55 protein-coding genes (1 of these 55 only partly in view) are annotated in these 57,671 nt (G+C 41.1%); 7 read left to right on the top strand and 48 right to left on the bottom strand.

The features are described 5' to 3' along the window. The 5 genes in view from aroB to LJE09_RS02030 are tightly spaced (at most 27 nt apart) and all read right to left on the bottom strand, a layout consistent with a single transcriptional unit that may run on beyond the window. Positions 1–760, bottom strand: the 5' portion of a protein-coding gene (gene aroB, locus LJE09_RS02050; protein ID WP_022381243.1) for a 3-dehydroquinate synthase. Its footprint begins 332 nt before the window's first position; the window shows 760 of its 1,092 coding nt (coding positions 1–760); the start codon lies at positions 758–760; its stop codon lies off the left edge, out of view. A gap of 27 nt (positions 761–787) precedes the next feature. Next, positions 788–1,540, bottom strand: a complete 753-nt coding sequence (locus LJE09_RS02045; protein WP_022381242.1) for a YlmH family RNA-binding protein — start codon at positions 1,538–1,540, stop codon at positions 788–790. A 6-nt stretch (positions 1,541–1,546) separates the two neighbouring features. Continuing rightward, the gene (locus tag LJE09_RS02040) at positions 1,547–2,206 is read right to left on the bottom strand and encodes a cell division protein SepF (protein WP_022381241.1); all 660 of its coding nucleotides are present in this window, start codon (positions 2,204–2,206) and stop codon (positions 1,547–1,549) included. Positions 2,207–2,225: 19 nt separating this feature from the next. After that, positions 2,226–2,927 (bottom strand): YggS family pyridoxal phosphate-dependent enzyme, encoded by a 702-nt coding sequence (locus LJE09_RS02035; RefSeq protein ID WP_022381240.1) that lies wholly within the window; start codon positions 2,925–2,927, stop codon positions 2,226–2,228. Between the two features lie 15 nt (positions 2,928–2,942). Further along, complete coding sequence (locus tag LJE09_RS02030) at positions 2,943–4,394, bottom strand: HlyD family efflux transporter periplasmic adaptor subunit (protein ID WP_020993904.1); 1,452 nt, start codon at positions 4,392–4,394, stop codon at positions 2,943–2,945. A 371-nt stretch (positions 4,395–4,765) separates the two neighbouring features. Between LJE09_RS02030 and lexA the strand changes: the two genes are divergently transcribed. After that, entirely contained in the window at positions 4,766–5,386 is a 621-nt protein-coding gene (gene lexA / locus LJE09_RS02025; RefSeq protein WP_008703132.1) for a transcriptional repressor LexA, read from the top strand. A 409-nt stretch (positions 5,387–5,795) separates the two neighbouring features. Here lexA and rsfS read toward each other — a convergent pair whose 3' ends face one another. From rsfS to LJE09_RS01955, 14 genes are all read right to left on the bottom strand, one after another. Continuing rightward, entirely contained in the window at positions 5,796–6,155 is a 360-nt protein-coding gene (gene rsfS / locus LJE09_RS02020; protein ID WP_008703130.1) for a ribosome silencing factor, read from the bottom strand. Positions 6,156–6,327: 172 nt separating this feature from the next. After that, positions 6,328–6,918, bottom strand: coding sequence for a bis(5'-nucleosyl)-tetraphosphatase (symmetrical) YqeK (yqeK, locus tag LJE09_RS02015; RefSeq protein WP_020993903.1), 591 nt, complete (start codon positions 6,916–6,918; stop codon positions 6,328–6,330). A gap of 7 nt (positions 6,919–6,925) precedes the next feature. Next, entirely contained in the window at positions 6,926–7,561 is a 636-nt protein-coding gene (gene nadD, locus LJE09_RS02010) for a nicotinate-nucleotide adenylyltransferase (RefSeq protein ID WP_022381239.1), read from the bottom strand. A 13-nt stretch (positions 7,562–7,574) separates the two neighbouring features. After that, entirely contained in the window at positions 7,575–7,871 is a 297-nt protein-coding gene (gene yhbY / locus LJE09_RS02005) for a ribosome assembly RNA-binding protein YhbY (RefSeq protein WP_008703127.1), read from the bottom strand. Between the two features lie 73 nt (positions 7,872–7,944). Next, entirely contained in the window at positions 7,945–9,240 is a 1,296-nt protein-coding gene (gene obgE / locus LJE09_RS02000) for a GTPase ObgE (protein ID WP_022381238.1), read from the bottom strand. Between the two features lie 232 nt (positions 9,241–9,472). Beyond that, on the bottom strand, positions 9,473–9,760 hold the full coding sequence (rpmA, locus tag LJE09_RS01995; protein WP_008703124.1) for a 50S ribosomal protein L27: 288 nt from the start codon (positions 9,758–9,760) through the stop codon (positions 9,473–9,475). Positions 9,761–9,764: 4 nt separating this feature from the next. Next, positions 9,765–10,085, bottom strand: coding sequence for a ribosomal-processing cysteine protease Prp (locus LJE09_RS01990; RefSeq protein WP_008703122.1), 321 nt, complete (start codon positions 10,083–10,085; stop codon positions 9,765–9,767). A gap of 12 nt (positions 10,086–10,097) precedes the next feature. Then, positions 10,098–10,403 carry a 50S ribosomal protein L21 gene (rplU, locus tag LJE09_RS01985; RefSeq protein WP_020993901.1) on the bottom strand — a complete coding sequence of 102 codons (306 nt, stop codon included), beginning with the start codon at positions 10,401–10,403 and terminating at the stop codon, positions 10,098–10,100. A 285-nt stretch (positions 10,404–10,688) separates the two neighbouring features. Beyond that, positions 10,689–11,903 (bottom strand): ribonuclease E/G, encoded by a 1,215-nt coding sequence (locus LJE09_RS01980; protein WP_022381237.1) that lies wholly within the window; start codon positions 11,901–11,903, stop codon positions 10,689–10,691. Continuing rightward, positions 11,887–12,594 (bottom strand): TIGR03936 family radical SAM-associated protein, encoded by a 708-nt coding sequence (locus tag LJE09_RS01975; RefSeq protein ID WP_020993899.1) that lies wholly within the window; start codon positions 12,592–12,594, stop codon positions 11,887–11,889. The genes LJE09_RS01980 and LJE09_RS01975 overlap by 17 nt, the downstream gene beginning before the upstream one ends. Next, positions 12,578–14,449: a TIGR03960 family B12-binding radical SAM protein gene (locus LJE09_RS01970; protein ID WP_022381236.1), complete on the bottom strand. Its 1,872-nt coding sequence runs from the start codon at positions 14,447–14,449 to the stop codon at positions 12,578–12,580. The genes LJE09_RS01975 and LJE09_RS01970 overlap by 17 nt, the downstream gene beginning before the upstream one ends. A 121-nt stretch (positions 14,450–14,570) precedes the next feature. Then, the gene (locus tag LJE09_RS01965) at positions 14,571–15,995 is read right to left on the bottom strand and encodes a DNA/RNA helicase domain-containing protein (protein ID WP_173706576.1); all 1,425 of its coding nucleotides are present in this window, start codon (positions 15,993–15,995) and stop codon (positions 14,571–14,573) included. A 175-nt stretch (positions 15,996–16,170) separates the two neighbouring features. Continuing rightward, complete coding sequence (locus LJE09_RS01960) at positions 16,171–16,545, bottom strand: RidA family protein (RefSeq protein WP_008703111.1); 375 nt, start codon at positions 16,543–16,545, stop codon at positions 16,171–16,173. Positions 16,546–16,706: 161 nt separating this feature from the next. Then, a complete protein-coding gene (locus LJE09_RS01955) occupies positions 16,707–18,455 on the bottom strand; it encodes an alpha-amylase family glycosyl hydrolase (protein WP_118575081.1) in 1,749 nt (582 codons plus the stop codon). A 325-nt stretch (positions 18,456–18,780) separates the two neighbouring features. Here LJE09_RS01955 and LJE09_RS01950 point away from each other — a divergent pair, with 325 nt between their 5' ends. Further along, positions 18,781–19,299: a hypothetical protein gene (locus LJE09_RS01950; protein WP_118330911.1), complete on the top strand. Its 519-nt coding sequence runs from the start codon at positions 18,781–18,783 to the stop codon at positions 19,297–19,299. Between the two features lie 155 nt (positions 19,300–19,454). After that, positions 19,455–20,582 (top strand): ComEC/Rec2 family competence protein, encoded by a 1,128-nt coding sequence (locus tag LJE09_RS01945; protein ID WP_118613674.1) that lies wholly within the window; start codon positions 19,455–19,457, stop codon positions 20,580–20,582. Between the two features lie 33 nt (positions 20,583–20,615). Here the strand turns inward: LJE09_RS01945 and LJE09_RS01940 are convergent, their stop codons facing one another. After that, on the bottom strand, positions 20,616–21,095 hold the full coding sequence (locus LJE09_RS01940) for an acyl-CoA thioesterase (RefSeq protein WP_025577026.1): 480 nt from the start codon (positions 21,093–21,095) through the stop codon (positions 20,616–20,618). Between the two features lie 367 nt (positions 21,096–21,462). On the opposite strand from LJE09_RS01940, the gene LJE09_RS01935 reads away from it, so the two are divergent. Both LJE09_RS01935 and LJE09_RS01930 read left to right on the top strand, forming a co-directional pair. After that, positions 21,463–22,848, top strand: coding sequence for a citrate/2-methylcitrate synthase (locus tag LJE09_RS01935; RefSeq protein ID WP_022381230.1), 1,386 nt, complete (start codon positions 21,463–21,465; stop codon positions 22,846–22,848). A 191-nt stretch (positions 22,849–23,039) separates the two neighbouring features. Then, positions 23,040–24,899, top strand: a complete 1,860-nt coding sequence (locus tag LJE09_RS01930) for a serine hydrolase domain-containing protein (protein WP_227310930.1) — start codon at positions 23,040–23,042, stop codon at positions 24,897–24,899. A gap of 128 nt (positions 24,900–25,027) precedes the next feature. Here LJE09_RS01930 and eno read toward each other — a convergent pair whose 3' ends face one another. The 10 genes from eno to LJE09_RS01880 all read right to left on the bottom strand — a co-directional run bounded on the left by eno (position 25,028) and on the right by LJE09_RS01880 (position 37,752). Then, on the bottom strand, positions 25,028–26,332 hold the full coding sequence (gene eno / locus LJE09_RS01925; RefSeq protein WP_118616664.1) for a phosphopyruvate hydratase: 1,305 nt from the start codon (positions 26,330–26,332) through the stop codon (positions 25,028–25,030). Positions 26,333–26,730: 398 nt separating this feature from the next. After that, the gene (locus LJE09_RS01920) at positions 26,731–28,011 is read right to left on the bottom strand and encodes a M56 family metallopeptidase (RefSeq protein WP_227310936.1); all 1,281 of its coding nucleotides are present in this window, start codon (positions 28,009–28,011) and stop codon (positions 26,731–26,733) included. 30 nt (positions 28,012–28,041) lie between these two features. Next, a complete protein-coding gene (locus LJE09_RS01915) occupies positions 28,042–28,428 on the bottom strand; it encodes a hypothetical protein (protein ID WP_118616655.1) in 387 nt (128 codons plus the stop codon). A gap of 511 nt (positions 28,429–28,939) precedes the next feature. Then, entirely contained in the window at positions 28,940–29,200 is a 261-nt protein-coding gene (locus tag LJE09_RS01910; RefSeq protein ID WP_055052796.1) for a heavy-metal-associated domain-containing protein, read from the bottom strand. A 171-nt stretch (positions 29,201–29,371) separates the two neighbouring features. Beyond that, the gene (locus tag LJE09_RS01905; protein WP_173706388.1) at positions 29,372–30,865 is read right to left on the bottom strand and encodes an FMN-binding protein; all 1,494 of its coding nucleotides are present in this window, start codon (positions 30,863–30,865) and stop codon (positions 29,372–29,374) included. Between the two features lie 173 nt (positions 30,866–31,038). Continuing rightward, entirely contained in the window at positions 31,039–32,928 is a 1,890-nt protein-coding gene (locus tag LJE09_RS01900; protein ID WP_118616657.1) for a penicillin-binding Tp47 domain C-containing protein, read from the bottom strand. 99 nt (positions 32,929–33,027) lie between these two features. Continuing rightward, positions 33,028–34,062: an FAD:protein FMN transferase gene (locus tag LJE09_RS01895; RefSeq protein WP_118616658.1), complete on the bottom strand. Its 1,035-nt coding sequence runs from the start codon at positions 34,060–34,062 to the stop codon at positions 33,028–33,030. 130 nt (positions 34,063–34,192) lie between these two features. Beyond that, positions 34,193–34,969 (bottom strand): 4Fe-4S binding protein, encoded by a 777-nt coding sequence (locus tag LJE09_RS01890; protein ID WP_227310929.1) that lies wholly within the window; start codon positions 34,967–34,969, stop codon positions 34,193–34,195. Beyond that, positions 34,966–35,562: an FMN-binding protein gene (locus LJE09_RS01885; protein ID WP_062807691.1), complete on the bottom strand. Its 597-nt coding sequence runs from the start codon at positions 35,560–35,562 to the stop codon at positions 34,966–34,968. The genes LJE09_RS01890 and LJE09_RS01885 overlap by 4 nt, the downstream gene beginning before the upstream one ends. Before the next feature lie 213 nt (positions 35,563–35,775). After that, positions 35,776–37,752 carry an Ig-like domain-containing protein gene (locus tag LJE09_RS01880; protein ID WP_062807690.1) on the bottom strand — a complete coding sequence of 659 codons (1,977 nt, stop codon included), beginning with the start codon at positions 37,750–37,752 and terminating at the stop codon, positions 35,776–35,778. 385 nt (positions 37,753–38,137) lie between these two features. Between LJE09_RS01880 and LJE09_RS01875 the strand changes: the two genes are divergently transcribed. Continuing rightward, positions 38,138–38,620 carry a Gx transporter family protein gene (locus LJE09_RS01875; RefSeq protein WP_008703072.1) on the top strand — a complete coding sequence of 161 codons (483 nt, stop codon included), beginning with the start codon at positions 38,138–38,140 and terminating at the stop codon, positions 38,618–38,620. A gap of 55 nt (positions 38,621–38,675) precedes the next feature. On the opposite strand, the gene LJE09_RS01870 is transcribed toward LJE09_RS01875, so the two are convergent. From LJE09_RS01870 to LJE09_RS01860, 3 genes are all read right to left on the bottom strand, one after another. Further along, positions 38,676–39,038, bottom strand: a complete 363-nt coding sequence (locus LJE09_RS01870) for an ArsR/SmtB family transcription factor (RefSeq protein WP_008703071.1) — start codon at positions 39,036–39,038, stop codon at positions 38,676–38,678. A 59-nt stretch (positions 39,039–39,097) separates the two neighbouring features. After that, a complete protein-coding gene (locus tag LJE09_RS01865) occupies positions 39,098–40,963 on the bottom strand; it encodes a heavy metal translocating P-type ATPase (protein ID WP_008703070.1) in 1,866 nt (621 codons plus the stop codon). A 113-nt stretch (positions 40,964–41,076) separates the two neighbouring features. Beyond that, positions 41,077–41,295, bottom strand: coding sequence for a cation transporter (locus LJE09_RS01860; protein WP_026649923.1), 219 nt, complete (start codon positions 41,293–41,295; stop codon positions 41,077–41,079). A gap of 322 nt (positions 41,296–41,617) precedes the next feature. Here LJE09_RS01860 and LJE09_RS01855 point away from each other — a divergent pair, with 322 nt between their 5' ends. Continuing rightward, positions 41,618–42,010, top strand: coding sequence for a metal-dependent transcriptional regulator (locus LJE09_RS01855; protein WP_055052804.1), 393 nt, complete (start codon positions 41,618–41,620; stop codon positions 42,008–42,010). Positions 42,011–42,246: 236 nt separating this feature from the next. Here the strand turns inward: LJE09_RS01855 and LJE09_RS01850 are convergent, their stop codons facing one another. The 15 genes from LJE09_RS01850 to glpK all read right to left on the bottom strand — a co-directional run bounded on the left by LJE09_RS01850 (position 42,247) and on the right by glpK (position 57,501). Beyond that, complete coding sequence (locus tag LJE09_RS01850) at positions 42,247–44,343, bottom strand: heavy metal translocating P-type ATPase (protein ID WP_062807689.1); 2,097 nt, start codon at positions 44,341–44,343, stop codon at positions 42,247–42,249. Beyond that, positions 44,343–44,678: a DUF6110 family protein gene (locus LJE09_RS01845; protein ID WP_008703066.1), complete on the bottom strand. Its 336-nt coding sequence runs from the start codon at positions 44,676–44,678 to the stop codon at positions 44,343–44,345. Before LJE09_RS01845 ends, LJE09_RS01850 begins: the two co-directional genes overlap by 1 nt. Before the next feature lie 346 nt (positions 44,679–45,024). Continuing rightward, positions 45,025–45,435: a transcriptional repressor gene (locus LJE09_RS01840; protein ID WP_008703065.1), complete on the bottom strand. Its 411-nt coding sequence runs from the start codon at positions 45,433–45,435 to the stop codon at positions 45,025–45,027. A 149-nt stretch (positions 45,436–45,584) separates the two neighbouring features. Continuing rightward, entirely contained in the window at positions 45,585–45,716 is a 132-nt protein-coding gene (locus LJE09_RS01835) for a FeoB-associated Cys-rich membrane protein (protein WP_008703063.1), read from the bottom strand. Positions 45,717–45,929: 213 nt separating this feature from the next. Next, the gene (gene feoB / locus LJE09_RS01830; RefSeq protein ID WP_008703061.1) at positions 45,930–48,089 is read right to left on the bottom strand and encodes a ferrous iron transport protein B; all 2,160 of its coding nucleotides are present in this window, start codon (positions 48,087–48,089) and stop codon (positions 45,930–45,932) included. A 173-nt stretch (positions 48,090–48,262) separates the two neighbouring features. After that, on the bottom strand, positions 48,263–48,484 hold the full coding sequence (locus tag LJE09_RS01825; RefSeq protein ID WP_022380698.1) for a FeoA family protein: 222 nt from the start codon (positions 48,482–48,484) through the stop codon (positions 48,263–48,265). Between the two features lie 97 nt (positions 48,485–48,581). Next, positions 48,582–48,791 (bottom strand): FeoA family protein, encoded by a 210-nt coding sequence (locus LJE09_RS01820; protein WP_008703058.1) that lies wholly within the window; start codon positions 48,789–48,791, stop codon positions 48,582–48,584. A 194-nt stretch (positions 48,792–48,985) separates the two neighbouring features. Next, complete coding sequence (locus tag LJE09_RS01815; protein WP_008703057.1) at positions 48,986–49,261, bottom strand: DUF2325 domain-containing protein; 276 nt, start codon at positions 49,259–49,261, stop codon at positions 48,986–48,988. Positions 49,262–49,601: 340 nt separating this feature from the next. Then, positions 49,602–50,810 (bottom strand): [FeFe] hydrogenase H-cluster maturation GTPase HydF, encoded by a 1,209-nt coding sequence (gene hydF / locus LJE09_RS01810; RefSeq protein WP_022380697.1) that lies wholly within the window; start codon positions 50,808–50,810, stop codon positions 49,602–49,604. A gap of 52 nt (positions 50,811–50,862) precedes the next feature. Beyond that, positions 50,863–52,284: a [FeFe] hydrogenase H-cluster radical SAM maturase HydG gene (gene hydG, locus LJE09_RS01805; RefSeq protein WP_020993890.1), complete on the bottom strand. Its 1,422-nt coding sequence runs from the start codon at positions 52,282–52,284 to the stop codon at positions 50,863–50,865. A gap of 125 nt (positions 52,285–52,409) precedes the next feature. Beyond that, positions 52,410–53,459, bottom strand: coding sequence for a [FeFe] hydrogenase H-cluster radical SAM maturase HydE (hydE, locus tag LJE09_RS01800; RefSeq protein WP_008703051.1), 1,050 nt, complete (start codon positions 53,457–53,459; stop codon positions 52,410–52,412). A 15-nt stretch (positions 53,460–53,474) separates the two neighbouring features. Further along, complete coding sequence (locus LJE09_RS01795; RefSeq protein WP_020993889.1) at positions 53,475–53,720, bottom strand: TM1266 family iron-only hydrogenase system putative regulator; 246 nt, start codon at positions 53,718–53,720, stop codon at positions 53,475–53,477. 39 nt (positions 53,721–53,759) lie between these two features. Further along, positions 53,760–54,740 (bottom strand): transglutaminase domain-containing protein, encoded by a 981-nt coding sequence (locus tag LJE09_RS01790; protein WP_008703048.1) that lies wholly within the window; start codon positions 54,738–54,740, stop codon positions 53,760–53,762. Positions 54,741–54,955: 215 nt separating this feature from the next. After that, the gene (locus LJE09_RS01785; protein ID WP_020993888.1) at positions 54,956–55,825 is read right to left on the bottom strand and encodes a phosphoribosylaminoimidazolesuccinocarboxamide synthase; all 870 of its coding nucleotides are present in this window, start codon (positions 55,823–55,825) and stop codon (positions 54,956–54,958) included. A gap of 179 nt (positions 55,826–56,004) precedes the next feature. Then, positions 56,005–57,501, bottom strand: coding sequence for a glycerol kinase GlpK (glpK, locus tag LJE09_RS01780; protein WP_025577002.1), 1,497 nt, complete (start codon positions 57,499–57,501; stop codon positions 56,005–56,007). Positions 57,502–57,671: the final 170 nt, after the last annotated feature.

Genomic DNA, 57,671 nt, shown 5'->3' with positions numbered 1-57,671 from the left:
CGACTGTGTGACCAAGATTTAAAAGTGCACGTTCTCCCTGCTCCTTCGGATCACGCTCTACCACACCTGCCTTGATCTCGCAGCATCTGCGGATCATTCTGGAAAGCATACTCAGATCCAATTTACTGATCTCAGGCTGATTCTTACATACAAAACGGAAGAACTCTTCATCGCAGATCAGTCCTGTCTTAAGAATTTCACCCATTCCACAGGTGAATTCCCGATTCGGAAGAGACTGCAGGGTACTCATATTCATATATACAAGGCGGGGCTGATGGAAAGCTCCTACCATGTTTTTGTACTGAAGGAAGTCAACACCTGTTTTACCTCCTACGCTGCTGTCAACCTGTGCCAGAAGCGTAGTAGGAACCTGGATAAAATCAATCCCTCTCAGGTAAGTGGAAGCTCCGAAACCTGTCAGATCACCTACAACACCGCCACCCAGCGCAACCAGCAGACCTTTTCTGTCCATTTCATTCTCAATCAAAGTTTTATATAATTCCTGTACTGTATTCAGGTTTTTGTTCTTTTCACCAGCTTCAAATACAAAAGAGAATATTTCAGAGGAAATTTCCTGAAGAGCTGATTTAACTGCCTCATGATAAAGAGGTGCAACATGACTGTCTGTCACAATACAGATTTTCCGGTTTTCAAGTCCTTCTTCTCTGATCGCACCGGCAAGATCCTGAAAGTCATTTTTTAAATAAATAGGATAATGGAAATCTCCTTCCCGTTTTACAAGTAATTTTTGTTCTGCCATTTTCCTGTTCTCCTTTTATTACAAAATTTATACATAGCGCATAATACGCACACTGCAGCGTCCTTTTTTTGTCTGGTGAGAAACACCGTCAAAAATGAACCGTCCTTTCCCACGTACAGATATAATGTCACCATCTTTCGGCTCATATCCGTTGCTGGTGATCAGTTTTCCGTTGACAAAAACCTGCCCGCCTTCAATATAAGATACCATACTGCTTCTGGATGTCTTAAAAGCAAGCGAGATCAATGAATCCAGACGTACCGAAGCGCAGGTACCGCTGACAGATTCAAGGACAGGGCGTGGAAATTCATCAAAATCCTCCACTTTTGTGATCAGAATATTGGTATGACGGACCCGGCACAGATTTTCAAGAAAGAATTCCGTCATTTTGTTCTGGCAGAAAAACCAGGCAGCTTTTTTCTGAACAACAATATCACCGATCACACTTCTGTCTACTCCAAGATTGAGAAGTGCACCAAGATAATCACGATGAGAAAGCTCTTCAGAGAATTTAAGAGCCTTTGGTTCAATCCTCAGACAGTCGATGGGATATTCCCATGTAAAAGCAAGAGCATCAGGATGAAATGCAACCATCTGACGCTCCGCATTCTCATAGCCTCCGGACGTCTCCATAACAATCTGGGGAAACTGATGTTTCAGGCTACTGACTATATTCTGTTCATTTAAATTAAGAAAATCCGAAAATGTAACGATATCTCTCTGCCAGGAGAGATTTGCCAATTCCCGGATTCTCTTAAGAAAAAATTCGTCTTTTTCCATCCTGGATCAATATCCTGCTCTTACAGACGGAGCAGAGCCTCCCAGAATATTCTGAAGGTCACCGGTAATATCTACATTGTACGGTCCAAGTACAAAGATATAGCTGGATACTTTCTGAAGGCTGCCGCCTAAAGAATAGCATGCACCGGACGTGAAATCGATGATCCTCTGTGCCAGTTCCACATCAATTCCCTCCAGATTCAAAATAACAGTAGAATTATCTACTAAAGTGTCAGCAATCTCACGCGTATCTTCCATAGAAGAAGGTTTGATCACACAGACTTCCATATTTGGGCCCTGATTTGATTTGCGGCTGCTTCTCATTGGAGTAATCTTGGAAGATGCTACAGGACGTGTCTGGCGTTCGGCGCGTTCCTGTTTAACCGTAACCTTAGACGGAGCCGAAGCGGTCTGTTTTGGAGCAGATGCCTGTTTAGGAGCTGTCTTTACTGCTTTCTCTTCTACATCATCGAAGTCATCATTATCGTCGGATTCTTTTTTCTTAGAGAATTTATCAAAAAATTTCTTCTTTGGTTTCTCATCGAAATCGTCATCGAGAAAGTCATCATCTTCTTCCTCATCTAACAGATCATCATCTAAGAATCCATCATCATCGTAATCATCGTTTAATTTGATGGCATCTAAAAATTTATCTAAAACGCCCATTTTAATCTCCAATCTTATTTTAATCTTCTTTTATTGAGTAATCTCTTTCGCCAAAGATACCCGTTCCCACGCGCACCATAGTGGCCCCTTCCTCAACTGCGACCTGATAATCATTTGTCATTCCCATACTCAGGACGCTCATATTAACATTATTAATGTTTTTGGCCGCAATGTCAACACTTAATTTCTTTAATTTTTGAAAAACTTCTCTGTTTTCTTCAGGATTTGCTACAAATGGTGCAATTGTCATAAGTCCTTTTACCTGAAGATGCTCATAAGAAGAAATTTCTTCCAGAAATGGTAATACCTCTTCGACTGAAAGGCCAAACTTACTTTCCTCTCCTGCTACATTTACTTCGATCAGAACCGGCATGCAGATATCTTTTTTTGCTGCCTCTTTTTCGATGGCCTCTGCCAGGCGGACAGAATCTACAGAGTGTACCATAGATACTTTATCAATAATATATTTCACTTTATTTCTCTGTAAATGTCCGATCATGTGCCACTGTACATCTGATGGCATCTGATCGTATTTATCTAAGATCTCCTGAACCTTATTCTCCCCAAACACTCTTGCACCCGCATCATATGCTTCTTTCAGCATTTCCACCGGTTTGGTCTTACTGACCGCAATAAGAGTTACCTCTTGGGGAGAACGCCCTGCAGTATCGCAGGCCTCTTCAATATTCTTTTTCACAAGGTTTAGTTTATCAGCTAACATATTAAGCCTCCTTAATTAGTATAAAATGTCTTCTTCCTTTACTTTATCAGCGTTTCTAACAATGTGATCATATCTGGAAAGACCGTAGGTGGTGTTTTTAGATACAATAGCATATTCTTCGTTCTCATCAAGTATTTCAATACGGCGAAAAACCGCATAGCCTTTATTAATACAGTATACTCCCTCCAGAGTATCTGTCTCTCCGATCACATATTTTTCACCGGTATCCGTATTGATCAGGGCATCCCCTTCCTTAAATGAACTCTTGTCAACATAATAAATCTGAGGTTGTTCTGCTTCATCCACTGCCAGTTTGGAGACAGATGAATCATCAATGCTTGCGTAAATGCTCACATTTTTAAAGGTTGTTTTATTTTTCCCCTCATAAAGGGTAAAACCTGTCTGATTATCCTGTGTAGTGGCCATTCTGGATGGAATCACATAAAAATCCTTGGTTACAATAGAGGTAAGAGGGATTTTCAGACCTACAACTGTGTTGGTTACAAGTTCAATGTCCAAAAAACGGTCAGATGCATAACGAATCAGACCTTTATTGAAATCAATCTGTCCATATTTGTCACCGTCTATGGTAATAATGGAAAAATCTCCGTTTTGTGTCATATCGTCTTTTAAAAATTTGACACGTATTGTAGAACGGTCTTTCAGTTTTTCAACCTGTCTGTCGCTCAAGGGAATCAGAAGGCTCCAGCGTTCATCTGTGATAATGGTATAAATGTCATCTCCTGCTTTTACCTTGTCGGAAGTTTTCAAATCTGTTTCATGGTAAGAATTCTGATCGAAATCTTCTGCCTTTACAGCATCTACTGTTTTTCCTTCATAATTATCCATGGAATATAAAACGATACCATCAGATTGGGACTGGCAGATAGTTTGATTTCCGGGATAAATATCTGCTGTTTTGTCATTGTCACCACTGTCATTTCCTTCACCGTCCTCATCTGAAGTAAGAGGAGCAGATGAGGTATTGCCAGACTCTGCATATTGAAGGATATTTCCCTTCAGTTCATATTTAAAGCTGTAGGTGCTGTTAAATTTACTTGAACTGAATCCTTTGGAAAAACTCATCATATCAGTCCGTACCTTTGAAAGTTCTTCCGGGGCAAGAGATGCCGGAGCAGAAGCTGTTTTTGTATCACTAAGTCCGTACACCGCTCCGGAAGCATTGATTTTACTGCCCTCCCTTGCATAATAAGTAATATAGCCTGATGAATCTGCCTTGCATAAACTTTCTTCACGTATGGCAAGGCCGGTATATGTTTCGTTGCGGGATAAAGGTCCTGATGTAACCTGATAGGACTCAATATGAGTAGTTGTAAAATATAATATGGCACTGAATGCCATATATATGAATAAGATGCCAAACATGATCGTTCCGATATTCAGCCCCACGACCATGCGAAGCCTTGCCAGGATTCCCGGCATTTTTTTTGATTTATTATCAGACAATGGAATGTCTCCTTTTTGTGCAGTTCATAATCATTCTATAACTGTTCAGCGATTTCACAGTGACTGCTGAATAGTTACACTATTTTCCAAAATATTGTAACACTTTGCACATTTAAAAACAAGTTTATTCATAAAGAATTCACAATAATCGTTACTGTTCACACACCACTATCCCGTTACTGAGAATGGAGTAAACAGTAACGGGAGCACATAAGTAAGAACACATTTTCAGAATATAAGTTTGCTTTTTGTCAGGAATTATGATATGATAAAAAAATCAGAAACTGTTCAGTATCTCATAGAATAGCAGACTGCTGAATGGTTATGAAGAGTGTACGAACAAAAAATAACTTAAAAAGGAGGGTATAATTATGCCATATGGAAGAATCACGCCAAAGCAGCAGGAGATTCTTGATTACATAAAGAATGAGATTTTGAACCGGGGATTTCCGCCGGCAGTTCGTGAAATCTGCGAGGCAGTCAACCTGAAATCTACTTCTTCCGTTCATTCACATCTGGAAGCACTGGAGAAAAATGGATATATCCGCAGAGATGCAACGAAACCACGTGCGATTGAGATTATTGATGACAATTTTAATCTGGTCCGCAGAGAGGTTGTGAATGTTCCCATCATAGGAACTGTGGCAGCCGGACAGCCACTTCTGGCAGTTGAGAATATTGAAGGCTATTTCCCTATCCCTGCAGAGTTTATGCCTAATTCACAGAGCTTTCTGTTGAAAGTAAAAGGGGAAAGTATGATAAACGCCGGAATTTTTGACGGAGATCAGGTTCTGGTAAAACAGCAGTCCACAGCAGAGGATGGAGATATTGTTGTTGCGCTGATCGATGACGGTGCTACAGTTAAGACTTTCCATAAAGAAAAAGGATACTATCGTCTCCAGCCGGAAAATGATACAATGGAGCCAATCCTTGTACATGAAGGTCTTCAGATTCTTGGCAAAGTATTTGGTGTGTTCCGTTTGTATGAGTAATATAACTGATACGTGAATAGTCAGGCAGATATTCGCAATCCGCTTCGCAACTTGCTCATAATCGAATCAAGCAAGTCCCCATACACTGCAAATTATACTATATCAATTCAAAAAAACAACAGAGGAAATCAGGTATCTCTTAATGATGATATCTGATTTCCTCTGTATTTTATTTTGCAGATTTCACAAATTCAGGCGGATAAAATCATCCGCCTCGCTACGCAGTTCTACACCGAATAACTGTAAATTTTTCGTTACTGTTCACTGGTAATATCCCGCGAGGTGTTTTTTGTGAACGAAGGTCACAGAAAACCCGAGACATACCGCGCGACTTTATGCGATTAGCATAAAGTCTGTGCATCGCAAGCATGTTGCTGTGAACAGAGTGAACAGTAACAATTTTTTCTACTTATTTCTCAAGAAATTCATTAACGTCAAGAACCTTACCATCTCTCCAGATTCTTTCGAGGTCATAGAAAAGACGATTCTCTTCGTCAAATACGTGAACGATCATATCGCCGTAATCCATAAGAACCCAGCTGGAGTTTCTGGTTCCCTCAATCTGTTTTGCTTCAAATCCGGCTCTGCCAAGTGTTTCATCTACATTGTCAACCATAGCCTGAACCTGATTCTGGTTGGAAGCACTTGCAATTACAAAATAATCGGCAATTACAGATACTTCATGGATATCTATTACCTTAATATCTTTTCCTTTTTTCTCATCAAGTGCGCGGCAGGCAAGTTTTGCCATTTCAAGTTCTCTGTTCATGGAAACAACCTCTCTTTCTATCTACTTTTGTAACTGTTCAATATCTTCATGATCAACAGACTATTGAATAGCTACATATATCTTCTCTAAATAAATATTTATATCCGTAATCTGTTCTCCCTGTTGTGCTGTCCCCTATATGTAAAACTCTGCCAGTCGAGACAATTTATACTCAGGACTGTCTTTTCATGTGTAAATCCCTGTAATACAAGAAAGCATCTTTCGTAGCATTATCAATATCTTTCGGATTTTCCTCCAGATAAGCCAGTGTATCACCCAAAATCTTATACATACATTCGTCAAGATCCTGAAAAGCCAGTTTACGTACAATTGCAAGATTAGGAGCTTTATCACGTTTTGGTTCAATATAATCGGCAATATAGACGATTTTTTCCAACAGTGTCATCTCCGGCTTTCCGGTAGTATGCCAGGTGATGGCAGAAAGAATATTTTCATCTGTAACATCATACTTAGCCTTAGCTACGTAAGCTCCAAGCTTGGCATGAAGTAAAAAAGGATGCTCCTGTTCGAATTCAGATACCGAAATATGATGCTGGCTGCACATTTTCAGCTTCTTTTTGTTCGGAATACATTTTGCACAGTCATGGAGCAGTCCGGCAGTCTGGGCTGTGATCAGATCACAGTCATGAACCATGGCAAGTGCTGCACATGTAAACATAACTCCCAACGTATGTTCATAACGATCCTCATCCAGATATTTTGCTAATTTTTTCTGCATTTTTATAAAATCATACTCTGCCATCGGAAGATCATCCTTTCTTTTCGGCCAGACTGTAAATCTGGTTTTCTCTGATATACTCAATCACCGGATCAGGAATATAGTAACGCACACTTTTATCTTCTCTGATCCAGTTTCTGAGCATTTCGCTGGATACATCAAGGTTTGTGGTATTCAGTGTCAGAAATGTGCCATTATATTTAAGCGAAAGACGGTTCATTTCTGCTTCGAGCTCTGCGATTGTGGAATGATTTCTTACAGCAGTTACCAGAATGCAGTTTCTGCAGATTCTTTCCGGTTCACGCCATGTATCAAAGTCATACAGGGAGTCTGCGCCGATTATAAAATAATAATCAGTATCCGGATTCTTCTCTTTTAGCATTTCCAGTGTATGATAAGTGTAAGTATAACCATTTTCATGCATTTCAGTCAGCGACAGTTCAAAGTGAGGATTTCCGGTAATCGCCCTGCGGACCATTTCAACTCTTTCTTCATCTGTGGCACGTCCCTGACGGTTTCTCTTGTGAGGCGGATTTCCGGAAGGCATGAACAGTACCTTTTCCAGTCGGAACTGTTCGTATGCTTTCTCTCCCAGAATCAGATGCCCCATGTGGATGGGATCAAAAGTACCGCCCATAATACCAATTCTGTGTTTGATGTCAGCCATAAAAAACTCCGTATTATTTTCTGGGTAATTCAATTTTTTTCTTTTCGTTTTTGCCTTCACGGTATAAAACAATTTTCTTGCCGATAACCTGTACGATCTGGGAACGTGTACGTTCTGCCAGAACCTCAGCCATCTGGCGCGGATCCTCCAGGCAGTTCTGAAGAACACTGATCTTGATCAGTTCTCTGGCTGCAAGCGCCTCATCTACTGCGGCTGTGTTCTCAGGAGTAAGACCACCCTTTCCAAGCTGAAGGATTGGATCCATGGTCATTGCAAGACCTTTTAAATAAGCTCTCTGTTTACTTGTCATTTTTATTTTCCTCTGTTATTCTCTGCAAACGGACAAAATCATCCGTCTTACCACATCTGTTTCATTATTGAATCTATTTATAGTAATCAAAATCAAATCCGTACATACGCACAGTATCACCTTCCTGAATGCCTGCCTTCTCAAGTTCTTCCAGGATGCCTCCCTCTTTCAGGAATTTCTGGAAGAATGCGAAACCTTTTTCGGAATCAAGATTTGTGTAGCCAAGCATCTTTTCAATCTTCGGTCCCTCGACAACAAAAATTGTCGGATTTTCAGGACTCTGCTCTACTGTATATGGAAGGTTTTCTCCGATCAACATATCTTCAGGGAAGAATTCCTGTTCAAATACTACAGGTTCCTGTGGGCAGCTGTCAAGAAGTTCTTTCACATGGAATAAAAGTTCTCTGACACCCTGACCGCTGACAGCGGAAATCGGATATACCTGGATTCCTTTTGGCTCAAATTCTGCCTTAAGTTTGTCAATCGGACTCTCTTCGCCGTCTTCTGTATAGATACAGTCGATTTTATTTGCTGCGATTACCTGTGGTCTTGCAGCAATTTCCGGATTATAAGCTTCCAGTTCTTTATTAATCTTGTAAATATCATCGATTGGGTCACGTCCCTCTGTAGATGCTGCATCTACAATGTGGATAATGACTCTGGTACGTTCAATGTGGCGGAGGAACTCATGTCCAAGTCCCACACCTTCGGAAGCACCTTCGATCAGACCGGGAATATCAGCGATCACAAAACCACCGTTTTCAGTATCTACAACGCCAAGATTTGGGCTCAGGGTTGTAAAGTGATAGTTGGCAATTTTCGGCTGTGCGTTGGTAACACGGGAAAGGAATGTGGACTTTCCGACATTCGGGAATCCAACCAGACCTACGTCTGCGATTACTTTCAGCTCCAGAAGAACTTCCAGTTCCTGCGCAGGCTGTCCTGGCTGTGCATATTTCGGAACCTGCATGGTTGCAGTCGCATAATGCTGGTTTCCTTTGCCACCTCTTCCGCCTCTTAATACGATCTGGCGTTTATTTTCACCGGACATATCAGCAATTACTTTACCGGATTCTGCATCCATGATAACAGTTCCTTCCGGAACTTTTAATACAACATCTTTTCCATCGGCACCATGGCAGCGTTTTTTGCCGCCTTCCTGTCCGTCTTCTGCTTTATATTTTCTTCTGTGTCGGTAGTCGCCAAGGGTGTTCTGGCCTTCATCTACCTCAAATATCACGTCTCCTCCACGACCGCCGTCGCCGCCGTCAGGACCGCCATTCGGAACATATAATTCTCTGCGGAAACTTACATGGCCGTCGCCGCCTTTACCGGAGCGGATATAGATTTTCGCTCTGTCTGCAAACATATGACACACCTCTGTCCTTTACTAATAATTTCGTAATAGTAATCTTCTTAAATTAATGCATTTGAGACCGTTCAGCAGGATTTCGCACTCTGATGAGTCGGATCAATATGCATTATTTACAAGGATTGCTATGGTTTCTTTTATATCATATAACTCTTTTAATCTATAGCAATTCTACTATAAAAGAAAGGCTCCAAACCCATATTAGATTTGAAGCCTTCGCTTAACCAGATTATTCTGCTTCTACTGGAACGATAGAAACCTGTTTCTTATCGCGTCCTTTTCTGGTAAATCTTACGACACCATCTTTAAGTGCGAATAAAGTATAATCTTTACCGCAACCTACGTTCTCACCAGCATGGATCTTAGTTCCGCGCTGTCTGTAAAGAATATTTCCAGCTTTAACAAACTGTCCGTCTGCTCTCTTCGCACCTAATCTCTTGGATTCGGAATCACGACCGTTCTTTGTAGAACCAACTCCTTTTTTATGTGCGAATAACTGAAGGTTCATTTTCATCATGTTGTTACACCTCCTTGACTTTTACTGTCAAATATCGATTGTTATAACTATGTTCAATTTCTGTTAATCCGAGAATCAGCGAATCCATGAGAAGGGTTCCCCTCTCAGTAACCGGAGCCGTAAAATGAAAAGATACATAGCCGTCATCTTCCTGCACTTCAAACTGATCATCTGTAAATGTCTCAAGAGAATTTACAGTATTGATCACCAGTACAGAAACAGCAGCACAGACAATATCCTGTCCTTCCTCTGCATATCCGGCGTGACCTTTCGAAACAAATTCCAGATAATTTCCATTTCTCTTCTTAACTGTAATTGTAATCATAATGACACCAGATTAACCGTTAATCTTTTCGATTTTCACTTTAGTGTACTGCTGTCTGTGACCGTTTTTCTTGTGATATCCAGTTTTTCTCTTGTATTTGTAAACGATAACTTTTTTTGCTTTACCGTTCTCAACTACAGTAGCGGTAACACTGGCATCTTTCACATCTTCACCAGCTTTTAATCCGTCATTGCTTACTGCAATAACATTATCAAAAGTAACAGTTTCACCAGCTTCAACACCGAGTTTCTCAACTCTGATTACGTCGCCTTCAGCAACTTTGTACTGTTTACCACCTGTTGCAATAATTGCGTACATCTGTGGCACCTCCTATAATCTTTACTCGCCAGATATGGTGACCTTTCGGTGCTTGTACCTCTCTGTGCGGCATCTCATTTATAATAGCGGACAAAATTCGATTTGTCAATAAGTTTTTTTCAATTTCTTTGAATTTTTTTCTTTTATTTTACAGGTACAATTTCAATCCGGTATCCGTCAGGATCTGTGATAAAATACAAACTGCAGAGCAGTTATTCAGTTACGGAAAAATATCGATGAGAATTGCAGATGCTTGTTTGGTTTACATAATTATTTTATGGTAAACTATAATTCTCTGATTTCCTCAATCACAGGTTTTCGCACTTTCTTTCTGGTAAGTTCCAGGATATGCAGTGGAGTGATGTCCACTGCTTTTGCCTTTACCGGATCTTTGCGCAGATATTTCTGCAGGACATGGAACAGTTCGTCCTGATGATCCTGATTTTCCATATTAATAAAATCAATCAGAATAATTCCGGACAGGTTTCTGAGACGTAACTGTCTGGCAATTTCCTTTGCTGCCTCCAAATTGATTTTTCGGTAAGTTTCCTGCATTTTCTTTTTGCCTGTAAACTTTCCGCTGTTTACATCAATGGATACGAAGGCTTCTGTCTGCTGGATTACCAGAAATCCACCACTGTTCAGCCAGACTTTCTCATGCTGGATTTCTTCTAAGACAGTTTCCAGGCGATAAAGTTTGTAAAGAGGGAGAAGTTTATCATCATAAAACCGCAGCTTCTCTTTTTCCTCCGGGCTGTTACTGTTAAGATAGTCAGAAATCTGTCGGGATATCTCAGGGATATCTGTTATGATCTCTTCCAGGTTCCGGCTGTTGGCGTCGCGGACTGCAGAGATATAAAAAGGCTCTGTTCTATATACGCAGCTGAAACAGGTACGGGATCTTCCGTCTACAGCAGCCTTATGATACAGGCCCTTCAGGTATTCCAGTTCTTTCAGTATTTCTTCTTTTGATGCATCTGCTGCATTTGTACGAACGATGATACCAAACTCTTTATCCGAACGGTTAACTTCTGCTTCCATCCACTTACTGATACGGCTTCTGTCATCATTGGAAAGTTTGGAAGACAGACCAAATTTCTTATCGCCGGTTGTAAGAACCAGATATTTGCCTGTAAAATTCAGATTCGTGGTTACAGCCGGTAGTTTTCCCTTCATTGCTTCCCGGCTGATCTGCACAAGGATTTCATCTCCTGCCTTTAATGGGCGGTCACCTTTTTTTACAGAAGCATAAATCGCATTTGGAGCATCGGAAAGCTGCAGGTAGCATTTTTCCCCGGCAGAAATCTGTACGAATGCAGCACCGATATTGGCAGCTATATTCTCTATCTGTCCAACATAAATATTTCCAAGAGAAGATTTCTCCCCAACAGGTTCGAAGCGCAGTTCCATTACTTTACCGTCTTCTTCATACGCACATACATAGCATGGAATCTGCCGGATATTCATTTGGGTAATAATCAGTTTACTCAACTTCTTCACCCAGTGCTTCCAGAGTTACAAATTTATGTTCTTCCTCTGTTCCTTTATCTGCGTATACTTCCAGACGTTTGATGGAATAAGCAAATTCCGGAAGTTCTATGCCAAGCCATGAGAAGAATGTATCTGTTACCAGTTCCGGTTTTGTGTAATTGGCACTTGCGGAAGCAAGCATCATAAAGATCTTGTCTCCCTGAAGTTCCATCTTATAGATAAACGGGCGAATATCAATTTCCTTTTCGCTTCGTTTGGTCTTTTTCATTACTTTGATCTCCGGCTGCGCCAGGAAATCACTGATTTTATCTTTCCAGGAAATTTCAGGCTCTTTTCCCGGACGAAATTCTACATAATAATCGGCTGCTGCCACCAGTGACATTGCCTTACCCGCCTTTCCGTCCTCAACCTGACGGGTACTGAGTACATGTACCCCTTCTACCATCACTGCATCCAGACGTCTTGTGATCTCTGAAGTAGGAACTGTCTCTGCCAGCTCCAGATCGAAGTACTCTCCCAGACTTTCCGTACCAACTCCTAATGGTGCGGCAAAAGACATGATCATATGCGGACTGTATCCACCGGAAAAAGCAACCGGAAGATTGGCTCTGCGGATAGCCTTCTGGAAATAACGCATGGTATCCAGATGTCCCACAAATTTCACAGGACCCTCTTTGCTGAATTTAATTCTTACCTTCATAACATACACCTCCGCCATAACGCATAGCACCACAGCCGGAACATTTCTGACGGCAGTTTGGTGTTACGGTTTCTTTCTTTGCCTGTTCCCATTCGTGGATCAGGAACTTCTTGGTCACTCCTGCATCAATGAAATCCCATGGAAGGATCTCATCTGTGGAACGTTCTCTGAGAGTATAGAAATCAATATCTGTGTTGGTTTCCGCAAAAGATTCTTTCCATATATTATAGTCAAAACTCTCTGACCATGCATCGTAGATCGCACCTTTTTCATATGCTCTAAGGATAACTTTTGAACAACGGCGGTCACCTCTTGCAAGGAAACCTTCAAGAATCGTTACATCCGGCTCATGCCAGCTGTAGCGGATACTTCTCTGGTTTAACTGTGCGCGGATCTCGCTTTTTACGACCTTTGCTTTCTCCACGAAATCTTCCTCTCTGTACATACCTGCCCACTGGAATGGGGTAAATGGTTTCGGTACAAAGAAAGAGGTACTTACATTGACCTGAACCTTGCCATTACGTTTTTCTTTCGGCACTTCTTCATAATAAGTTTCTGCAATTTTCTGAGCAAGATGAGCAATACCTTTCATATCATCTTCTGTTTCAGTTGGAAGTCCGAGCATGAAGTAAAGCTTTACCTGATTCCATCCACCTTTGAATGCTTCACCTGCACCATGAAGAATATTCTCTTCAGTCAGACCTTTGTTGATAACATTACGCAGACGCTGGGAGCCTGCTTCCGGTGCGAAAGTAAGGCTGCTCTTCTTTACATCCTGTACCTTGCTCATAACATCCAGGGCAAAAGCATCGATACGCAGGGATGGCAGAGAGATATTGACAGCATTGCCATGAAATTCTTCGATCAGGAAGTTTACCAGTTCCTTCAGCTCAGAATAATCACTGGAGCTTAGAGAACTTAAGGAAATCTCCTCATGTCCTGTATTCTGAAGCATTTCTCTGGCACTTGCCTTTAAATCCTCCACATTGCGCTCTCTGGTAGGACGGTAGATCATACCTGCCTGACAGAAACGGCATCCGCGGATACAGCCACGCTGGATCTCCAGGGTAACACGATCCTGAGTAGCTTTAATAAATGGAACTACAGGAGCTTTGATCGCGCGGTAGTCTTTAGTGACATCGGTGATCAGCTGTTTACAGACTTTCTCAGGTACGCCCTCTTTTGCAGGTGTAAAGGAAGCAATGGTGCCGTCTTCTTTGTAGGTTACATTGTATAAAGAGGGAACATAAATTCCGGGAATCTGGGAAGCTGCAAACAGGAAGTCTGCTCTGGAGCCGCCTGCTGCCTTGTTTGCCTTATATGCATCAAACAGAGCATCATAGACAGTCTCACCCTCGCCAATATAAAACATATCAAAAAATTCTGCGATCGGTTCCGGATTATATGCACATGCACCGCCGCCGATGACGATAGGGTCATCTTCCTTACGATCCTTTGCCAGAAGTGAAACATGGCTCAGGTCAAGTACCTGAAGCACATTGGTATAGCACATCTCATATCCAAGGGTAATACCAAGGAAATCAAACTCCTTTACAGGCTCCTGGGATTCCAGGGCAAAGAGAGGAATATGTTCCTCACGCATAATTTTATCCAGATCCATCCACGGAGAAAAGACACGCTCACACCAGACATCCTCACGTTCATTGAACATGTTATAGAGGATCATCATGCCCAGATTGGACATACCGATTTCATAAACATCCGGGAAGCACATGGCAAAGCGGATATCTACGTCATTCTTATCTTTCATTACAGAGTTGACTTCACCACCGATGTAACGGGCAGCCTTGTCAACTTTCATTAAAATTTCATCGCTTAAAGCTAGAGTTCTCATAGTATTCCTTTCAGAGGTTATTGTATCAACATTGTGTTAAGCAGGGAAAATCCCCCACAATATTCCTATTATATACGGAATGGTGGGGGATTTCAAGGGAGAGTCGGATAGTTTGCAGCTTTTATCTGACAGTATCAGGCTGTAAAAGCGTGAGTAATGTTTCGTATACATATGTATTTTCTCTAACAATTATAGAAAGTTCCTCTTTGGCCTGATTCAGCTGGTGAAATAAATTACGGACATCAGGCCTGCCTTCTTTGAAATGTTTTGAACGCAGATATCTGTTCTGATCATAGTAATATCGTTCGTCCAATATGATAACAAGACGTTTTATGTCTCTCACGGCAGTAATCTCATATTCATAACCCTGATGTATATAATCTTCCAGTAAGGCAGCAGTCTCCTCTTCATTATTTGCATATACAACAGAAACATGCGGATAGGGTTTTGAGGTTTTTCTGTCTGTAAGGTGTATCATATTCTGGATAAATGAGGAAAGTTCCGCATTGGTACGGATGCGGTTGGTTAAGTGAAACATCTGGATTTCCGGCAGGTTTTCTATGAGTTTTAATGTATTTACCCCTAATTCTTCAGGACATATGGCATCTTCGGAATCGCTGGAAAATATTACAGGAAACTCCCCCTCCGATTGCGTTAACAGAATCTGCAGTTTTTCTGAAGAAAGCAAATGTGCTTCGTCTACCAGAACTGCACTGTAATGTTTCAGCTCTGTATTTTCGGTCAGCTGATTGTCCGAAAGAAAAGCAATACGTTGTAAACGTTTATGCAGTATTTTCCATTCTTTTCCGGCATTGCCACAGTGAATCATGCATATCTGCTGACGCCTGGACAGTTTCATGGCGATATCATAGAGAAGCAATGTTTTTCCTGTTCCGGGAAGTCCGGTAAAACAGAAATATTCGAACCGGCTGATACGGAGTTTCTTTAAGATCTGGCGCTGGATATCCCGCTGCTGGGAAGTCAGGAAGTATTCTTTTTTCAGGAAACGGGCCGGTTCTGTGATGGGAGAAATCAGATATAGTTCGGCCTGAAACAGATCGTCAATATTCCCCTGATAATCACTGCTCTCCTTTTGCAGTGATCCGCACAGTTCTGTCCAGTCGGCTTCTGCAATATGATCATGATTGGTAAGCCTGACAAGGCGATTCTGACTGCTGATATACGTATAAGACTGTATGGAGCGTCCGAGAACGGAAAGATAATAACGGTTCTGCATAAGCTGTTTACGAATTGCCTCCTCAGATACAGCTCCGCTTTTCAGTTCAATATTTATAATCTGGTCGTCTTTGATCTGGAGAAGATCAAATTCTTTCCCGAGTTTTGGAATCTGGTAGGAATAGAAAAAGCGCAGGGAACAGACTTTAGTCATATGCGATTCTAACTGGCGTACCAGTGCTTTCATACTCTGAAGTTCCCATTCCCGTATTTTGAGGAAATATTCCCGACCGGATAACTGACGTTCCAGTTTTGACAGAGAATCTGTATTCTGATTTCTCGTAAGTGCATATATGGATATTGATCTCATAACTTTTACCTTTCATTTTGCCGGAATTCTTTTATACTATTATAGCAAATATCAGCAATTGCAGGTAGCCTGAAAACCAAAAACAGCCAAGTGGATTTTTCCCTGGCTGTTTTCCCCATCTGAATCAGATTCAGAAATTGTTTTGAAATATCTATTATATTGTGGTTTGGCTGAATTACTCAGCTACAGCGATAGCTTCCACTTCGCAGAGTACGTTCTTCGGAAGCTGTTTTACAGCAACGCAGGAGCGGGCCGGTTTGCTTGTGAAGTATTTCTCATACACAGCGTTGAATGCAGCGAAATCTGCCATATCAGCAAGGAAGCATGTAGTCTTGATAACATTGTCAAATGTAAGTCCGGCTTCTTCAAGAATTGCTCCTACGTTCTTGCAGGACTGCTCTGCCTGTGTTTCGATTTTATCGCCTGCAACTTCACCTGTAGCCGGGTCTACCGGAATCTGACCGGATGCAAATAAGAAGTTTCCTGTCATTTTTGCCTGAGAATATGGTCCGATTGCTGCTGGTGCTTTTTTTGTTTCAAGTGTTTTCATGAATGAATTCCTCCCGTACGATTTAGTGTGATTGATTGTCTGTATCTGTATCCTTATCTTACCACCAAAAAAATATTTAGTCAACGGCAAAAAAATTGTCACATGGAAAATTTCTCTTTTATTAATGAAAGAAAAGATAAAAAATACTGACGATAATCTGATCAGTGGAAGCTCTTGAGCCAGTTTACCAGAGAATCATGCCAGATATTATCATATACTGTTTTCTTCATCTGGTCTGTAACAAGGCCGTTACCTGCCATTTTGGCAAGGATTGCCTGCTGTAATTCATCTACAGTCATGTCTTCCGGGGATTTATTCAGGTCTACAATCACTGTCTTTTCCTTTTCAGCAGCGGCTTCCGTATTTTCCGGAAAACTGTTTTCTGCTGATGTGGCTGAAGTATCGGCAGTTTTTTCAGGCTGAATATCTTCTGCTTTTGCTGCTGCGGTTTCTTCTGCTGCGGTTATTGTTTTCTGTGCAGGAGACTCAGCCTGTGCGGAAGTTGTTTCTTCTGTTTCTTCCTGTACTTTTTCGATATCTGCAGTTTCTGTTTTTACTGGTATATATTCTGGCATTTCACCCGCCGGAACCCAGATTTCACCGCTGTTTGCGGCTACTGCTACATTGATACGTCCATCCTGAACAGGTACTTTACGGCCTGTGAGGGTTCCAATATATTCTGCGCAGTTTCCTGCCGGAAGGCTCATATCTGCTGCATTATCATCGTTATTTACGGTAACGATCACACGTATTCCGTCAAGGTCACGGGCAAATGCAAACTGGCGGTTAGTAAGCTGAAGTTCAGCGTAGCTTCCGTAGCTTAATGCAGGTGTATGCTGTCGTATCTTTCCAAGAGCTGCGATCAGGGCTGTACATGGATTCTTCTGTACTGCATCTGCATAGTCTTTGATATCCAGAGCCGGTCTGAGGCTGTCATCGGAGAATTTCTCTTTCTTTCCTTCAATACCGAACTCAGAACCGTAATAGATACTTGGTACACCCGGAAGTGTATAGAGTAAGACATGAACAGGTGCAAAATGTGCTTTATTTGAAAGCTTGGTATAAATACGTTCTACATCATGGTTGTCCACAAAGTTGTAGAGATCAAGATTTCCCATATTCTGGAGATATTTTACAGTATGTGCGATCTCGAAATAGTTATGATCGTTATGTCCGCTGTAGAGTGCTTTATGCAGGGCATAGTTTGTTACACTGTGGAGCGTTTCTCCATTTACCCATCTGCTGTAATCGCCATGGATCACTTCGCCCATAAGCCAGAAATCTTCCTTTACTTCTGCTGCTGTACGGCGCAGGGCACGCATGAAATCAAAATCAAGGACATCTGCCGCATCCAGACGGATTCCATCTACATCAAATTCTGATACCCAGAAACGGATCACATCACAGATGTAATTCTGTACTTCCGGGTTTCTTTGGTTTAATTTTACCAGAAGGTTGTATCCACCCCAGTTTTCGTAGGAGAAGCCGTCATTGTATTCCGTATTCCCTCCGAAGTTCACATTGCAGTACCAGTTGAGATATCTGGAATGTTCGCGGTTTTGCTGAATATCTTTAAATGCAAAGAAATCACGGCCTGTGTGATTGAATACACCATCGAAAATAACTTTGATCTCTTTTTCATGACAGGCTGCCACGAAGTTTTTAAGGTCTTCGTTGGTTCCGAGACGGGAATCCAGCTTCTTGTAATCTGTGGTTTCATAGCCATGTCCTACACTCTCGAATAAAGGTCCGATGTACAATGCTGTACATCCGATTTCTCTGATGTGGTCGATCCATGGAAGTAATGTGTTCAGACGGGAAACAGGAGCACTGTAGTCATTGTGCTTCGGCGCACCGGTTAAACCCAGTGGATAGATGTGATAGAAAATTGCCTCATTATACCAGCTCATAAATGACACCTCTGTTTTTAAATTTATAATTTCAATTTATGGGGATTTTTTTACCCTGATATCATACAGGAAAGAAAATAATTAGATAAACTGTATTATAGTTGAAATTATATTCATACGATTCTTATAATAACAGATTTTTCAGACAGAATCCAGTTTTTTTTCAATTTTGGCTTGTATATCTCAGGATAGTGATGTATGAACAGTAACTTAAAATTTACTCTACAAAAAAATCTACTTAAGGTATATAATATTGCTGTAAATAATCTGGATATGCATAGAAATAGAAAGAAACAAACATAGATAAGCAAGGAGAATATAAACTATGAGACATATAGATGAAATTCAGATTGCCGGAACTGCAATCCTGCTTTGTGGCGCGATGTTTGCGGTTTCTGCTGTGGCACCTACCGGTAATACAGTGTCAAAAGCTGTTACAAACTTTACGGAAGCTCCGGAAACTGCCGCTGAGGCTCAGGCACAGGCAGAAGCTCAGGCTGAGGAGGATGGATTTACCATTTATACTCAGGAAAGTAACTATGATTCTGATTATGACAACAGTTATAATGATACTTCTTACAATGACTCTTCTTACAATACTGATACGACGCAGGACGGTTCTCTGGATGATACAGGGCAGGAGAATGATAATACAGATACAGAAGATGGATCTTCTGATGATGGAAGCAGTGATCAGACATCGTCTGACGATACAGGGGATGATTCTTCCGATCAGATTGATTATCCCAGTGATGACAATTCCGGTGACAGCACAGATGGTTCTCTGGATAACTCTGATACATGGGAAGACAATGGAGAGGAAGTCCAGCAGATAGAGTATTAATCAATCTGACGCAGGACTTCACGCTAAAGCATTTTTCAAACCCGCTCCAAGATAGACTGGATTATTTGTATTATTTTACGAAATTACTATAATTATGTTTTTGTTTCTCAATAAATGGTATAATCAAACTGTTATTAACATTCAGGAGGCTTTTTATGAAGAAACAAAACAGGTTACTATCACTAATTCTATCTCTGTTCCTTCTGCTGTTTACCTTAGTTCCGCAATCAGCACTGACGGTAAAAGCTGAAGGCAACAGTGAGATGGCAGTTCATTTTATTGACGTTGGACAGGGAAATGCCATCTTAGTACAGTCCGGAGGACAAAATCTTTTGTACGATGGCGGGGATCAGAGCCATGCTGATCTGATCATCTCCTACTTACAGGAACAGAATGTGGAAAACATTGACTATATGATCGCTTCTCACTATGATGAAGATCATATCGGCGGTCTTGTTCCATGTATAGACAATTTCTCTGTAAGTAATATATTCGGACCAGACTATGTACATACTTCAAATTTATTCAATAATTTTATGAATACTGCCACTGCAAATGCAATTATCGTACAGTATCCTTCTGTAGGTGAAACATTTGATTTTGGCACCGGAAGTTTCACTGTTCTTGCACCGAATGGTATCAGCCAGAACAGTAATGATAACTCTCTTGTAATCAAACTTGAAAATGGTTCAAATAGCTTTATTTTTACCGGAGATGCAGAGGAAACCAGTGAACAGGATATGATCAGTACTGGTATGAACCTTGATTGCGATGTTCTTTCTGTTGGTCATCATGGGTCTGCAAGTTCAACTACCTGGGATTTCCTTGAGGCGACTTCTCCATCTTACGCAGTCATAAGCTGCGGAATCAATAATCAGTATAATCATCCGTCAGCAGATACAATGGGACGTTTATCAGATATGGGAATCCCTGTATTCCGAACAGATAAACAGGGTACGATCATTGCAGTCTCCGATGGAACAAATATTTCCTGGTCACAGGAGCCATGCAATGATTATTCTTCCGGAGACTCCTCTGTAAATGCTTCTGCAGGTGGCACTGGTGGAAACTCCTGGCAGGAAGAAACTACCACTTCTGATCCGGTACCTGAACAGGAAGAATCCAACAATGCAGATGTAGGAACAATGGTATGGATCCCTGCAACCGGCGAAAAATATCACAGCATTCCCAACTGTGGAAGAATGAACCCGGATACAGCCAGACAGGTATCCAGATCAGAAGCCGAGGTTATGGGATACGGACCTTGCAGTAAATGTTACTGATAAACAAAAACAGCCGCATTTGCGGCTGTTTTGTTAAAATCCTTCCTGTCTGCGTACTTTCCAGAGTTTTGCACGTTTCTGTGCAGCTTCATTCTCTATCTGCTGAGTAACTCCCTCAATGATAAGTCCCGGTACTTCCACAGGATGCTGATGTTCATCTGTTCCAACCATAATAAAATATGCGCGGTTGATCATGGTTCTGGTTCCATCAAGGGCTTCACAGTAAGTATCAATACGTACTTCCATGGAAGAACGTCCCACATGTGTAAGCCGTCCGATGAGAACGATGGTATCGTTCACTCTGGCTCCGGCTTTGAAATACATATTGTCTACTGCAACAGTTACCACATTCATTTCCGCATGACGCTTGGCAACAATACCTGCTGTTTCATCAATCCATGCAAGCAGCTGTCCGCCAAACAGATAACCTGCGGCATTCAGACACTTTGGCATTAATAAATGAGACTGCTCTGTTAAGGAGTCCTCAACTCGTTTCATTTTTCTTTCTGACATTTCTTTTCTCACTTCCCCTTTATCATGCTTTCTGTTGGCTATTATAGCACGTTCCATGATTTTGTGTTATATTTTTCATAATTTTCCTTCTGTATAATTTTAAAGCGTTATCACTTTAATATGATTGTATGAAAAAAAATACAATCTTTATCTTGCCTTTCCCATCACTTTACTGTACAATGTTTAAATAGGTACAAATACAAATGTTCGCCATAGTAAAACACTGATCGCAAGGATGCATCTGCAATTCACTGTATCAGTGTTTTTTAATAAAATTCACTATAATATGCATTATTTACGAGTATTGCTATAAGTGAATTTGCGAGTATTGCTGTAGATAAATAACGGGGAAATGAGGAATGATATTATGGAAAAACATGAAATGATGAGTCTGGAAGATTCCGGACAGCTTCGTGACAAAATGAGATTCTTTGAACAGGAACTGCTCAAGAATCATCATATCGATCCAAATCTGTATGTAGAATATAATGTAAAAAGAGGTCTTCGTGACTCCGCAGGTAAAGGTGTCCTGACAGGTCTTACAGAGATTTCTGATGTTAATGGTTATAATCTGATCAACGGCAGACAGATTCCGGCTGATGGACGTTTATACTATCAGGGAATCAATGTACAGGATATCATCAGTGGTCTGAACGGAAGACGTTTTGGATTTGAAGAAACAATTTATCTTCTGATCTTCGGTAAGCTCCCTGATAAGGAAGAACTTTCCAGATTTCTGGATATGATGTCTGATATGGAGGAGCTTGGCGGTCGTTTTGTCCGCGATGTTGTTATGAAGGGAACCAATGCCAATATTATGAATGCCATGCAGCGTTGTGTTCTGGCTCTCTATACATATGATGACAATCCGGAAGATATTTCTCCTGAAAATGTACTTCGTCAGTCTCTGGAACTGATTGCAAAGCTTCCTGAAATTGCCGTATATTCTTACCATGCATATCGCCATTTCAGAAAGGATGACACCTTATTTATCCGTAATCCGCAGAAGGGGCTTTCTCTTGCCGAGAACATTCTTCTTATGCTTCGCCCGGATGGAAAATACACAGAACTGGAAGCAAAAGTTCTGGATATTGCACTGATCCTGCATGCTGAGCATGGTGGCGGTAATAACTCCACTTTCACCACTCATGTGGTAACTTCTTCAGGGACAGATACCTACTCTTCTACTGCTGCATCCATCGGATCTCTGAAGGGACCTCGTCATGGTGGAGCAAACCTGAAAGTTCAGAATATGTTTGCTGATCTGAAGTCTCATGTAGATCAAGATCACTGGGATAACGAAGATGAAATCATAACTTACCTCAAGAAGGTTCTGAATAAAGAAGCATTTGACCATGCAGGGCTGATCTATGGTATGGGGCATGCAGTCTATACACTTTCCGATCCTCGAGAAGTGATCCTGAAACGCTTTGCCCAGGCACTTGCTGAGGAAAAGGGAATGACAGAGGAATTCGAGCTTTATAACAGAGTAGAAAATATTGCCGGCAAACTGATTATGGAACATAGAAAACTGTTTAAGAATGTCTGCGCAAATGTGGACTTCTACAGTGGATTTGTATACAGCATGCTTGGTATTCCGGAAGAATTATTTACTCCGATCTTTGCTATTGCACGTATGCCGGGCTGGAGTGCTCACCGCTTGGAAGAACTGATCAATGCAAATAAGATCATTCGTCCTGCTTACAAATATGTAGGACATCATACAGATTTTGTTGCTTTTGACGAAAGGTAAACAGATGAAACTTATTACTGGCTGCGGTTCATTCCGCAGCCGTTTTATTATGTCACTAAAGTGAGCTTCCCGCAGGAAGAGAATCCTGCGCTACTGTCCACTGGTAATATCCTTTCTCGTAAAAATATAATTTGCATTTGTTGTATGAGGTCTGTATAATCAAAATAAATCCGAAAAAGGAGGTATTCTCTATGGCAAAAGAACAGATTGCAGTTGCAGAACTGGTTTTAAATATGATTCTTGGAAAAACAGGCGGTACACGTGTAGATTATTTCCCACAGAAACCGGATTTTCCGTTTGATGCAGTTTATGAGCAGGCATTTGTACGTGCCACACCGGAGAGTCAGGGAATCTCCTCTGATCTGTTTACTGCCCTTCTTCGGGAACTGGATGCTTCCAAAGATACGGAAATGCATCATTTTATGGCACTGCGTCATGGCAAGGTAATTTGTGAATGTAATTTTGCACCATACCCTAAAGGAATGTGGCATATTACACATTCCATGTGCAAGAGCATCACAGGTATGGCAATCGGCATGTTGATCGAAGAGGAAAAATTAAAGCTCGATGAAAATATTTATGACATTTTTCCGAATCATATAAATGCCTTTTCAAAGATTTTCCGCCCTGTGATCACAGTAGAGAATCTGCTGACCATGACAAGCGGCATAACTTTTAATGAATCAGGTATCGTGTCCGGAAATGACTGGCTTGGAAGCTTTCTGAATGCATCTGTCAATGGAAAACCCGGAACGGAGTTTCAATATAACAGTCTGAATACTTATGTTCTTTCTGCAATCGTGACGAAACGTACAGGAGAAACCCTGACCGAATATCTGACTCCGAGACTGTTTGGTCCTCTTGGTATCACGAAATATTACTGGGAAACCTGTCCGAAAGGAATTACAAAAGGCGGCTGGGGACTGTTTCTCTGTGCAGAAGACATGGCAAAACTTGGCCAGCTGTATCTTCAGAGGGGAAAATGGAATGGTCAGCAGCTGGTGTCTGAATATTGGATAGAAATATCTACGGCACGACATCTGAAAACTCAGAATGGCACCTATGGATATGGATATCAGCTATGGATGGAACAGCGCCCGGGAAGCTTTGAATATAACGGAATGTTGGGACAGAATGTTATTATTTATCCGGATATGGATATGGTTCTTGTCACAAATGCTGGAAATAAAGAAATGTTTCAGGACTGTATCATGCTGAATATCATTCGGAAATATTTCCCTGTTAATTATCATCCCGCCGATGTTCTACCTGAGAATCCGCTCTCCTATAGTCTTCTGAAACGGTTGTGCGGAGAACTGGAAAATGGAGAAAATAATAACAGAAGTACTTCTCTGCGCGGGAGATGGAAAAGAAATGTAGTTTCCAGAAGGAAGCATTCAGATAAAAAGTACAGCTACCGTATTTCAGCAGCCGTTGATCGCCCATCTGATCATCACAGTTTTATGCGGGCTGTAAGCGGCAGAACTTATGTTATGGAACAGCAGAATATTGGAATTGCGCCGTTGTTTGTGCAGGTATTCCACAATAATATGACAGATGGTATTTCTGAAATTTCTTTTACTTATGATGCGGGAAACTTTTACGTTTCTTTTACCGAAGGTGAGGTAATCCATAAACTTCCTGTTGGATTTGGAAGGGCTGCGGATGGATGTGTTGATCTTCATGGAGAACATTACCTTGTAGCTACACTGGGAGAATTTGCAAGGGATGAAAACGACATCCCAGTATTAAAGCTGGAGATTACTTTTATAGAAGAATGTGTGAAACGAAAGGCGCACATTTTCTTTCATGAAGATGATGAAATTGAGATCAGATGGAACGAAACACCCGGTAAAAAAATGATTCTGGCAGGACTGAGTTCTATTACTGAAGAACTGTCAGGAAACTTCCTGTATAATTCGCTTCTGGGAGATCATAATATTACGACGACAGAACTGCTGCACCGGCTTATGGAACAGACGATTGAGCCTGCTGTAAGGGGATATCTGAAGAGTTCGAAAGAAACAGACAGTATTGATACAGATGAGTGAATATAATAAAGTCTCATATACAAAAATGCATTTCTCACTAAACGATTAAGATGAGAAATGCATTTTGCATTTTACAGGTTGATTTTATTTATGGTATGAATTATTCACGAGGATTGCTATAGTTCTGTTTAGTCCTGTTTTACATTAAAAGCTTTCATTCCCGGATATACTGCGCTTGCGCCGAGCTCTTCTTCGATACGGAGAAGCTGGTTGTATTTTGCAACACGTTCGGATCTGCTGGGAGCTCCGGTCTTAATCTGGCAGGTGTTCAGTGCTACTGCAAGGTCTGCGATTGTTGTATCTGCTGTCTCGCCGGAACGATGAGAAGAAATTGCGGTGTAGCCTGCTTTGTGAGCCATTTTAATTGCTTCCAGTGTTTCAGATACGGAACCGATCTGGTTTAATTTGATCAGGATCGCATTACCTGCGCCAAGGCTGATACCTTTTGCAAGTCTTTCTGTATTTGTAACAAACAGGTCATCACCGACAAGCTGTACTTTGTCGCCAAGTCTGGCTGTAAGTTTCTGCCATCCTTCCCAGTCTTCTTCATCCAGACCGTCTTCGATAGAGATGATCGGATATTTTTCGCATAATTTAGCCCAGTGCTCAATGAGCTCTTCGGATGTATACTCTGTGCCGGCTTTTGGAAGTTTATAATATCCTTTGCCTTTTTCACTCTTCCATTCAGAGGAAGCAGCATCCATGGCAATCCTGAAGTCTTTGCCTGGTTCATATCCGGCTTTCTTAACTGCTTCAAGGATTGTCTCGATTGCTTCTTCATCGGATTTCAGTGCAGGTGCGAAACCACCCTCATCACCTACTGATGTAGCAAGTCCGCGTTCTTTCAGGATAGAAGCAAGTGCGTGGAAGACTTCTGCACACCATCTTAAGCATTCTTTGAAGGAAGGTGCCCCAACTGGCATGATCATAAATTCCTGTACATCCAGACCGGATGATAATGCGTGGCATCCACCGTTTACGATGTTCATCATTGGAACTGGAAGACGGTTTCCGGATACTCCGCCAAGGAAACGATACAGCGGAATCTCAAGAGAAGTTGCTGCTGCTCTGCAGCATGCGATAGATACTGCAAGGATTGCATTTGCTCCAAGTTTGGATTTATCTTTTGTTCCGTCTGCTGCGATCATAGCTGCGTCTACTGCATAGATGTCGCTTGCATCGAGACCTTCGATTGCTTCGTTGATTGTTGTGTTGATATTCTCTACTGCTTTCTGTACGCCTTTTCCAAGGTAACGAGCTTTATCTCCATCTCTTAATTCCAGAGCTTCGAATTCTCCTGTAGATGCACCGCTTGGAGCTGTTCCTCTTGCTACAGTGCCATCCATCAGATATACTTCTGCTTCTACTGTCGGATTTCCTCTGGAATCCAGAATTTCTCTTCCAATTACTTTCTCAATTTCTAAGTACATGATAAATCCCCTTTCTGGTTTTGCATTTGGACTCCTGGTACACCGCAACTGGGATGTACCGGGTGGATCATATCTGAGGTACGGTTTTTCAGCAGAACCGTGATTTCAGCAAGTACAGATGTGATCCGGTGTTCCGAAGAATTCAGCAGTCTTCGGATGGAGTTCAAATGATTTAATTCACACGAGAGTTTACTATATCTAACTCTGTTAGTTAGTATATTCTAACTTTTATAAAAATGCAAGAGGGAAATTGGTGGGATATTGAGAAAGTATTTCAGAAAAAATATAGATTTATATTTTAGTTTAAGATTTCAAAATAATTAAAGTAAAAAAATCTTCAGATATCTAAAATAACTCTCAAATATCTGAAGATTTTTTATATTACATAAACAAGTATTTAATTAATGAGGGCATTTTGCATATGTAACAGTATTATCGTATTTAGCATTAGCGCTATATCCACATTTTTCGCATCTTTGGCATTTATATATTTTAACAGTACATCCGCCAGAAGAATTTTTGGAATGTGTATAAAAAGTTGCCGGAACCATACTATGTGTACATAATGCATAGGTGTCTGATGATTTTTGTGCTACTATCTGATTTCCATCTGCATCAACATATACCGTATCACCTTGAGAAAAATCAATAGATTTTATTATACTTTCATTTACATCATCAAATCCAAAATCATATATTGAATCATCAGAAACGAATTCTTCAAAACTTTCATCCGACGATTGTACTGGCTGATACGCCATTACCGTCCCAGCGCTCGCCACAACTGTCAACGCCGACACTGCCACCATAATTCCTCTCTGTAACATCCCTTTTCTCTTTTCCTTCATCATGTAGTTGATCCTCCTTTTTAATGTTTTAAAATCCTTTCCTTCTTTATTGTTTTTATGTCCGGAAAGGTTATTTTTCCACACGGCTGGGCGAATATCAGAAGTTGCGGCTTCTAATACCAGCAAACTTGCATAGTCTTGACGTTTTTCTTTTGTACAGCCATCGACGGCTACACTGTCACTGACTATTTCTGCTGTATCTATGTAAAGGAAAAGTAAAAGATATGCCACAGGATTCATCCAGTGCAGGCACAGAACGAAAAGGCATAAAAGTTTTACTAAATTGTCATGATTTTTCAAATGTGTATGTTCATGCTTATATACCATAATAAAATCAGGATGCAGAGGAAAACTCTCTGGAAACACAATCTTCTGACGGAAAAATCCAATGGTACATGGACCACAGATCTCATCTGGAATCAGATAATAGGTGAGATTATCTTCTGGATTTTCAATCTTTTCAAAGATATAGTTCCGTATAGAATGTGCACCTCTCCAGTATTTAACAATCTCATAGATTGCAAAGATAATAATTCCTGTTAACCAGATTCTGGCAAATAGATTAAACCATTGAGGTATCCATATGTACTCACCCTGCTTTTCACTCCAGAAAGCCAGAGAACCTGACATATAGGAATCAGCTTTTCTACCAATTAACATTGTTTCTGGAAGTGCATCTTTTGGAAGCAAATATTTAACCAACTGCACAGGTACCAGATAAAAGAACACACCTGTCAGTAGTAATCTTCTTCCGAGAATGTAATTATAGTTTCCACGCTGGATTATATACAAAAGTAAACAGATCACAACAGGAATACTTCCTGCAATGGACATACAAACTAACAGTTCCATTTAAACATCACATCATTTCTTCTTAATATATTCTAATAAATATTCTTTCTCTTCCTCTGTAAGTTTCTGATCAGAGGTCAGAGCACTGACAAGGATGTTCATATCAGGAACTATATATCCTGATGCGGATGACCTGAAAGTGTGTGCAGATTTGGCAGCTTCAGTTTCACCCTTTTCTTTAGCAAGTTCATTTAACTTATCATACAGGTAGCGGTTTCTCAATCCAAGAACAAACATAGATGCCGGGTATAGTAAGGATACTACAGCAGCACCAATCATGTATAAAGTAAATGTATGTGTATCGTTTACCGGAGGTTTGCTCATAAAGTTAATAAAGAAACCAATACCAGAAAAAACAGTAAATAAAATCCAACAGACAAGTTCTATTTTCTTTTTCATTCTTTCGTCTCCAGATCATTAATAATTGTAAATTTCTGTCATTTCTTAACTACAGTTAGTCTACCATATTTTGCACAAATTAAGCAACTGATTTTTATGAATTTATCGGACTTCTTACCGTCATTATTCGAGATTTATCGAGAAATTGCACAATAGATTATGGACTTGTGTTACATTTTTTGAACACTTCTTCCATAGCGCGTCATCCGAGGACTGCAAGCTCCTTCTGATAAACTGCGGAGTAGTTATTTGGTATAGAGCCACGTAGCGAAGCGGTAGATTTTATCCGCTTGACAAATACATTTATCAGATATATTTCTGAAATGCTCTCAATATGCAAAAAAGATTCCATTTTTCTATAAATCATTCAAATCCATGACTATTGATTTCATCTACCAGAGACACATCTCTGAATGCAACAAGGTGTCTGATAAAGTAAAAAGCCAGGAAAGAACTGTTCAATCACTGAACAATTCCTGCCTGGTTTCTCATGGAAAATTAAAACGTATTTTTATTTATGAAGAAAAGAAAACAGTCCTTTTTTCTTTTCATATGGCTCTGATGTAATGCCTTTTACTTCATATCCTGTAGCACTGATCGCTGTTTTTAATTTTGCTTCGTCTACCGGTCCGTCTGAGATGATCACGGTTTCTCCTTTGCTGTGGGAAGATGTAACTTTATCTACCTGGAAAGCTTTTCTCACTGCATCATTTACGTGAGATTCACACATACCGCACATCATGCCGTCTACTTTTACAGTTGTTTTAATCATGTTGTTATCCTCCATTTCTATTATTACAATACTGTTAAAAGCATGATCTGTCATTATAAATTAGAACTCACTAACAGAAATTATAGCATATGTTTTTTTCTTTTACAATAAGTGTAAGTTTTAATTGTAATTAAAATTTTATGCTACTTTTTTGCTTTAATTTCAGTAGTTTTATGCCAATGCCTGGGCAAGAGCTTTCTGAATTGCTCCAAGGATTCCCTCTGAGGAATAAGTGGCACCGCTTGCAGCATCAATTCCGTCTGCTGACTGATTTCCCATAATCTGAGGATAAATAGTTTCCCATGCATAATCAAAGTACTCAGGTGAATCACTGTTACTCTGTTCAATAGATGCAATCTGACCGCCCTGAATCGTTACGGTTACATTTACTCTTCCACTGTATCCGTAGCTTGAGCCTGTATAAGTTCCGTCAATATATGGTCCTGTAGGTTCCGGCGTAGGCTCCGGAGTCTCTTCCGGTGTTGGTGTGGGAGCTGGTGTTTCCTCTGGTGTTGGAGTGACTTCTGGAGTCGGAGTTTCTTCCGGTGTCGGGATTGGGGTTGCCTCAGGAATTGGCGTAACTGTTACTTCTGGTGTTGGAGTTGGTGTCACTTTTGTGGTGCCTTTTTCTGCCTGCTTCTGAATATCTTTCATTGCGTTTATGATACCCTTTGAAGAGTAGGTTGCACCACTGACAGTATCAATGCCATCGACAGACTGATTCTGAATGATCTCATTTTCCAGGATGTCCCATGCTTTCTTAAAGAACATAGGCGTATCTGTATGCTCTGCTTCCAGAGACTTGATCACACCTTTTTTAATCTTAGCTGTCAACGTAATTGTCCCACTGTATCCTTTACCGGTTCCTGTATAGGTTCCGTCTTTGTAAATCTGTTCGTCTCCCGGCTTCGGTATTGGAGAAGGTTTCTTTGTCGGTTTCGGTGATGGAGTGGGAGTTGGCGTAACAACTGCCTGATTTCCTGATGGAATTGCCTGTGACAATGCATTCTGAACCGCAGTAATAATTCCGTTTGAAGAATAAGTGGCACCACTGACTGCATCTACGTTCGGAGACTGGCTTGCAAGAATTTTGCTGATCACACCCTGTGCATTTGCAAAATAGGAGGCTGTTTCGTTTGATGCATCTACAATATTGATAGCTGCAATTTTATGGTCAGTGACAGTTACCTGAACAGTGATCGTTCCTCCGAAACCGGTTCCGGATCCTGTATAGGTACCATCTGCATATCCACCGGCAGGAACTTCTGTAGTTGGTGTGACTGTGCTTCCTGCACCACCCCCTGCTGTACCTCCATTTGCAGAGGAACCTGTAGATGAATTTTTCTTTGTTCCTGTTTTAATCTTACTTGTTTTTTTTGATGTTTTTGAAATTGAGGTTCCATTGGTTTCAGAAGAGTCTTCTGAATCAAAATCCTTACCTGCAGTTCCTTGTGAAATCAATTCTTTAATCTCGTCAGTAGACATAATATTATTATTGGAAACCGATGTAGTCTCCACAGGACTTTTATCTGCCTGATAACAGGTTACACAGACTGCTGCAAAAACTGCTGCCGCAGGAATAAGCTTTAACCATGAACGGAAACTGTCCTGTTTGGGTTTCATTTCCGGAGTCTTATTATTTTTCTGCTCATTATTTTTGTCCATAAATTTCTCCTTCTTCAATAGTTCCAGGAAATCATATTCAAATGATTTCTTTTCAACTGTATAAAGTTTTACAGTTGAAAAGAAATCCTGCCCTTTCTGGTGGGATACAGGATTTCTTTCCTCTTGTCTGCGAATCCGATTGCAAATATCCGCCTGACTTCAGTCAGGTCAGATTATTTTACAGTTACTTTAACTGTTTTGGTTACGCCATTGCATGTTACTGTGATCTTGGCAGTACCTTTTTTAATACCTTTAATTGTACCCTTGGATGATACTGTAGCAATTTTCTTGTTGCCGGATTTGTATGTAACTTTTCCTGACGGAGCTGCTTTTGCTGTGATCTTAGTTGTTTTGCCGACTTTTACAGATACAGATGTTTTGCTCAGTGTAAGAGTTGGATTTTTAACTGTTACTTTGCAGGTTACCTTTACATCTCCGCATTTAGCTGTGATGACTGCACTACCTTTTGCTTTTGCAGTAACTTTACCGGTTGTTTTGTTTACGGCTGCAACTTTTGGGTTACTGGAAGTAAATGTAACTTTTGGTGCATCTGCTCCTGTTACAGTTGCCTTCAGTGTAGTTGTTTTTCCTTTGTAAACAGTGGCTGTTTTCTTGTTGAGAGTTACTGTTACCTTCGTATCTGCTTTAACAAGAGCCTCTACTGCTGCGTTCAGATGAGTTGTAGCTTCATCAACCTCTGCCTGAGTTGGCTTTTCTTTTGCAAGAAGATCCTTTGCTTCCTGAAGTTCTAACTGCATTGCCTTCCAGGAATCTGCTGTGTAATCTGCTTCTTTTAAGGCTTCTGCTTTTTCTACTGCTGCTTTTAATGCTGTTGTATCTGCTTCTCCTGCTTCCGGTTTTACGATGTTTGCATCTGTTGCATTAACTTCAAATACAGTATCTGCATATCCCATTGCATATACAGTGATTTTCCATTTGCCGGTTCCATCTGTTCCTTTTGGAAGCTGGCAGCGATAGGAATCTGTCAGACCAAGCTGGATTCCCATTGCCTTGTGCATCCAGTTATCTGCTGCAAATTTTGTTCCGTAAGATGCCAGAACTTTATTACCATTTCCGTAGTAATCCCATTTTACAGCATACATTTTAGCACCAAGAGCACCATATCCGTCACCGGTAATATCTACTCTTAAGAATTCGCCGTAACTTCCATTTGCTTCTTTTACTGTTGCGGTAACATTGGATGCTGTCTGGAGTGCCTGATCTTTAAGTCCGGAACCTGTACCGTTTGTTCTTGCCTTGAATGTGAATGTTCCATCGGAACCTTTTACAGCTTCTTTTAAGCCGTTTGTTTCAGCGGTAACATCCGCAACTGCACTATAGGACTGCAAATTGTTTTCTCCAAATCCTCCGGCAACTGTGCTTCCGTCTTCCACAACCTTGAACTGGGATTTGAAGGCTTCATAATCTTCTGCCTTTACTGCGACAGGCACATATTTCAGACCTACAACGCTGTAATGGTCGAATTCTGCAACGCTTCCGTCAGCTTTTGTGATCTGTCCTCGCTCAGGCTGATTCAGCTTTACAGTTGTTCCGTCCGTAAGAACTGCATCATTAGCTGAGGTCCAGTAGGAAATCTCATAAGAACCGCCGTTTTTGTCATACATGATTGCTTCACACTGGTAGCTTCCTCTGTGCAGGCCATGGTTTACAGTAGCTCTGGTTACTGTGTCGAAACCGCCTTTGTCAAGTTCATCATGGCTGTCTTTTGTTCCATTGGAAGCTGTGTTTGCAGCATTATAAACTCCCTCAGATGCCCAGTACTGTGCCCATGTCAGACCTGCATAGACATATTTGTAGCCTGTTTCTGCTGTTGCAGCGAATTCATCTTCTGCTGCTGCCTGATCGTCAACAAAAGGTGTTTCCTCATCGCCTGCAAAAACATCAGCGGTGTCATCTGCTGCATCAAACTCATCTGTCTGTGCCTCAGTCTCCACCGCAGTATCAGATGTAAAATCCGCAGCCATAACCGGTAATCCTGAAACCATCATTGCTGCACTTAAAATTGCAGGAGCTGCCATTTTGATTAAATTTCCTTTGCGCATACCTTTAAATCCTCCTGAATATGAGTTAGTAAATATATTTCCAAACTGTCCGGAAAACTGAAATTTTTGACAGTTCAGAAATCTTTATATAAGATAAACCTATTCACCGATGGAATAAGTATCTTTCAGTAATTGAAATCTTTCTTTCATGCCTTCCGTCATCCAGACATGATCAGAAGCATCTACGAACAGACCGTCTGCATTGTATTTCTTCAAAAGTTCTTCTGCCTTTTCTTTTCCCAGTACAAAGCATGCAGTGGAAAGTCCGTCTGCGTTCAGGCCGTCATCACACACAACCGTCACAGATGTGAGACCGCTTCTTGCAGGATATCCTGTAGCAGGATCCAGTATATGATGATATCGAACACCATCTTCTATAAAGTATTTTTCGTAATCTCCGGAAGTAGATAAAAATTCAGTACCATTCAGAGTAACTACTCCCAGGTAATCACCTTCTGTATCCCGCGGATCAGTGACAGCTACCTGCCAGGCAGAGCCGTCAGGTTTGCTTCCATAGCTCATAACACTGCTGCCGCCGAGATTCAGGATCATACCGGATACATTTTTATCTGCATCAAGAATCTTCTTTGCTGCATCGCAGCCGATTCCCTTACCTGCAGCCCCCAGATCAAGGGTTACTCCCTCCGGCATGGTAACTTTATTTCCATCCAGAGTCACCTTGTCATATCCTACATTTTCAAGCAGGGAATTTAATTCATCATCTGAAGGAATGTGCGGATTTTCTCCGTCAATGTCCCACAGGCGGATCACTCTTCCCATAGTAGGATCCATGGCTCCGCCAGAAGCTTTCGACAAATCCAGTACCTGTTTTAAACAGGTGGCAGTTTCATCAGATACCGTTGTTGTATTCCCGGCATTTTGATTGATCTGGTATATCTGAGAACTTTCTTTTGTCCAGGAGATCCCGTTTTCTTCCACATCTTTTAATGCAGAGATTACGTCTGCTGTGATGTCCTCACCTGTTGTGTAAAGAGTCTCTGATACTACGGTGTCCATAGCAAAGTCTGTTTTGGTGTATGTGTTTATTTCAGAGTTTCCCCATGCAGTCCGGGATGTACATAAAAGAGAGGCCGTAATGAAAAGTCCCAGTACAAAAGAGCGTTTGTTTGTCATATATTTCTGATTCCTTATCCTCTTATTGTTATCATCAACTAACTCTATAGACTATATCACTGTCGGAAAAGTATGTCTACCAATACAGTTAGTTCTTACTAATCAAATTTTTTCAATAAGTTAGCAGTTGCTAATTTTTATCAATAATAGTGCCTGTATGAATATTTTTCCTTGGGCAGACTGCAGTGCAGGCGTGACAGCAGATGCATTCCCCTGAATGTGCAGTATCACCGTCAATATCCAGATGTGCCGGACATCTCTTCTTACAGAGAGTACACTTTGGCGCACAGTTTGGACGATTTCGTTTGAAAAGTGCTCCCGGGATGATCGGCATGATTGCAAATACTGCTCCCATGGGACAGAGAAACTGGCAAAAGAAACGCTCCTGTGTACACATTCCGGCCATGATCAGGATCAGCAGAACTGTTCCCACAATGTAGGTAGATTTCGGCAGTCTGCCTGTTGTAAGCATGGAGAATACATCCCATGGACTCATTCCCTGTAATTTAGAATAGAATCCTGTCATGCAGGAAAGAAGCAGGAACGCAAGGAGTACATATTTTACTTTCTGCAATCTGTGTACCCATTCCTCCGGATATCCATGTTTTTTCTTTTTTCCAAAGCATTTCGCACGGATAAACGCGGTAAGCTCATACAGAGCATCTCCCAGCGAGCCAAACGCACAGGCATAACCGCAGAAATGACGCCCGAACAGAATGGTAATAATTAACAGTAACGCCGTAATATCCAGAAAAGAGTTCCAGGTTACGCTCTGCTGTCCTCCGATTGCAAGAAAGATGGATTTGACTCCTGCAAATGCTGTGGAAAAAAGGGAGGGCGCTGCTATAAAAAATATAAGCTGTATGGCGGCACGGATCAGCCGTACCTTTCGTTGTTTCTTTTTCATGCGTTTTCCGCCTTTGATAATGCGTCATTTACTGCTTCTAAGATACCGGTAGAACTGAAAGTTGCTCCGGAAATAGTGTCAACATCTGTGCTCTGCTCGCTGATGACACTGTTTATGACATTCTCGCCCTGTGACAGATAAGCACTGTCCTCACCCGGTGCACTGACTACACTGACTGCTGTAATGGTATCATCTTCCAGAGTCACCTGAACAGTGATCGTTCCACCGTATCCGGTTCCTGAACCTTCAAAAGTACCGTTCTTATATACATTATCAGAATCATCGGCATCTTCAGAATCTGCCTGATCTGCATTTTCTTTATCCTCTGCAGAATCTTTTTCGGATTTATTATCAGCTTCTGAAGATACATCAGAAGAAGCATTACTTTCTGCTGCTGTTTTCTGTTCCTCATAAGTTTCCTTTAATGCTGTAAGGATCTGGTCCTGCTGTTTCTCCAGACTCTCTGTTTTTGCAGTCAGGTCTGCAATATCCTGGGCCTGTTCCTTATCTTTTACTGTTCCGTTATAGAAAAATACCGCCATGATGATCAGCAAAAGTGCGATCAGACGCAGATAAAAGTTTTGATTATTCACGTTGTTTCCTCTCCTTCATTTTATTTTTGCCGGATATGATATCTGTTTTTAAATGAAGCAAAACTTAATCATAACTAACTTTAAAAGTGTATCATTTTCGTATACAAAAATCTATATATAACAGATTCTGCTAATGTTGTTTTTTTCTCATTAAGATGACCCCGGAACAAAATCCGAGGTCATTTATTGTGTGAATTATTTACCTGTTATCGTTTATTTTACTTTTACTGTAAATACCTTCTTAACACCATTGCAGGTTACTGTGATTTTGGCAGTACCTTTTTTCTTTCCTTTTACAACGCCTTTGGAGCTTACTGTTGCAATCTTGGTGTTGCTTGACTTGTAAGTAACCTTTCCTGATGGAGTTGCCTTTGCGGAAATCTTTGTTGTTTTTCCAACTTTTACAGTTGCTGAAGATTTGGTAAGTTTCAGGGATGGATTTTTAACTGTTATCTTGCAAGTTACTTTGTATTCTCCGCAGGATGCTGTGATCACTGCTGTTCCTTTTGCCTTAGCAGTTACAACACCTTTGCTGTTTACAGCAGCCACTTTTGTGTTGCTGGACTTCCATGTGATTTTATCTGTAAGGTTTGTTGTAACTTTGAGAGTGGTTTTTGTGCTGCCTTTTGTATAAAGAGTCTTGGAAGAAGTATTTAATTCAAATGTGTTTTCTGCTTCTTTGTAAGTAAAAGTAAGATTATTCTTATATCCTACAGCAGTTATTTCAAATACAGTTGTGTCTGTTACCTGAAGATCTGTAAGATCAAGAGTTCCATCTTCTTTTACAATGACTTTGCTTCCTCTTCCTGTTGCAGCATATTCTGTATCATCAACTTTTACTTTGCTGATGCTCTTAATGTATGCAGAGAACTCTTCTGCTGTAATGCCTTTTGCTGCAACCAGTTTTGTCTCGTTACTGTCATAAGAAGCCGGCATTTTGTCTGTATTTACTGTAAATTCAGTTACAATGGCTGCATATTTTCCGCTGGCATCTGCAATTTCAACCTTATGTGTTCCCAGTGCAAGAGCTCCAACTGCAAGTTTTCCGTCTGTGCAGGAAACCGCTGTTTTGTCTACAGTATACTGTGCCTTGAAGTCTGCCGGCAGAGCCTGGTCAAAGGTAACTGCTGCAGATGAGTCTGTATTCATAATATCTGCTACTGTTGCCTTGATTCCTGTAGTTGTCTGCACCTTTACATCCGGAACATCAAAAGTGATCATGCCCTTATCTGTGTAATAAGTAACGCTGTCAATTGTTTTTCCCATGATTGATTTATAATGTGCAGAAGAAACAGGGCATCCGTGAACTTCTGTTGTATATCCGGTTCCCCAGGCAAGCATACTTCCACGCCAGATATTCTCCAGATGACGCAGGCCATAGTTGGTTCCGTCTGTAGTATTTACGGTTACACCATAGATTTTATCTGTATTTGTATCAATTACTGCTGCAAAAGCCTCATTGTTAAGATCAAGCTCATAATCACCGTAATTTGTTTCTGTTTTCAATGCAGCATCAATGGCAACGGTCTTTGTCTGCGCACCTTTCATTGCTGAGAAAGAATAGCTGCCGTCTGCATTTACAGTAAGTTCTTTGTAATAAGACGGTGTTTCGCTTAAAATGTAATAAGAGTAAGAGGCATTTTCAATCAGGGAATCTTTTCCTGTATAGGTGTTGCTGCTTGTCTGTCCTCTGTTTGTCACTGTGATCGTTACAGAGTCGGAATCTGTGACCTGCTTCTGGTCTTTCAGAAGGGAAAGATCACTGACCTTTACAGGGAAAGTAACACCTGTTACATCGGTTCCATTGGGGTCTACGTGATAAGCGGAATTTCCGTTCATCATACCTGCTGTTCTTGATTTATTAAGAGTTGCAGATGTAAAGGCATCAACTTTTACATCATTATTTTTCAGTTCTGCCTTGTAGAAATCATCATATGGAATATTCATAAGCACATAAGCTTCACCCTGCCGTGCTTCAGCAGCAAAAGCATCCTGGACATCTTCGGTGGTAAATTCTTCCTGCGCATCCTCAGCGGCAAACTCTTCGGAAACAGAGAAATCTGTGCTGTCTGTAATTACCTCACTGTCTGTAAAATCAGATGCCAGAACTGCATATGGCATGCTGGTCATAGCAACTGCGGCACTCATTACAACAGGTGCTATTTTTTTCATAAGCTTTTTGTTTGTCATGGTTTTCTCCTCTTCTAAAATTTTTCTTTTTGCGGAATCACTCTTACCAGAGGGTTAATCAACTTATTAACCAAAGGGATTTTACTTTTACCAAAAGGGAGTGACTTCTGCCAAAGATATTCATATAGGATTGCTATAGGTATGCTGTCAGCAGTAATTATATAAATTAGTTACTACTAACTTATGAAATAGTAACATGCCTGTCTGAAAAAATCCACACTTTTTTACCTGGGATATTCGTCATTTTTTCTCAATAAATGCTTTCAGTAAAAATCAGTATTAGTTACATCTAACTTGTGGTTGCGGGAATATTTTTTCTATGTTAAAATGTCTGAAGAATTCTGAGAATTCCATTTTGGATTTTTTGAGAGGAGAAAATAGATTTATGAAGCAAAAAACAGCCTGCCTTGGGCTTTTTTCAGCTGTGGCGATTATTTTGGGATATGTGGAATCACTGGTGCCGGTTTTTGCGGGGATTCCGGGGATTAAACTTGGACTTGCCAATCTGGGAGTACTTTTTATTTTGAAGAAATATTCATTTAGGGAGGCTGCTCTGGTTTCTGTTGTCCGCATTCTGGTGATCGGATTTATGTTCGGAAATCTGTTCAGTATCCTGTACAGTCTGGCAGGGGCCGCGCTTAGTATGACAGTTATGACACTTATGCTGAAAAAAACCTCCTTCAGTCTGATCGGTGTCAGCGTTGCAGGAGGTGTTTCCCATAATATCGGTCAGTTGATCATTGCCATGCTGATCGTACAAAATGCAAGTGTGTTTGTATACGCACCGGCACTTCTGGTGGCAGGTGTTGCTGCCGGGGTGGTAATCGGCGGACTTACTAACGAGATTTTGAAAAGAGTTCATCTATAACTTTAAAAGCATCAGTTATCTGAATTTATAATCTTTCAGATAACTGATGCTTTTTTCAATCTTCTTCTATATGTTCCCGTCCCTGGTTGATGATCGTGCGGACATGATCATCTGCCAGAGAATAGAAAATAGATTTTCCCTCTCTGCGGCTCTTTACCAGTTTATTCTGTTTCAGAATACGAAGCTGATGAGAAATCGCAGACTGAGTCATATTCAATGCTTTAGCGAGATCGCAGACACATACCTCTGCCTCAAACAAAACAAACAAAATGCGTATTCTGGTAGAGTCTCCGAAAACCTTGAATAATTCGGCCAGATCATAAAGCTCTGTTTCTTCCGGCAGGGTTTCATCTACAATTTTAAGCAGATCTTCATGTATTTCATTACTCTCACATAATTCTTCTTTGCATACTTCCATTTTCTTACCTGTTACCTTTCCGGCTTATCACAAAAGGTTTCTGCTGATTTGCCTGTTTCTTATAAATTCTTTACAAATAATGTACGGATCGCGTTTAATACTGCCAGGATCATAACACCTACATCTGCAAAAATGGCCACCCACATGTTTGCAATACCTAAAGCTCCAAGGATCAGGCAGAGAATTTTAATGCCGATTGCAAAATAAATATTTTCATATACAATACGGATACATTTACGTGCAATTTTGATCGCTTTGGAAATCTTCAGAGGATCATCATCCATCAGAACGATATCTGCTGCTTCGATTGCTGCATCTGAACCAAGCGCTCCCATCGCAATACCAATATCGGCTCTGGATAATACAGGGGCATCATTGATACCGTCACCTACAAACGCAAGTTTAGCCTTTTCAGACTTCTGATTAAGAAGTTCTTCTACCCTGGAAACTTTGTCAGCAGGTAAAAGTTCGCTGTATACTTCCTGAATTCCCAGTTCCCCGGCAACCTGATCTGCAACACGTTTTGAGTCGCCTGTCAGCATAACGGTCTTGCTGATTCCGGCTTTCTTCAGTTCAGCGATTGCCTCTTTTGCATGAGGTTTGATGATATCGGATATCAGGATATGTCCTGCATATTTGCCGTCAATGGCCATATGCACAACAGTTCCTACATGATGGCAATCCTGATAAGCAATGCCAAGTCTGTTCATTAATTTGGTATTACCGGCAGCTACAGATATGCCGTCAACTTTGGCAATCACACCATTACCACTGATTTCTTCAATATCAGTAACACGATTTCTGTCGATTGGTTTTCCGTATGCTTTCTGCAAGCTCTTGCTGATCGGATGGGAGGAAGAACACTCGGCAAGTGCTGCATATTCTAACAATTTCTCATCAGGCATTTCATTGTGATGAATACCACTTACTTCGAAGACACCCTGAGTCATAGTACCTGTTTTGTCAAATACAACATATTTTGTCTGAGCCAGTGTTTCCAGATAGTTGGAACCCTTGACCAGAATGCCCTGATTGCTGGCTCCACCGATTCCTGCGAAGAAACTTAACGGGATGCTGATAACCAACGCACATGGACAGCTGATTACAAGGAAGGTAAGGGCTCTGTAGATCCAGTCTCCCCACATGGCAGGTTTTCCCATAATAAGAAGTACGATCGGCGGGATAAATGCAAGAGCAAGGGCTCCGTAACATACTGCAGGTGTATAGTATTTCGCAAATTTGGAAATAAAGTTTTCAGATTTTGACTTTCTGGAGCTGGAATTCTCTACCAGTTCAAGAATCTTGGATACTGTAGATTCACCGAATTCCTTAGTTGTACGGATCTTCAGCAGACCTGTCATATTGATACAGCCACTGATCACTTCATCGCCTGCTTTTGCATCACGCGGAAGACTCTCACCTGTCAGTGCACTTGTATTTAATGTAGAAGTTCCCTCGGTGATCACTCCATCGATCGGTACTTTTTCACCCGGCTGAACAACAATAATGGTTCCGATCTCAACTTCATCAGGATCAACCTGTTCCAGTGTTCCGTCTTTCTCTATGTTCGCATAATCAGGACGGATATCCATCAGTTCACTGATGTTTCGTCTGCTCTTTCCCACTGCATAGCTCTGGAAAAGTTCTCCAATCTGGTAGAAAAGCATAACTGCAACACCCTCGGAATAATCGCCAAGGAGAATTGCACCTACTGTGGCTACAGCCATCAGAAAGTTCTCGTCAAACACCTGTTTATTTAAAATACCCTTAAATGCTTTCTTCAGGATATCATAGCCGATGACCAGATATGGGATCATAAAAAGAACAAATCTCAGGTATCCCTCTGCCGGCAGTAAGGAAAAGACCACGATCAGCACTGCTGCTATGATAATTCTGATCAGCATTTTCTTCTGCTTCTTGTTCATATCAATACCTCTCTCTTCTTATAAAAGCAGGACCGCTGCAAAAAACTTTCCGGCGAAAAGCTCAGTGCCGGGATACGTTTTATGCAACAGTCCATTCTCCGGATAACTCAGAATTAAAGATAAATCTCACAGTCGTCTTCTACCTTCTTGCAGTTCTTTAATACGTCTTTCATAACTGCTTTTGGATCCTGTCCGTCTTCGAATTCAACGATCATCTTCAGCATCATGAAGTTAACTGTTGCATCTTTAACGCCGGCTGTATTCCTGGTAGCTTCCTCCATTTTATTAGCACAATTTGCACAGTCTACATCGATTTTATAAGTTTTCTTCATAATATTTTCCCTTTCCGCTCATCTCTTTTATATTAACATATGAGCACTTGTTCATTTGTTTGATTTTATTATAGCATTATTTTCTCTTCTGTCAATAGTTTTGAGGAGATTTCTTTACGGAAATAAAAAGTTATGTTATAATCCATGTTATTATAGTTTAACGTGTTGCTTTAATGTTTTAAAAAACAGGATATTATTATCTGGCAGGTATCAAAATCATAAAAAGAAATATGATACTCTTTGACAGAACATAACTGCCTGTACTGTTTGCGTACAGCAGTTCACAGTAGCAATATCGGAAAGAAAAAAGGAGGGTATCAATATGGCGATACATGAATCAGGAGAAGATTATCTCGAAGCGATCCTTATGATCCAAAAAAGAAACGGTAATGTCCGCTCTATCGACATTGCGCATGAACTGTCTTTTTCAAAACCGAGTGTCAGTGTTGCAATGAAGAATCTGAAAGCCAGTAATTACATTACGATTGATGAGAACGGATTTATCAATCTGACGGAAACCGGGCAGGAAATTGCAGATAAGATTTATGAAAGACATACCTTTCTGACCGGATGGCTGACTTCTATCGGAGTTGACCCGAAGGTTGCAGCCGAGGATGCCTGTAAGATGGAGCATGCGATCAGCGCAGAGAGTTTTTCTGCCATTAAGAAGTCTATTGCAGGCACGCATGAAAATTATAGCAATCCTCGTAAATAATGCATTTAAGACAGTTCAGCAGCGTGCGAAAGACAAGGAAGATATCTGCAGGCGTGCTGACGCACGGCAAAGATATCTGACGCAGGATTTCACACTCTGATGGGCTGGATTAAGATGCATTATTTTAGAGGATTGCTATAAATAAAAACATAATAAAAACCATATCCCGGATTTTCAGAGACTAAGCATCTGTTGCTTTATCATGAAATCCCGGATATGGTTTTTTATGGTTATCTTTATGCTTCCTCTTCTTTTGGAAGAAGATTTCTCATACTTCTTAAACTGATAGTCAGTGTTGACATGTTATGAAGCAGTGCAGATGTTGTAGGCATAATGATACCTGTAACTCCAAGTGCGATCAGACCACCGTTTATACCGATAATAGTTCTGTAATTATTATGGATACGCTTCATCAGCGCTGTACTCAGTCTCTTTAACGTAACAATCTCATGGAGATTATCTGCAGAAATTGTAACATCTGCAATCTCACGTGCAATAGCTGCGCCATCACTGATAGCAATTCCCACACTTGCAGAAGAAAGTGCCAGTGAATCATTGATCCCATCACCGATCATAATAACTTTATGCCCCAGTTCTTTTTCTTTCTCTACAAAAGATGCCTTATCTTCCGGCAGAACTTCGGAGTAATATTCATCTACGCCTACACGTTTCGCAATAGCTGCTGCTGTACGTTCACTGTCACCGGTCATCATTACGACTTTTGTAATGCCGGCTTCTTTTAATTCACGTACTGCATCTGCAGCCTCTTCACGAAGCGGATCTTCTACACAGATAACTGCTGCAAGTTTTCCTTCGATTGCAAGATACAGGTGAGAACATTCTAATGGCAGGTGTTCAAATCTGTCTTCCATTCCTTCCGGAATTACACACTTTTCATCTTCCATTACGAAATGCCAGCTTCCGATCACTGCCTTTTTGCCTTCAATAGTTGTAGAAATACCATGAGCTACGATATATTCTACTTTTGAATGCATTTCCTCATGAACAAGATGTTTCTCTTTAGCTGCATTGACAACTGCTCTTGCCATGGAATGAGGGAAATGTTCCTCCATACATGCTGCAATACGCAGAAGCTCATCTGAACTCAGCTCTTCACTGAAAGATACCACATCTGAAACTACAGGCTTTGCTTTTGTAAGTGTACCTGTCTTGTCAAATACAATAGTCGTGGCATCAGCCATTGCTTCCATATATTTACCGCCCTTTACAGTAATACTGTGAGTACTTGCCTCACGTATAGCGGATAATACGGAAACAGGCATGGCAAGCTTCAGTGCGCAGGAGAAATCTACCATAAGTACCGCAAGGGTTTTCGTCATGTTTCTGGTAAGCAGATAAGTTATCCCTGTACCTGCAAGAGTGTATGGCACAAGTCTGTCTGCAAGATGTTCTGCATTACTTTCCACAGAGGATTTCAGCTTCTCAGAATCCTCGATCATGTTGACGATCTTCTCATAGCGGCTGGAACCTGCTGCTTCTTTAACCTTAACAGTGAGTTCGCCCTCTTCCAGAACAGTTCCTGCATAGGCAAAGCTGCCTTCTGCTTTACGTACAGGCGCAGATTCACCTGTCAGAGAAGTCTGGTTGACCATTGCTTCTCCTGCTGCAACATCTCCGTCAAACGGAATCACATTACCCATATGTACGCGTATCAGATCACCTGCTTTAACAGAAGAAGCAGATATAAGAACCTCCTGTCCGTCTTCATTTACAAACCATACTTTCTCTGCATTGATAGACATGCTTCTTGCAAGGTCATTGACGGATTTCTTATGTGTCCATTCCTCAAGGATCTCACCGATTCCAAGCAGGAACATGGTGGAACCTGCAGTATTGAAGTCACCGCGGAGCATAGATACACCGATTGCTGCTGCATCCAGAACAGGTACCTCCAGTTTTCCATTCATCAAAGTACGTACACCATGATAAATGTATTTCACTGATTTCACTGTAGTGATCGCTACACGTACCGGATATGGCAGAAACATTTTATTTAATGTACGCATTACTACAGAGTTGATCAGTTTTTCTTTATAGGTTTCGTTTAATTCACGTCCGGAATTCTCAAGTGCTGATTCAGATACCTGAGCAGTTTCATAGGAAAATCTGCTCAGTAAACGAATCAGCCCATCTCTGCTGCCGGTATAGACAACAGCGACATCCTGAGTTCTTACATAAACCGATGCCTTGCTGATATTTTCCTCTTTCTCCAGATAACACTGCAGAATATCCGCCTGTCTGTAGGTCATGTGTTTCTGCGCAAGGTGGATACGAATTCGTCCTTTTATTTCATGCTTAATAGCAAATTTCATTATTCCTCGCTGCCTTCTTCTGTTTCTTCTGTCTCTTCTTTGAAATCTGTTGTCTCTTCTGTTTCTTCTGCTGCTTCGTCAGCTGTATCTTCTACCACTTCCTCAGCTGCTGCTCTGTCTTCGTTGATCTGCTGTGCTTCTGCATAAATATCCTCAGCATTCTCCTGAATTGCGGAAGCTGTTTTCATTACACATGCCTTTGCACGTAAAACGGCTGCTGTGCAGTTTGTGTATAATTTCTTTGCATCTTTACTTGTAAGAATCTTGATACCTGCTGTACCGAAAGCTACTCCTGCTGCAAAGATTCCTGTTTTTTTACCGTCAAATTTAATCATTGATGTATCCTCCTGTTGTGATTTTTAATTTATTGTAACCACTCAGCATCCTTTCGGTGCTGAACAGTTATGAACTGTTTTCAGATAAATATGATGGGCAAACGCATTATTGCGACATCAGCTTATTTATATTTCATGTATTATACAGCCAAAATTTCTATATTTCTACTTTTTTCTTCTTGTTGAGAAATGTTCTCATTTCAGACATGTTAAGAAGGTTACCGGAAACCGTATTGCCAAAAGAGAGTAAAAAACTGAAGAAATATAAGAAAGCCACCGGAAATTATACTCTTCAGTATTTCCCGGCGGTCATCAGTTCGTTCTCTATTTAAATTTTTACTTGTTTTCAATGTTTAAAATCACAGGAATTTACGAACATCCGCTCGATTTCCTGTTTGTCAATGTATCCACAGGCCTTCAGTCCTGTCAGAACTACATTGTTAAAACTGTCTTTTGATAATTTCTGGACTGTATTATCATCTAGCTCAATGGTGCATACACTTTCATCTTTACAATCCGGATTTCTCACGATTTTATACATATTTCTTCTGCTGATCGCACCAATTTCTTCCAAAAGATTTACCATACGGTAAACCGTAGCTGATCCGATGCCCGGATCCAGGCGGGATGCATTGTAATAGATTTCTTTACAGCAGGAACACTCATTTTCAAGAATGACTTCCAACAGCATTCTTCTCTGTTTGGTAATCCTGCATCCTCGCTTCTTTAATTCCTGGATTACAACATCTTTCTGCATTCGGGTTCTCTGGTAATTGGGCTCTTTACAATTTTCCTGTCTCTGTAATGCTGCTGCTCCCAAAATCACATCATCCTTCCGCTTGTTAATTTCTGTTTCCTGACATATGGCTGCTGTTTGGCATCAGGTTTCAGTAATATGCCTGATTCTCAATGGCACCCTCTGCAGTGGCTGCAGTCTCCGCCACATGATGACTTGCCGCTTTTTTTGTCTCTGACGATTCCTCTTATGATCAGTCCGACAATTAAAATCAAAATTGCTCCTACAATCAATGTTCCCATAAATGACACCTCCTGCTTTATATCATTATCATACACATATAATCACTATACTGCAATCTGATAATCAGCAGTCCACTAACTGTGAAGATACGTTACTGTTCACTTCGTTCTCAGTAACACGCTCCGCGATGAAAAAGGTATGAAACAGTTGCAATTCTGTTTATCAGAACCCGCACCACCAGATGGGACGCAGGCTCTGATCTTATTACTGTTTTATCTGGCTTTTGCCATACCCTTTACCTTTACATTAAGGCTGCCGCTTTCCTTATAAGGTCTGAACAGCAGATATAAAAATCCGATGATAATTGCGAATGCAACCACTGTCCAGATACCGAAACCGCCGCCTGTAACCAGTGTACCGATCTGATAGATACACAGAGACACAAGATATGCAAGTCCACACTGATATCCGATTGCAAATAAAAACCATTTTGTATTGTTCATCTCTCTCTTGATCGCACCCATAGCTGCGAAGCAAGGAGCACAAAGAAGGTTGAATACCAGGAAGCCGTAAGCTGCGATCGGTGTCATGGCTGCTGCCAGGTTACCCCAGATCTCAGCACCGTCTTCTGCAACTTCTGCGAATCCATAAAGCATACCAAATGTAGCTACTACATTCTCTTTTGCGATCAGACCTGTAACAGCTGCAACTGCCATCTTCCATCCTTCGCCGGCTTTTGTCCAGCCAAGAGGTGCAAAGATCCATGCGATTGCTGTACCGATCTTAGAAAGGATACTCTCGTTAAGTTCTTCAACCATACCGAAGCTTCCGCCTTCCCATCCGAAGCTCATTAAGAACCACAGAATGATTGTTGAAAGAAGGATGATTGTTCCGGCTTTCTTAATGAAGGACCAGCCTCTTTCCCACATACTTCTTAAGATATTGCTGACTGTTGGCCAGTGGTATGCAGGAAGCTCCATAACGAACGGAGCCGGATCACCGGCAAACATTTTTGTTTTCTTTAAGATGATACCGGAGCAGATAATTGCTGCAATACCGACAAAGTAACAACTTGTTGCAACCCATCCGCTGTTTCCGAAGAATGCACCTGCGATCATGGCAATGATCGGAAGTTTAGCTCCGCAGGGAACGAATGTAGTTGTCATGATTGTCATCTTTCTGTCACGGTCATTCTCGATCGTACGGGAAGCCATAACACCTGGAACACCGCATCCACTGCCGATAAGCATTGGAATGAAGGATTTACCTGAAAGACCGAATTTACGGAAAATTCTGTCCATGATGAATGCTACACGAGCCATGTAACCACAGGACTCAAGGAATGCAAGGAATGCAAACAGTACAAGCATCTGAGGTACGAAACCGAGAACAGCTCCCACACCGGCTACAATACCATCAAGGATCAGTCCCTGTAACCATGCTGCACAGCCAATCGCATTCAGCCCTGATTCAATTGCCGGAGGAATGATCTCACCAAACAGAACATCGTTTGTCCAGTCAGTTACGAAAGCACCAACTGTAGTTACAGATACATAATATACGATAAACATTACAACTGCAAAGATCGGCAGTGCCAGCCATCTGTTGGTAACAATACGGTCGATCTTATCAGATGTGGAAAGCTTATCTTTTCTTGCCTTAGTCACACACTGACCAATGATAGAAGAAATATAAACATATCTCTCATTTGTGATAATACTTTCTGTATCGTCGTCAAACTCATTTTCCATTTCTTTGATCTCGGCAGATACATTTACGGATGTATTCATCTGCTCAATGATCTTGTCATCTCTTTCAAGAAGCTTGATTGCGAAGAATCTCTTCTGTTCTTCCGGTACCACACCGGTCAGTTTATTCTCAACTGCTCCGATGATCTCTTCTGCTTTATCGCAGAATTCATGGACAGGTGTTACTTTCCGGTGGCTCTGGGCAATGGAAACTGCCTTGTTTGCAGCTTCTGTGATTCCAGTTCCCTTCAGAGCAGAAATAGTAACAACTTCACAGCCAAGTTTCTTTTTCAGTTTATCAATATGTATTGTATCACCGTTTTTCTCAACGATATCCATCATGTTGACTGCCATGATGACCGGAATCCCAAGTTCCAGAATCTGTGTTGTAAGATACAGGTTACGTTCAATATTGGTACCATCAACGATATTGATGATCGCATCCGGTTTTTCCTGAAGAATGTAATTTCTTGCAACTACCTCTTCAAGTGTATATGGTGATAAAGAATAAATACCAGGTAAGTCAGTGAGGACCACATCCTTGTGTCCCTTCAGCTTACCCTCTTTTTTCTCGACAGTTACACCTGGCCAGTTACCTACAAACTGATTTGAGCCGGTCAGTGCATTGAATAATGTCGTTTTACCGCAGTTCGGATTACCTGCGAGTGCAATTTTTACTGACATAATCTCTCTCCTCTGATTTCTTGATCACTTTTATTTTGATCGCTTTATCCAATCTTTCTACTGCTGATATCATTTATCATTCTCAACAGTTATTAGTCATCACTAATACTTAACTTTCGTTAACTATTAGACAAGGCTAATTGTTAGAAAGACCTAACATGATGTCAAAAAAATTATTCCACTACAATCATTTCGGCATCTGCTTTACGTAAGGATAATTCATATCCTCTTACAGTTACTTCTACAGGATCTCCCAGAGGTGCAACTTTTCTTACATAAATTTCCACGCCTTTAGTGATTCCCATATCCATGATTCTTCTCTTGACCGGACCTTCACCGGTAAGTTTCTGGACTTTAACGGTCTCTCCAACATGAACTTCTTTTAATGTCTTCAAGTTTCTTTCCCTTCTTTCCCCGGAGCGTGTCTGAAAAATCATTTCCACAATCTATACGCTCTGGAATTTTATTTTTCTTTCAGGAAGAAATTATGGTTCAGACCATAATTTTGCTTGCCATATCTTTTCCAATGGCAACCCTGGATTCTTTAACATTAACGATCAGGCTTCCGTTAATCTCAGAAACAACCGTGACAACTCCTCCTACTACGAAGCCGAGCTCCTCAAGATGTCTCTTCACTTCTTCTTTGCCTCCGATCCTTTTGATTGTAAAAGGTTCACCTGCATTTACCATTGATAACGGCATTTCTTCATCCCTTCCTTTGCATTTAATAAGTGATAAACATTATCTTTATCATGTGGTTAGTGTATTCTAATTTCGGTTAGATGTCAATAACTTTATTGAAATTTTTAATGATAAAGTTTTTCAGTTTAAAACATTAATAATTTTTTTCATTAATTTATCACTATATTATGCAATATATACAAGAAAAGTATTTATCAGCAACGTGCTTCGAGAATACCGTTGAGTGCATTTCCGCTGCTGGTATGGCAGCGCACAATATCTGTAGAAGCGCCAACCTCGTCCAGTGCGCATTTTACCATCTTATGGGATACAGTATTTGTAAAAAGTACCAGAAGATCCGGACATCCTATCTTTTTTCCGAAGTCGGCTTCCATCTGTGTAAATACTTTACATTTGCATTTATAAGATTTGCAGATTTTTTTATACTGTCCTACCATTCTGTCATGTCCGCCTACGATTACAATACTCATGTATTATCCTCCTTTTGTTCTTTTAGATATATTAATATGGGGATTGGAAAGTATTTATCCCTTGCCTGATAATCGGGCATTGATAATACTTTGGGTATGGTTAACTTTCTCTAACTGTAAGTTAGTATAAACTAACATAGGCTGCTTGTCAATATCTTCATGAAAATTTTGCGAAATTCATCCAAATTGTGAAGCAATTATTTATAAAAAAGAATCCTGCTTGCAGGATTAGCAGGATTAATTTCCTGTAATATAACAATAAAACTGCCATACAGTAATCTAACTGTACAGCAGTCTTTATGTATTTGTTAATATCTGTTATTTTTCGGGATTGGAATCATCATTCCGGCAATGCCACATGATCCAGTATTCCGGTAAGATGTGCGATGGTTATCCCGTAATTGGTCACAGGTACCTGTTGCTTCTTTGCCCTGTCGATGCGGTACATCACATATTTCCGGTTAAACATACATGCTCCGCACTGGATGATCAGATCATATTCGGTAAGGTCATCCGGAAAATCGGTTCCGCTTACCAGCTCTACCTGCAGGTTTTCTCCAAATCGTTTTTTCAGCATCCGGGGAATTTTCACTCTGCCAATATCCTCTTTCAGAGGTGCATGTGTGCAGCATTCGGCAATCAGTACATGAGAAGTTTCTTTCAGACTGTCAATTGCTTTTGCTCCCTCTATGTAGTAAGAAAGATCTCCCTTGTATGCCGCAAACAGTACAGAAAAGGAAGTAAGCATGCTCTCTTTTGGTTTGTTCTCATAGATGTATGGGAACACCTGAGAATCTGTGATGATCAGCTTCGGTGGTCTGGAAAGAGTCTGCAATGCAGCCGGATACCGGTCAGTAGTTACACTCATTATGAGACATCTTTTATCCAGCAGTTCTCGTAGAGTCTGTACCTGGGGCAGGATCAGCCGTCCCTTTGGTGCCTGGATATCCTGTGGCATTACAAGGAGTACCAGATCATCTTTGGAAACCAGATTCCCGGTGATCATTCTGTTACCGTAGCCTTCCGGGATTTTTTCTGTCAGAAGCTCTTTTAATTTCCGGATTCCCTCTCCCGTTTCAGAACTGACAGGACAGACTGTTTCTCCTGTATTTTTCTGAATCATCTGAATCAGATATTCTTTTTGTTCCTGTGTATATAGATCAGCTTTACCAAGCACCGGGATTACCGGTGTCTGCCGTTTCTTAAAATAGTTATACCATTTTAATTCCTGTACCATTTCATCCCCACAGAAAAGGATGATCGCCAGTTCAGTTTTCTGTGCAGCCAGACTGGTTTTTTCTATTCGTAATGCACCCAGTTCTCCTTCATCATCAAATCCTGCCGTATCGATGAGGACACAGGGACCAAGAGGATAGATTTCCATTGATTTGTATACAGGATCTGTGGTAGTTCCGGCAACATCCGCAACAATAGATACTTTCTGCCCGGAAAAAGTATTGATAAATGAGGATTTTCCACTGTTGGTTTTGCCAAAGATTCCGATATGCAGACGGTTTCCGGAAGGTGTTTCGTTCAATGTCACTGCCATATTAATCCCTTCTTTCAGGTGTTGTTATTGATCGTTAAAAGTGCAGAGAATGTCAGAATCGGAAATCTCTCTGTCCGTTTACAATATCTGCAAGGTGTTCCTCTGTGAGTTTCCTTATCTTTTCGCCCGGGATATTTTCCAGTTCTTTTTGAATCAGCTCCAGTCCGACTTTTTTCGTCTCAGGGCTTGCATAATCCTGGAGATATTCCATCAATGTCATCAGCGCATTGGGATGGCAGCAGTTAGAAATCTGTTTACTTTTGCACAAAGACATAAAACGGTCACCTGTTCTTCCTGCTCTGTAACAGGCAGTACAGAAGCTTGGGATATCTCCCATACCCATCAGCCAGTTAACGATTTCATCCAGAGATCTCTGGTCACTGACGTCAAATTGTGCAGATGTCACTTCATCTTCTGTTTCAGGAACGTCATACCCGCCAACACTTGTTCTGGAGGCACCGCTGATCTGAGAAACTCCCAGAGGAAGTACTTTTTCACGAACTGCTTTACTTTCTCTTGTGGAAATGATCATTCCCGTATATGGCACAGCAATCCGGATCAGTGCACAGATTTTGGCAAAAATTTCATCACTGATACTGTTATCAAAAGCAGAAGGATCAATATCATCCGCATGTTTGATACGAGGCACACTGATAGTATGAGGACCTACTCCATGAACTGCCTCAAGATGTTCCGCATGCATCAGAAGCCCGGCAAACTCATACCTGTAAAGTTCAAGACCAAATAATACACCCAGTCCTACATCATCAATGCCGCCTTCCATTGCGCGGTCCATTGCTTCTGTATGATAGGCATAGTTATGTTTCGGACCTGTTGGATGAAGTGTTTCGTAACTTTCTTTATGATAAGTCTCCTGAAAAAGAATGTAGGTACCGATTCCTGCATCTTTTAATTTCCTGTAATTTTCCACAGTTGTGGCCGCAATATTTACATTGACACGTCGGATGGCACCGTTCTTATGTTTAATGCTGTAGATTGTCTGGATGCATTCCAGAATGTACTCAATGGGATTATTGATCGGATCCTCTCCGGCTTCAATAGCAAGACGTTTATGTCCCATATCCTGAAGAGCAGTTACTTCTTTTACAATTTCTTCCTGAGTAAGTTTTTTGCGGGCAATATGCTGATTTTTCTTATGATACGGACAGTACACACAGCCGTTTACGCAATAGTTGGAAAGATACAGAGGGGCAAACAGAACGATTCTGTTTCCGTAGAATTCTTTCTTGATCTCCGCTGCCAGATCATACATCTCCTGAATCTTCTCAGGAATGGGACAGGCAAGAAGGACAGAGGCTTCTCTGTGGGTAAGTCCTTTACATTCTTTTGCCTTCGCAAGGATCTGGTCGATCAGCGCCACATTTTCTTTGTTTGCATCTGCATATGCAAGGGTTTCTCTGATCTCTTCGTCGGAAATAAATTCCTCTGCTTTTAATGATTTTGGATTATACATAGATTTGTTTCCTTTCTTTTCGGTCAGGGGCTTCCTTATCTGCCGCTTTCCGATTAGTTTTTTCTATATTCAGTTTTATGTTCCGCTTATCGCGGATGCTTAAGTTATTCAGGAGTGAACTGCAGTCATGCTTTATAATCGCCTCTGTCTGTCACTACTTCATAACCAATGCTCTTCATACGTGCTGCCATACAGGCTTTGCATTCAGCAGCTTCATCACCTGTACAGATCTTATTATCATAAAGGGTATACTTATCCCGGACATTGACCGGTGATAAATTGGGCATTACTACATTGGCCCCTGCCAAAATTCCCTTCTCTCTGCCCTTGGGGTCTATGGTTCCAAGGGCTGTTGTTGCCGGAAGAAGTGCGTGTGGGTGGATCAGGCGGATAATTGACAATAATCGCAGAGTCTGCTCCAGAGTTCCGGGTAATTCTTTAGCAAACGGGGTGTCTTTGTGAGGAATAAACGGTCCGATTCCTATCATTTCAGGCTTTAATTCCTTAATAAATAAAAAATCGCGGTAAAGTGTATCTACAGTTTGTCCCGGAGATCCTACCATGAATCCACATCCGGTTTGATATCCTATTTTCTTCAGGTTTTTCAGACAATTTTTTCTGAAAACCAGGGACATCTGTTCCGGGTGAAGTTTTTTGTAATGATCTTCATCTGCTGTCTCATGACGCAAGAGATATCTGTCAGCGCCTGCATTAAAATATGCCTGATAGCTTTCTTCACTCTTTTCTCCAATAGAAAGAGTCACTGCACAGTCAGGGTATATTTCTTTAATCGTGCGGACAATCTGACAAATATGTTCATCTGTGAAATGCGGATCTTCCCCGCCCTGCAGAACAAAAGTCCGAAAACCAAGATTCCATCCTGTTTCACAGCAGGACAAAATCTGTTCCAAAGAAAGCCGGTATCTGTCTGCATCCGTATTTGAACAGCGTATACCACAATAATAACAATTGTTCTTGCAGTAATTTGTAAATTCGATCAGACCACGGACATAAATTTTATTTCCATAAATTGCTTTTGCGGTCTGTTGTGCTCTTCTTCGTAGTTCTTCCGTTACCAGTGGATTCTGTGTATGTAAAATCATTTCCAGTTCTTCTCTGGTAATATTCTGTGTCTCCTGAATGTGTTCAGGTATCTGCAACTCTGCTGATGCCATATATTTTCATTTCCTCTAAGCTTTCGAATAGACTGTTTTTGCTGAAACCCCTGCCAGCCGGCCAATTTTTCCGGTCAGTGCATTGATTATATCCAGAGGTGCATCTATTGCCACACTGATAATGCTTATCCCTCTCTGCCTGTAAGGAATCCCCATTCTGCCGATGATATAAATGCCATATTCATGAAGAATCCTGTTCAGACATTCTACAGAATCTGAATTCTCTACTATAATACTGATCACTGCAATTCTGCTTTCCATAGAAACACCTCTCATATAATTAGTCAACTTATCTGCACATTAGAATTTACAAAAGTTAACAACTCTTAGGATCTGGTGACTGATCGGGTAATAATCATAACCATAAACCCCTGTCATCCAACCGGCATACTGCGCTTCCGGATCATAATAAAGACCATTGATTTCTACCCAGCAATGACGGGTGAAGCCATCTGCCGCTCCATCTCTGCTTCCCGGTACCCGGCCACAGATCATATACGGTGTATATCCTATTTCTCTTGCAAGAGCAGCAAAAATACAGGAAAATCCATAACAGTTGCCATATCCTGTACGAAACATCCTCAATGCCTCACTGCGCGCCCAGCCACTCTGGTAAATGTTAGGATCCGGACCACCATAGTAAAATCCTCCGTAAACAACATATTTCCAACATGCATAAAGCTTCTGGCTCTGACTCATACCTGAATTTGTGATTGACGATACAATCTGCATCACACGCATTTTCAGCAGAGCATTATAATCTTTTCTTGCAGCACCGGAATTGGTAAAATAAAGCTGGCCGTTCTGTCTGGATTTCTTCTGATACAGCCTTCCTTTTGGATCCGCATAATACAGATTATTCTTATAGATAAAATATCCAATGCTGGCACGGCCGTGTTCTGTCCTTATATGATAAATATTGGATCCGGATTTTACAATTTTATTCTGTTTATTCTCAAATAAACGTCCTTTCTCATCAAAAACATAAACTACATTGTTGATACGCTGTCCTCCCCGCACAGCATTTCCATTTGCGCCAAAATAATACTTATAGCCATTATATCTCTTCCATTTGTTCTTAACCATTTTTCCCTTATAATAATAGTAAATCTTGTTTCCCTTTGTAACCAGTTCTCTTATGGGAACCGGAGATGGCGTCGGGGATACCCCGGGCTGCTCTGTAACAGGAATATCACTTTCCGCAGCCTGTACACCAAATACCGGCATAGCTAAAACAGCAACTGCCATTATGATAAAAAGCAACTTTTTCAATGTTTTCATAAACCTTTTTCTCCTTACACATTTTCATAATCTCAGAAACAAAAATATAACTACACACCATGACTACAATCCTGTCTCTTCCATTACCTTCTTCACTTTAGTGTAACAAAAAATTTATCTGATTTCCACACTTTTGTGGCATTTTATCAAAAAATACTGCTGTCCGAACTTTTATCAATGTTTCGAACAGCAGTATCTGCTATATCTCTGAATTATTATAATTTCTTACCTGTAAGCATTTCATAACCCTGAAGATATTTTCCGATTGTCTTATCTACAATATCCTGCGGAAGTGTCCAGTCATTGTCCGGATTTGCTTTCAGCCAGTCACGTGCAAACTGTTTGTCAAAGGATGGCTGGCCATGTCCCGGTTCATATCCTTCAGCAGGCCAGAAACGGGAGCTGTCCGGTGTGAGCATCTCATCACCGATCACCATGTTTCCATCTTTATCCAGACCAAATTCAAATTTGGTATCTGCGATGATGATTCCCTTGCTTAATGCGTATTCCGCACATTTCTTATAAAGTGCAATTGTATTATCACGAAGTTTTGCAGCTAATTCCTCTCCTCTGCCCGGGAAATATTTCTCAAGGTGAGCGATACTCTGCTCATAGGAGATATTTTCGTCATGATCACCAATCTCAGCCTTTGTGGACGGAGTATAAATTGGCTCAGGAAGCTTGTCGGATTCCTTCAGGCCTTCCGGTAATTCAATACCGCAGACTTTACCTGTCTTTTTGTAGCTTTCCCATCCGCTTCCTGTAATATATCCACGCACAATACACTCGATAGGTAGCATTTCAAGCTTACGGCACATCATGCTGTTTCCGTCAAATTTCTCCTGCTGGAAAAATTCAGGCATGTCTTTTACATCTACAGAAATCATGTGGTTCGGCAGAATGTCTTCTGTCATGTCAAACCAGAACTTGGACATCTGAGTCAGTACAGTTCCCTTCTTGGTTACCTGATTGTTCAGGATAACATCAAAGCAGCTGATGCGGTCTGTCGCAACCATGATCAGGCTGTCACCGTTGTCATAAATCTCACGTACTTTACCTTCTTTGATTGGTTTCATTTCCTGCATTTTTTCGCACCTCAATATTCGTTATGTAATTTGTAAAACTTCAAAATCATCGGCCTTTGCCGAAATTACTGTATTACCGTACCACTATCTCTGTAAGATTGTCAATACACTGAATTTTATTTAGCTTTGCTGATAAAATGTAAGCAAATATGAATTCCACTTCATATCCTGAAATGGCTTTATTCATCCTTCGCCCATCCGTAAGAATATTTCACAGCTTTATTCCATCCTTTAATCTTTTGCTCTCTTGTTTCTTCGGTGATAGACGGGTAGAATTTCTGGTCAATGGACCAATTGTGGCGCACTTCTTCTTTACTGCTCCAGTAGCCTACTGCCAGACCTGCCAGATAAGCAGCCCCCATTGCAGTTGTCTCAACACAGCATGGACGGTTGACCGGTGCATTGATAATATCTGCCTGTGTCTGCATCAGGAAATTGTTGGCACTGGCTCCGCCATCAACTTTTAATGCCGCCAGATTAATGCCTGAATCTGCTTTCATGGCATTTAGTACGTCATTTACCTGATAGGCAATAGATTCCAGCGTTGCGCGGATAATATGATATTTGTTCACACCGCGGGTAATTCCTACGATCGTACCTCTCGCATACTGATCCCAGTGGGGAGCTCCCAGTCCTGTAAAGGCCGGCACAACATAACATCCATGTGTATCTGATACTTTATTTGCCATATACTCGGAATCTTCAGAGGAATCAATTACCTTTAATTCATCTCGCAGCCACTGGATAGCTGCACCTGCAACAAAAATTGATCCTTCCAGTGCATAGGTTACCTTTCCGTCCAATCCCCACGCAATCGTAGTAACCAGTCCGTTCTTTGAAAAGACAGGTTTCTCTCCTGTATTCATCAGAAGAAAACATCCTGTGCCATAAGTATTTTTTGCTTCTCCGGCATTAAAGCAGGTCTGGCCAAACAAAGCAGCCTGCTGATCACCTGCTGCACCTGCAATAGGGATAGCACCGCCAAGGACTGCCGGATCTGCTTTTCCATAAATACAGCTGGATGGCATTGGTTTGGGAAGCATGGACTTTGGAATGTCAAGTTCATTCAAAATTTCCTGATCCCACTGTAAAGTATTGATATTAAAAAGCATGGTTCTGGATGCATTGGAATAATCTGTAACATGGACTCTGCCCTTTGTCAGTTTCCAGATCAGCCAGGTTTCCACAGTTCCAAACAAAAGCTGCCCTTTCTGCGCTTTCTCTCTGGCTCCTTCTACATTGTCCAGAATCCACTTTATTTTTGTTGCAGAGAAATAAGCATCGATCACAAGCCCTGTTTTCTCCCTGAATTTCTCAGTCAGTCCTCTGGCTTTCAGCGAGTCGCAGTATTCCGATGTTCTGCGGCACTGCCATACGATCGCATGATAGACAGGTACGCCGGTATTTTTATCCCATACGATTGCAGTTTCTCTCTGGTTTGTGATTCCGATCGCAGCGATCTTTGAAGCATCTGCTCCGATCTTGGTCATTGCCTCTACTGCCACACCCAGCATACTGGCCCATATCTCATCTGCATCATGTTCTACCCAGCCCGGTTTCGGGAAATACTGGGTAAATTCTCTCTGTGCAACACTTAAACGTTCTCCCTTTTCATTAAACAGGATACAGCGGTTGCTGGTCGTCCCGGCATCCAGTGCCATAATATATTTTCCCATAAAAGATTTCCTCCGTTCTCTTTCAATGTACTCTCGGAATCTTTTTGTACTTGATTTTGTGAGAAAATTTTTTTGTTAGATGTGCCCAAATTTTTGAGGCGTACGCGGTGCGTACGTTGATAAAATTCGGGTGCAGCTAACAAAAAATCAGCCGCAAAAGCAAGTGCAAT

Source organism: Blautia sp. DFI.3.45 (assembly GCF_020593505.1).
In the GTDB taxonomy this organism is placed as follows: Bacteria; Bacillota; Clostridia; order Lachnospirales; family Lachnospiraceae; genus Blautia_A; species Blautia_A wexlerae.
This window is presented reverse-complemented; position numbering and strand designations above follow the sequence as displayed.

Excerpts from the sequence above, each read along its gene's own strand:
- LJE09_RS02045 (WP_022381242.1), bottom strand. The coding sequence starts at position 1,540 with ATGGAAAAAGACGAATTTTTTCTTAAGAGAATCCGGGAATTGGCAAAT.
- LJE09_RS02040 (WP_022381241.1), bottom strand. The coding sequence starts at position 2,206 with ATGGGCGTTTTAGATAAATTTTTAGATGCCATCAAATTAAACGATGAT.
- LJE09_RS02035 (WP_022381240.1), bottom strand. The coding sequence starts at position 2,927 with ATGTTAGCTGATAAACTAAACCTTGTGAAAAAGAATATTGAAGAGGCC.
- lexA (WP_008703132.1), top strand. The coding sequence starts at position 4,766 with ATGCCATATGGAAGAATCACGCCAAAGCAGCAGGAGATTCTTGATTAC.
- rsfS (WP_008703130.1), bottom strand. The coding sequence starts at position 6,155 with ATGAACAGAGAACTTGAAATGGCAAAACTTGCCTGCCGCGCACTTGAT.
- yqeK (WP_020993903.1), bottom strand. The coding sequence starts at position 6,918 with ATGGCAGAGTATGATTTTATAAAAATGCAGAAAAAATTAGCAAAATAT.
- nadD (WP_022381239.1), bottom strand. The coding sequence starts at position 7,561 with ATGGCTGACATCAAACACAGAATTGGTATTATGGGCGGTACTTTTGAT.
- yhbY (WP_008703127.1), bottom strand. The coding sequence starts at position 7,871 with ATGACAAGTAAACAGAGAGCTTATTTAAAAGGTCTTGCAATGACCATG.
- obgE (WP_022381238.1), bottom strand. The coding sequence starts at position 9,240 with ATGTTTGCAGACAGAGCGAAAATCTATATCCGCTCCGGTAAAGGCGGC.
- rpmA (WP_008703124.1), bottom strand. The coding sequence starts at position 9,760 with ATGATGAAAATGAACCTTCAGTTATTCGCACATAAAAAAGGAGTTGGT.
- LJE09_RS01990 (WP_008703122.1), bottom strand. The coding sequence starts at position 10,085 with ATGATTACAATTACAGTTAAGAAGAGAAATGGAAATTATCTGGAATTT.
- rplU (WP_020993901.1), bottom strand. The coding sequence starts at position 10,403 with ATGTACGCAATTATTGCAACAGGTGGTAAACAGTACAAAGTTGCTGAA.
- LJE09_RS01975 (WP_020993899.1), bottom strand. The coding sequence starts at position 12,594 with ATGAAGGTAAGAATTAAATTCAGCAAAGAGGGTCCTGTGAAATTTGTG.
- LJE09_RS01970 (WP_022381236.1), bottom strand. The coding sequence starts at position 14,449 with ATGAGAACTCTAGCTTTAAGCGATGAAATTTTAATGAAAGTTGACAAG.
- LJE09_RS01965 (WP_173706576.1), bottom strand. The coding sequence starts at position 15,995 with ATGAGATCAATATCCATATATGCACTTACGAGAAATCAGAATACAGAT.
- LJE09_RS01960 (WP_008703111.1), bottom strand. The coding sequence starts at position 16,545 with ATGAAAACACTTGAAACAAAAAAAGCACCAGCAGCAATCGGACCATAT.
- LJE09_RS01955 (WP_118575081.1), bottom strand. The coding sequence starts at position 18,455 with ATGAGCTGGTATAATGAGGCAATTTTCTATCACATCTATCCACTGGGT.
- LJE09_RS01950 (WP_118330911.1), top strand. The coding sequence starts at position 18,781 with ATGAGACATATAGATGAAATTCAGATTGCCGGAACTGCAATCCTGCTT.
- LJE09_RS01945 (WP_118613674.1), top strand. The coding sequence starts at position 19,455 with ATGAAGAAACAAAACAGGTTACTATCACTAATTCTATCTCTGTTCCTT.
- LJE09_RS01940 (WP_025577026.1), bottom strand. The coding sequence starts at position 21,095 with ATGTCAGAAAGAAAAATGAAACGAGTTGAGGACTCCTTAACAGAGCAG.
- LJE09_RS01935 (WP_022381230.1), top strand. The coding sequence starts at position 21,463 with ATGGAAAAACATGAAATGATGAGTCTGGAAGATTCCGGACAGCTTCGT.
- LJE09_RS01930 (WP_227310930.1), top strand. The coding sequence starts at position 23,040 with ATGGCAAAAGAACAGATTGCAGTTGCAGAACTGGTTTTAAATATGATT.
- LJE09_RS01920 (WP_227310936.1), bottom strand. The coding sequence starts at position 28,011 with ATGTCCATTGCAGGAAGTATTCCTGTTGTGATCTGTTTACTTTTGTAT.
- LJE09_RS01915 (WP_118616655.1), bottom strand. The coding sequence starts at position 28,428 with ATGAAAAAGAAAATAGAACTTGTCTGTTGGATTTTATTTACTGTTTTT.
- LJE09_RS01910 (WP_055052796.1), bottom strand. The coding sequence starts at position 29,200 with ATGATTAAAACAACTGTAAAAGTAGACGGCATGATGTGCGGTATGTGT.
- LJE09_RS01905 (WP_173706388.1), bottom strand. The coding sequence starts at position 30,865 with ATGGACAAAAATAATGAGCAGAAAAATAATAAGACTCCGGAAATGAAA.
- LJE09_RS01900 (WP_118616657.1), bottom strand. The coding sequence starts at position 32,928 with ATGCGCAAAGGAAATTTAATCAAAATGGCAGCTCCTGCAATTTTAAGT.
- LJE09_RS01895 (WP_118616658.1), bottom strand. The coding sequence starts at position 34,062 with ATGACAAACAAACGCTCTTTTGTACTGGGACTTTTCATTACGGCCTCT.
- LJE09_RS01890 (WP_227310929.1), bottom strand. The coding sequence starts at position 34,969 with ATGAAAAAGAAACAACGAAAGGTACGGCTGATCCGTGCCGCCATACAG.
- LJE09_RS01880 (WP_062807690.1), bottom strand. The coding sequence starts at position 37,752 with ATGACAAACAAAAAGCTTATGAAAAAAATAGCACCTGTTGTAATGAGT.
- LJE09_RS01875 (WP_008703072.1), top strand. The coding sequence starts at position 38,138 with ATGAAGCAAAAAACAGCCTGCCTTGGGCTTTTTTCAGCTGTGGCGATT.
- LJE09_RS01870 (WP_008703071.1), bottom strand. The coding sequence starts at position 39,038 with ATGGAAGTATGCAAAGAAGAATTATGTGAGAGTAATGAAATACATGAA.
- LJE09_RS01865 (WP_008703070.1), bottom strand. The coding sequence starts at position 40,963 with ATGAACAAGAAGCAGAAGAAAATGCTGATCAGAATTATCATAGCAGCA.
- LJE09_RS01860 (WP_026649923.1), bottom strand. The coding sequence starts at position 41,295 with ATGAAGAAAACTTATAAAATCGATGTAGACTGTGCAAATTGTGCTAAT.
- LJE09_RS01855 (WP_055052804.1), top strand. The coding sequence starts at position 41,618 with ATGGCGATACATGAATCAGGAGAAGATTATCTCGAAGCGATCCTTATG.
- LJE09_RS01850 (WP_062807689.1), bottom strand. The coding sequence starts at position 44,343 with ATGAAATTTGCTATTAAGCATGAAATAAAAGGACGAATTCGTATCCAC.
- LJE09_RS01845 (WP_008703066.1), bottom strand. The coding sequence starts at position 44,678 with ATGATTAAATTTGACGGTAAAAAAACAGGAATCTTTGCAGCAGGAGTA.
- LJE09_RS01840 (WP_008703065.1), bottom strand. The coding sequence starts at position 45,435 with ATGCAGAAAGATGTTGTAATCCAGGAATTAAAGAAGCGAGGATGCAGG.
- LJE09_RS01835 (WP_008703063.1), bottom strand. The coding sequence starts at position 45,716 with ATGGGAACATTGATTGTAGGAGCAATTTTGATTTTAATTGTCGGACTG.
- feoB (WP_008703061.1), bottom strand. The coding sequence starts at position 48,089 with ATGTCAGTAAAAATTGCACTCGCAGGTAATCCGAACTGCGGTAAAACG.
- LJE09_RS01820 (WP_008703058.1), bottom strand. The coding sequence starts at position 48,791 with ATGCCGTTATCAATGGTAAATGCAGGTGAACCTTTTACAATCAAAAGG.
- LJE09_RS01815 (WP_008703057.1), bottom strand. The coding sequence starts at position 49,261 with ATGAGTATTGTAATCGTAGGCGGACATGACAGAATGGTAGGACAGTAT.
- hydF (WP_022380697.1), bottom strand. The coding sequence starts at position 50,810 with ATGGCAGTGACATTGAACGAAACACCTTCCGGAAACCGTCTGCATATC.
- hydG (WP_020993890.1), bottom strand. The coding sequence starts at position 52,284 with ATGTATAATCCAAAATCATTAAAAGCAGAGGAATTTATTTCCGACGAA.
- hydE (WP_008703051.1), bottom strand. The coding sequence starts at position 53,459 with ATGGCATCAGCAGAGTTGCAGATACCTGAACACATTCAGGAGACACAG.
- LJE09_RS01795 (WP_020993889.1), bottom strand. The coding sequence starts at position 53,720 with ATGGAAAGCAGAATTGCAGTGATCAGTATTATAGTAGAGAATTCAGAT.
- LJE09_RS01790 (WP_008703048.1), bottom strand. The coding sequence starts at position 54,740 with ATGAAAACATTGAAAAAGTTGCTTTTTATCATAATGGCAGTTGCTGTT.
- LJE09_RS01785 (WP_020993888.1), bottom strand. The coding sequence starts at position 55,825 with ATGCAGGAAATGAAACCAATCAAAGAAGGTAAAGTACGTGAGATTTAT.
- glpK (WP_025577002.1), bottom strand. The coding sequence starts at position 57,501 with ATGGGAAAATATATTATGGCACTGGATGCCGGGACGACCAGCAACCGC.